Genomic DNA, 57,671 nt, shown 5'->3' on the forward strand with positions numbered 1-57,671 from the left:
GCTCGGCTGGGAGACCCCAGCCGAGCGCCTGCATAAACTCATCGCGGCCTGAGCAAACCGACCACGTGTTGCAACGACCCCTAGAAACCGCCGCCCCCGCTAGGGTGCCGAGGTGGATCTGGATCTGGCACAGGTAAGAGCCTTCACCGCAACCGCCGAAGAACTCCACTTCGGCCGCGCCGCCGCCCGCCTGGGCATCACCCAGCAGGGCCTGTCGAAGCGAGTGGCCCGCCTGGAGGCCGCCCTCGGCGTGCGCCTGCTGGAGCGGGACGCCCGTGGCGCGGCCCTGACCGCCGCCGGTTCACGGTTCCTGGAGCCGGCCCGGCGGCTGCTGTCGCAGGGCGAGCGCGCGGTGGCGACGGTGCGCGGCGCCGGGGCCGGACGGCCACTGCGGATAGACGTGTGGGGCCACCTCTACGCGCCGATGCGCACGCTCGCCCAGGCGGTGGACGCGGCGCCGGGGCTGGAGGTGGAGCCGGTGCCGGGCCGGGACCTGCCCTCGGTGGCGGCGGCGTTGCTGCGCGGCGAGTCGGATGCCGGGTTCGGCCGGGTGCACGCCCTGCCGGACGGCGCCGACGCCGGGTTGACGCACCGCCTGGTCCGACTCGAGCCGGTGGACGCGCTGTTGAGCGTCGACCATCCGCTGGCGGGCCGCGACACCCTGGCCCCGACGGACCTGCGCGGCAGCGTGCTGCGCTACCCGGCCGCCGTGGACCGCCTGGACTTCCTGACCCGCTTCGCCACCCGGTTCGGCATCGACGGCCGGGTCGGTTCGACCAACCTCGGCCTGGAGCACTTCCTGGACCAGGTCGGCGCCGATCCGACCTGCTTCTCGCTGGTGCCGGCCGACGGCCCGCTGCCCGACCGCCCGGGCGTGCGGACCGTTCCGCTGGCCGACCCGACCCCGCTGTACGCCTGGTCGCTGCTCTGGCGCTCCGACCGCGAGGCCGACCGCGACCCCGACCGGGACGGCCAACTGGACTTCCTACTACGGGCGTTCACCGCGGAGGCGGCCCGCAGCCGGTGGCTGGAGTACGACCCGGCCCGGGACTGGCTCCCGGACGCCGACGAGGCCGCGCTCCAGCCATGAGTGCTCCGGTCCGGTGCCAGGGTGCCGGGGCGCCGGGGCACCGGGGTGCCGGGGCGCCGGTTCACCACCAGGTGGTCTGGGTCCGCAGCACCGACCCGTCCGCAGCGTAGGAGACGACGGTGTTGTCGGCGGAGCCCGGTCTGCGGACGACGGCGTACCAGCGGACCGTGGAGTCCCCGACCGCGACCGGCACCGCCTCGACCGAGCCGCCGGTCTTCCAGCCGACCACGACCCTGGCGACCTCGGGCCGGACCGGGACGACCACCATGTCCGGGCTGCCGGCCGTCCCGACCACGCGGTTGAGCATCACGCCGCCGATGACGGCGTCGGTGCCGGTCGGTTCCACCCCGCCCGGGGCGGGGACCGGATCCACGTAGTCGCCCGGCTGCCGCTTGCCGTCCACGACCAGGTAGACGTCGGCCCGGTCCGTGGCCGGGTCCCAGGCCGGGCCGACGTCCTGCCGGGGGGGCGGCGGGAGGCGCGGGTCGGCGGCGAGCCGCTCCTCCCCGATCAGCCGGCTCTGCCGGAGGCTGTCCTCCGCGGTGGGGGCGGCCGGCCACAGGGCGACCCAGGCCTCCAGGGCGTGGCCCTTCGCCGTACCCTCGCCGACCTTGACCCGGACCGGCGTGAACGGGTCCCGGACGGCCCGGGACGGAACGGCCGAGGCCACCGGAGAGACCGAAGCCGTCGGGGTGACCGTCGGGGTGACCACCGACGACCCCGCACCCGACACCCCCGAAGCCCCCGGACCGACCGCCCCCGGAGCCCCCGGAGCACCCGCCCCCGCAGCCCCCGGGGAAACCGCCGCCGGCGGTACCGCCGCCACCGAGGCGCCGCCGGCACCCCGCCCGTACCCGCCGAACACCGTGCCCGGACCGCCGAGCAGCGTCCCCGCCCCGCCGACCGCCACGACCAGCCCGGCGACCGCCGCCCCGGTCAGCAGCCGGCGCCGCCGCAGCCGCCGCCGCCCGCCGGCCAGCAGCCGGTCGTACGGCACCGGACCGGCCTCGACGCTCTCGGCCAGTTCGCCCAGCTCCCACGAGACCGCGGCCTCGGCCGCCTCCACGTCCTCGTTCCCGGGCATGGACTCCGTGCTCATCTGCTGCTACCTCCGATGCTGGTCAGTCCGTTGAGTGAGGAGGACTCCCGCAGTTTGGCCAGCCCCCGGGCGGCCTGGCTCTTCACCGTGCCGACCGAGCAGTTCATCGCGGCCGCGGTCTGGGACTCGCTGAGGTCCTCCCAGTACCGCAGCACGACGGCCTCCCGCTGGCGCGGCGGCAGGGCGGCGAGGGCGGTGAGCAGCACGGCCCGGTCGTCCGGGTCGGGGCCGGCCGGGGCGGGCCGGTCGGGGAAGGCCTCGACCAGGTACTCGGCCGGTCTGCGCCGGAACCGCCGGGCGTGCTCGTTGATCAGGATGCGGCGCACGTAGGCGTTCGGGTCGTCGGCCGCCCGGACCTTGTTCCAGTGCACGTAGGCCCGTTCCAGCGCCTGCTGGACCAGGTCCTCGGCGCCGTGCCGGTCCCCCGCCAGCAGGTAGGCCGTCCGCAGCAGCCGTGACCACGCACTGCCGGTGAACGCCCGGAACTCCTCGTCCCGTGCGGTCTCGTGGGCTCCCATGAGCACCTCCTCCCCCTCCAGAGTCCGGAACGGCCCTGGATCGTTGCCCGGCTCACCCCACCCGTTCCGCGCGGCCCGCGCGACCGGGGCGCCCGGCGTTCGCGATTCCGCACCGGCGGCTGTGACACTGGAGGGGCTCGAAAACCGAGGTGCGCTCCGCCGTGCCTCCTTGCGAACCTAGAGGGATGCCCGCAGTGAGTTCTCCCGCAGTCCAGTCCGCCTCCGTCCCCGCCGAGGGTCCCGGAATCGGTGAGCTGGCCGCCCGCCTGCCCGAGCTGACCCTGCGCGACGAGGTGCGGATCGGGCGCCGGCTGGAGGGGGCCCGCCGGGTCCGCAAGCCGGAGGCCCGTCAGCAGATCGCCGCCGAGATCGCCGCCGAGATCGACCGCGCCGAGCTGCTGGTCGAGCAGCGCCGGGCCGCCGTGCCGAAGATCACCTATCCCGCCGAGCTCCCGGTCAGCCAGAAGAAGGACGACATCCTGGCGGCGATCCGGGACCACCAGGTGGTGATCGTCGCCGGTGAGACCGGTTCCGGCAAGACCACCCAGATCCCGAAGATCTGCCTGGAGCTGGGCCGCGGCGTCCGCGGCCTGGTCGGCCACACCCAGCCGCGCCGGATCGCCGCCCGCACGGTGGCGGAGCGCGTCGCGGAGGAGCTGGACACCCCGCTCGGCGAGGCGGTCGGCTGGAAGGTCCGGTTCACCGACCAGGTCGGCCGGGACACCCTGGTCAAGCTGATGACGGACGGCATCCTGCTGGCGGAGATCCAGACCGACCGGGACCTGCGCCAGTACGACACCCTGATCATCGACGAGGCGCACGAACGCAGCCTCAACATCGACTTCCTGCTCGGCTACCTCAAGCAGCTGCTCCCCCGCCGCCCCGACCTCAAGGTCGTGATCACCTCCGCGACCATCGACCCGGAGCGCTTCGCCCGGCACTTCGGCGACGCCCCGGTGATCGAGGTCTCCGGCCGCACCTACCCGGTCGAGGTCCGCTACCGTCCGATCGTCGACGACGCCGACGACGAGGCCGACGAGGCGGACCGCGACCGCGACCAGATCCAGGCGATCTGCGAGGCCGCCCAGGAGCTGCAGGACGAGGGCCCGGGCGACATCCTGGTCTTCCTCTCCGGCGAGCGCGAGATCCGCGACACCGCCGACGCCCTCACCAAGCTGAAACTGCGCAACACCGAGGTCCTCCCGCTGTACGCCCGGCTCAGTTCGGCCGAGCAGCACCGGGTGTTCCAGCGCTCCAACAGCCGCCGGATCGTGCTGGCCACCAACGTGGCCGAGACCTCGCTGACCGTCCCCGGCATCAAGTACGTGATCGACCCGGGCACCGCCCGGATCTCCCGCTACAGCCACCGCACCAAGGTGCAGCGGCTGCCGATCGAGGCGATCAGCCAGGCCAGCGCCAACCAGCGCAAGGGCCGCTGCGGCCGCACCTCGGACGGCATCTGCATCCGGCTCTACTCGGAGGAGGACTTCCTCTCCCGCCCGGAGTTCACCGACGCCGAGATCCTGCGCACCAACCTGGCCTCGGTGATCCTGCAGATGACCGCCGCCGGCCTGGGCGACATCTCCGCCTTCCCGTTCCTGGACCCGCCGGACTCGCGCAACATCAAGGACGGCGTCCACCTGCTGCACGAACTGGGCGCGCTGGACCCGGAGGAGAAGGACCCGCGCAAGCGGCTGACCGCGCTCGGCCGCAAGCTGGCCCAGCTCCCGGTGGACCCGCGGATGGCCCGGATGGTGCTGGAGGCGGACCGGAACGGCTGTGTCCGGGACGTCATGGTGATCGCCGCCGCGCTGTCCATCCAGGACCCCCGCGAGCGCCCGGCCGAGAAGCGCCAGGCCGCCGACGAGCGGCACCGCCGGTTCAACTCGGAGACCTCCGACTTCCTGTCCTACCTGGCGATGTGGCGCTACGTCCGGGAGCAGCAGAAGGAGCTGTCCTCCTCGGCCTTCCGCCGGATGTGCAAGTCCGAGTTCCTCAACTACCTGCGGATACGGGAGTGGCAGGACGTCTACACCCAGCTGCGCACCGTCGCCAAGCAGTTGGGCGTGACGATCGAGGAGCCCCATCCCGACGCCGAGCCGGACGCGGACCGGATCCACCAGTCGCTGCTGGCCGGACTGCTCTCCCACATCGGCCTGTTCGACGTGGAGAAGCGCGAGTACGCCGGCGCCCGCGGCGCCCGTTTCGCGGTCTTCCCGGGCTCCGGCCTGTTCAAGAAGCCGCCGCGCTGGCTGATGTCGGCCGAGCTGGTGGAGACCTCCCGGCTGTGGGCCCGGATCAACGCGAAGATCGAGCCCGAGTGGGTCGAGCCGCTGGCCGAGCACCTGACCAAGCGCAGCTACAGCGAGCCGCACTGGGAGAAGAAGTCCGGCGCCGTGCTGGCCTACGAGAAGGTGACCCTCTACGGGGTGCCGATCGTCGCCCAGCGCAAGATCAACTACGGCCGGATCGACCCGGAGCTCTGTCGCGAGCTGTTCATCCGCAACGCGCTGGTCGAGGGCGACTGGGAGACCCACCACAAGTTCTTCGCCGAGAACCGCAAGCTGCTCGGCGAGGTCGAGGAGCTGGAGAACCGGGCCCGCCGCCGGGACATCCTGGTGGACGACCAGACCCTGTTCGACTTCTACGACGCCCGGCTGCCCGAGGAGGTCGTCTCCACCCGGCACTTCGACTCCTGGTGGAAGAAGGCCCGGCACGAGCAGCCGGACCTGCTGAACTTCGAGAAGTCGATGCTGATCAACGACGCCGCGGACGGCGTCACCGAGGCCGACTACCCGGACCACTGGCAGCAGGGCAAGCTGCGCTTCAAGCTGACCTACCAGTTCGAGCCGGGCAGCGACGCGGACGGCGTCACCGTCCACATCCCGCTGCCGGTGCTCAACCAGGTCACCGCGGAGGGCTTCGACTGGCAGATCCCCGGTCTGCGGGAGGAGCTGGTCACCGCGTACATCAAGTCGCTGCCGAAGGCGATCCGGCGCAACTTCGTGCCGGCCCCGGACTTCGCCCGGGCGGCGCTGCGCGCGGTGAAGGACCGCCAGGAGCCGCTGCTGCCGTCCCTGGAGCACGCCCTCAAGCGTCTGACGGCCGTCACGGTGCCCCCGGAGGCCTGGGACGACGAGCGGGTCCCGGACCACCTCAAGGTGACCTTCCGGGTGGTGGACGGGAAGCGCCGGCTCGCCGAGTCCAAGGACCTGGAGGAGCTGCGGATCGGGCTCAAGCCCAAGTTGAAGGAGACGCTCTCCTCGGCGGCCTCCGGCCGGGGCATCGAGCAGAGCGGGCTGACCGCCTGGCCGGCCGGGCTGCCGGTGCTCCAGCGCACCTTCGAGCAGCGCTCCCGCGGCCACTCGCTGCGCGCCTACCCGGCGCTGGTGGACGAGGGCGACACGGTCGGCGTGAAGCTGTTCGACACCCCGCAGGCGCAGGCGCAGGCGATGTGGGACGGCACCCGCCGGCTGCTGATGCTGACCACCACCTCCCCGGCCAAGTCGATCCAGGGCCGGCTGGGCAACCAGGCGAAGCTGGCGCTCTCGCACAGCCCGCACGGCTCGATCGCGGCCCTGTTCGAGGACGTCGTCGCCGCCGCGACGGACCGGCTGATGACGCTGGCCGGCGGCCCGGCCTGGGACGAGGCGGCCTTCGGCAAGCTGCACGACAAGGTGCGGGCGGACCTGTACGACCTGTCCGCGGACACCACGCTCAAGACGGCGACCGCGCTGATCGCCTTCCACAAGGCCTCGACCCGGTTGAAGTCGGTGAGCAGCCCGGTGCTGCTGAACGCGGTGAACGACGTCCGGCTGCACCTGGCCTCACTGGTGCACCCGGGCTTCGTGACGGCCACCGGCTGGCAGCGGCTGCCCGACCTCAAGCGCTACCTGCTGGCGGTGGACCGCCGGCTGGAGGCGCTGCCCAACCACCCGCAGCGGGACGCCCAGCAGCTGCTGAAGGTCCAGCAGGTGCAGCAGGCGTACGGGGAGCTGCTGGCCGCCGTACCGGCCGGGCAGCAGCCCTCCGAGGAGGTGCGGGCGATCCGCTGGATGATCGAGGAGCTGCGGGTCAGCTTCTTCGCCCAGGGGCTGGGCACGCCGAGCCCGGTCTCGGAGAAGCGGATCACCAAGGCGATGGAGGCGGCCCGGGCCACGCTGTGACCCGGGCGGCACCGCTGAGCTGCGGGTGCGCGCCGGGGCCCTCAGGAGCCAGTTCGACCTGGGGGCCCACCATGGGCTACAGTCTGTCTTGTTCGCAGCGCGGCAAGCGAGTGAACGAGATCAGAACACTCTGGTCCCGTGGAGCAGTTGGTTAGCTCGCCACCCTGTCAAGGTGGAGGTCGCGGGTTCAAGTCCCGTCGGGATCGCCGCAGTGCGAGAGGCCCGGAACCGTCAAGGTTCCGGGCCTCTCGCGTTTGGCCGCACGGCCCCTACTCCGAACTAGGTCTAGACCACAAGAGATCGGGCGCGTGACGGTCGTCACTCGCACCCCCCGGAAACCGTCCCCGAAACGACCCGTTCCGGACTCTACTAATTTAATATGTAAAATTGCACTGTTATTCACTGTAAATCCCCCCCGCATCATGCGCACCGAATCGTTATCCGGAGTTCAGCATTCCGACCACCGGGGGGCCGTCGCCGGGTACGACAAAGGGGCCGCTTACCGGACCCGGCGGAGTCCGGTAAGCGGCCCCTTCGAAAGAGCCTTTGGCCTATCAGGCCTCAGTGCGCTGAGCGGGAATCCCCGCCAGCAGAGCGCGCACCTCCGCCTCACGGTAGCGGCGGTGACCACCGAGCGTGCGGATCGACGTGAGCTTGCCGGCCTTGGCCCAGCGGGTGACCGTCTTCGGGTCCACGCGGAACATGGTGGCAACCTCTGCCGGCGTCAGCAGCGGCTCAGCATCAGGGGTACGAGCGGTCATGAGCGGCCTCCTCGGGAGAACCGAACCAGGGCGGTTCTATCCTTCAAATTCTGCACCTTGGCCCGCGATGCCCGAAATGGCATAGACGGGCCGAGTCGGTTATAGGACGAACGGCTTGTCCTGGTGTCTACAACTACACCATCCGTCCAGCCCTATCGACCAAACCGCCAAAATTGACCCCTCACGGGTTCAAGGCCGACGGATGGCGATGGACCACCCCATAACGGACAGTCACACGGCTGTGACGTCCGGTTACGAGGGGACCAGACCCTCCGTTTCCCCGCAAAGCACGCATCGACTCCAGAACCACCCAAAAGTGGGCACGCTCACGTGAAGTTGGGCTGGTTGTCCCATTTTTGCACATAGGGGTAAGTTCGCGTCAACGGTGAGTAGTGTCACGTTCGACAGCTATTGACCCGAACCGGGACCTTGGTCCGCGCCGTTGTGGACCAAAGACCTCTCACAGTCATACACGGGCGGTCGGACCTCAGTTCGCGTGCCGCAGCGCCAGCACCCGCTGCCACCGCCCCGTCAGCTCCCCGTACGCCCGCAGCGCCTCGGCGGTGTCCCCCGCCCGCAGCGCGCGCAGCCCGTCCTCCAGCTCCCCCGCCGAACGGTCCGCCAACAACCGCTCCGGCCCCAGCAGATGCACCAGCCCCCCGTAGTCCAGTTCCACCAGCGAGCGCGGGTGGAACTCCTCCAGCCACCGCCCGACCAGCTCCGCCCCGCGCACCAGCTCCCCGGCCGGCACCGCCTCGCGCAGCGCCCGGTAGGCCCGCGCCACCCGGCGCCGCGCCTGGGCCATCGGCACCAGGTAGAACAGCGCCGCCGGCCTCCCCCGCTCCCCCTCCTCCGTGCCCGCTCCCCCCGGAACGAAGCACCGGTCCTCGTCCCCGAACGGCAGGAACCAGCGCACCGGGACCTCCCACCGGCTGGTGAGGATCCACGGCCGGGCGTCCGGGTGCCCGGCCAGCCAGCGCTCCCGGTCCGCCTCGGCGGCCGCCCGGGTCACCGGCGGCACCGCGGTGTCCACCAGCGCCACCGGGGCCCCCGCCCGCAGCTCCTCCAGGGCCTGCCAACTGCGCAGCCTGGTCGCCCACGGGCACACGTACAGTACGCCGTCCACCGTCCTCAGGTACGCCCGGCCGCTCTCCTGCTCCGGCAGCGCCCGGGGCGTGCGGGCGGCCAGCTCCACCAGGGCGGCCCGCTGCTCCTCCAGCACCGCCGCCGCGACCGACTGCTCCGCCGCCGCGGCGTCCGGCCCGTGCTCCGCGGCGTAGGCCTGCCAGTGCGCCCGCTCGGGCTCCGGATAGGCCGCCAGCGGCTCGTAGACCCGCAGGTGGGCCGCGTAGGGCGGCAGTACGGAGGTGCGTACGACGGTCACGTCCTGCATGGTCGCACGCGCCGCCCGGCCCGGGGAGGGCGCGACCCCGAACCGTTCGCGCCCGCACCGCGGCTCTCCTTTCATCTCACTCCTCGGACAATGGGCACAAGCTCGGACAAGAGGGCTGATCGGGCCCGCGCGCGCGACTACGCTTTCGCCCCAGACGCCCGCACCACAGCAGCGGGCCCTCGATACTGGAGTCACCACAGTGACCGACGTACAGACCCCGGCCACGCACCCCGCACCCGGTGTGCTCAGCAGGATCTTCCGGACCGAGCAGGACGGCGCCCCCGGCGACGGCCACGAGCAGGTCGTCCTCTGCCACGACCGCAGCTCCGGCCTCAAGGCGATCATCGCCATCCACTCCACCGCGCTCGGCCCCGCCCTCGGCGGCACCCGCTTCTTCCCGTACGCCTCCGAGGAGGCGGCCCTGGAGGACGCGCTGAACCTGTCCCGCGGCATGTCCTACAAGAACGCGCTGGCCGGGCTCGACCTCGGCGGCGGCAAGGCCGTCATCATCGGCGACCCGAACAAGGACAAGAACGAGGCGATGCTCCGGGCCTACGGCCGCTTCGTCGAGTCCCTGCGCGGCCGCTACATCACCGCCTGCGACGTGGGCACCTACGTCCAGGACATGGACGTCATCGCGCGCGAGACCGAGTTCGTGACCGGCCGCTCGCCCGAGCACGGCGGCGCCGGCGACTCCTCCATCCTGACCGCCTTCGGCGTCTTCCAGGGCATGCGCGCCAGCGCCCAGGCCCGCTGGGGCCAGCCGACCCTGCGCGGCAAGCGGGTCGGTGTCGCGGGCGTCGGCAAGGTCGGCCACTACCTGGTCGGCCACCTGGTCGCGGACGGCGCCACCGTCGTCGTCACCGACCCCTTCGAGGCCGCCGTCAACCGGGTGCGCGCCGCCCACCCGGAGGTGGAGGTGGTCGCCGACACCACCGCCCTGCTCCAGGCCAAGCTGGACGTCTACGCCCCGTGCGCCCTCGGCGGTGCGCTGACCGACGCCTCGGTCGCCGCGCTCGGCGAGTTCGGCACCTCGATCGTCTGCGGCGCGGCCAACAACCAGCTGTCCCACCCGGGCGTCGAGAAGGACCTGGCCGACCGCGGCATCCTCTACGCCCCCGACTACCTGGTGAACTCCGGCGGCGTGATCCAGGTCGCCGACGAGATCGACGGCTTCAACTTCGAGCGGGCCAAGAACAAGGCCACCAAGATCTTCGACACCACCCTGGAGATCTTCACCCGGGCCGCCTCCGACGGCATCCCGCCGGCCGTCGCCGCGGACCGCCTGGCCGAGAAGCGGATGCGCGAGATCAGCGCGCTGCGCACGGTCCTGCTGCCCGGCTCGCGCCGCAGCTGATCCGGCGGCCTGATCCGGCAGCCTGATCCGGCTCCGCCCGGACCCCTCCGGGCGGCGGACGCGCGGGGGGCCGACACCTTCGGCCCCCCGCGCATCACGATGTGGAACCGGATTCTCACTTCTCCGCCCGAACGGGTGATCCGAGGTCCCCCTAGGGGGGATAATCGGTCCTGGAACGACGGACCTCGAACACCTCCGGACAGCGCGCAAAACGCCGCAAAACCTCCCCTGACCTGGGAAGACCCGGTCTCGGGTGCAGCCGGTACGCGCCACGTCACAACCACGACGTACCGTCCAGCGGCGGAAACAGGTACCGTTAATGCTCCAAGGGACGGTCCTCCCATTCGGGCAGGCCGGTCCTGATCATGAACACGTGTCAGACTCGGGGCCGTGAGCCCCATCGTTGAGGGGGTCGACCCATGGGGCGCGGCCGGGCCAAGGCCAAGCAGACGAAGGTCGCCCGCGAGCTGAAGTACAACAGCGGCGGGTTCGACGCTAATCGTCTGTCCAACGAGCTGGGCGTATCGCCGTCCACCGCTTCGATCGAGCCGGAGCCGATCGAGGAGGAGGAGGACGACGACCCGTACGCGGAGTACGCCGCCCGCTACGCCGACCTCGACGACGACGGCGACACCGAGCCGGGCACCGGGCCGTCGCAGGCCTCCCGCCGCTCGTAACCGCAGCTTCGCCTGACCGGTCCTGACGCCCCTGGGCGCCGGACCGGTCTTCGGCGTTTCCGTTTATTCGCCCGCTCGCCTCCGGGGCGCTCGGACCCGGTGCCGACGGTCGGCGCTCCGGCGCTCGTGCCTCGCTTGTCGCTTCTCCCTTTCGGCACCGGCGCGCCCCTTCGGCTCGGGGCGGGTTTGGTTCGGCGGGGCGGGTTTGGCTCGGGGCAGGCAGGGGCCGCCGGGACGTGGAGAGGGCCCCTCCGGTGCACCGGAGGGGCCCTCTTCGCGTCCGACCGGGGTCAGCCCGTCGTGAAGCCCTCGTAGGCGTTGTACAGGGCCGCACCGGCCCCGTGCTCGTCGGTGCGCTCGACCACGTCACCGAGCAGCCAGGCCTCGACGCCGCGGTCCTCCAGGATCGACAGCACCACGTCCACCGAGTGCGGCGGGACGACGGCGACCATGCCGACGCCCATGTTGAGCGTCTTCTCGATCTCCAGGGTGGCCACCTTGCCGACCTCGGCGACGGTCCGGAAGACCGGCAGCGGGGTCCAGGTGCCGCGGTCCAGGCGGGCGTGCAGGCCGTCCGGGATCACCCGGGCCAGGTTGGCCGCCAGGCCGCCGCCGGTGACGTGCGAGAAGGCGTGCACCTCGGTGGCGCGGGTGAGCGCCAGGCAGTCCAGCGAGTAGATCCGGGTCGGCTCCAGCAGCTCCTCGCCGAGGGTGCGGCCGAACTCCTCGACCTTGCGGTCCAGCTTCCAGCCGGCCTCGTTCAGCAGCACGTGGCGGACCAGCGAGTAGCCGTTGGAGTGCAGGCCGGAGGCGGCCATCGCGATCACCACGTCGCCGGCCCGGACCCGCTCCGGGCCCAGCAGCGCGTCGGCCTCGACCACGCCGGTGCCGGCGCCCGCGACGTCGTACTCGTCCGGGCCGAGCAGGCCCGGGTGCTCGGCGGTCTCGCCGCCCACCAGGGCGCAGCCGGCCAGCGCGCAGCCCTCGGCGATGCCCTTGACGATCGAGGCGACCCGCTCCGGGACGACCTTGCCGACGCAGATGTAGTCGGTCATGAACAGCGGCTCGGCGCCGCACACCACGATGTCGTCCACCACCATGCCGACCAGGTCGTGGCCGATGGTGTCGTGCTTGTCCATGGCGGCCGCGATGGCCACCTTGGTCCCCACGCCGTCGGTGGCCGAGGCCAGCAGCGGCCGCTCGTAGTCCTTGAAGGCGGACACGTCGAAGAGCCCGGCGAAGCCGCCGAGACCGCCGACCACCTCGGGGCGGTTGGCCTTCTTCACCCACTGCTTCATGAGCTCGACGGCGCGGTCGCCCGCCTCGATGTCGACACCGGCGGCGGCGTAGGTGGCGCCGTTCTGGTTGGAGCTGGTCACTGCGGCCCTCTCGGGTCAGGTGGGGGTGGTTCGGAGACAGCGGTGGGGCCCCGGTTCGCGGGACCCCACCGTGGGTCGTTACGGGCGGCGCAGCGCGTCGGCCGCGCCCGCCCCGCCGAGCAGCGACTGGACGCCGTCCAGGTCGCTGCCGCTGGTCGGCTTGCCGCGGACGGCCGGCTGCTGCTGGCCGCCCTTGATCTCGGCCTCCAGCAGGAGCTTGCCGAGCAGCGCCGGGTCGGGCAGCTCCATCGGGTACTCGCCGTCGAAGCAGGCCCGGCAGAGCTTGTCCTTGGGCTGCTTGGTGGCCTCGATCATGCCGTCGATCGAGATGTACGCGAGCGAGTCGGCGCCGAGCGTGCGGCCGATCTCCTCGATGGTCATGCCGTTGGCGATCAGCTCCGCGCGGGTGGCGAAGTCGATGCCGAAGAAGCAGGGCCACTTCACCGGCGGCGAGGAGATCCGGATGTGCACCTCGGCGGCGCCCGCCTCACGCAGCATCTTCACCAGCGCGCGCTGGGTGTTGCCGCGGACGATCGAGTCGTCCACGACCACCAGGCGCTTGCCGGCGATGACCTCGCGCAGCGGGTTCAGCTTGAGCCGGATGCCGAGCTGGCGGATCGTCTGGCTGGGCTGGATGAAGGTGCGGCCCACGTAGGCGTTCTTCACCAGGCCGGAGCCGTACGGGATGCCGCTGGCCTCGGCGTAGCCGATCGCGGCGGGGGTGCCGGACTCCGGCGTCGCTATCACCAGGTCGGCCTCGACCGGGGCCTCCTTCGCCAGCCGACGGCCCATCTCCACCCGGGAGAGGTGCACGTTGCGGCCGGCGATGGAGGTGTCGGGGCGGGCCAGGTAGACGTACTCGAAGACGCAGCCCTTGGGCTTGGCCTCGGCGAAGCGCGAGGTGCGCATGCCGTTCTCGTCGATGGCGATGAGCTCGCCGGGCTCGACCTCGCGGATGAAGGAGGCGCCGCAGATGTCGAGCGCCGCCGTCTCGGAGGCGACCACCCAGCCGCGCTCCAGCCGGCCGAGCACCAGCGGGCGGATGCCCTGCGGGTCGCGGGCGGCGTAGAGGGTGTGCTCGTCCATGAAGACGAGCGAGAAGGCGCCCTTGACCTTCGGCAGCACGACCTTGGCCGTCTCCTCGATGGAGAGGTCCGGGTGGCCGGCCAGCAGGGCGGTCACCAGGTCGGTGTCGTTGGTCGCGGCGGTCCGGCCGGAGCGCGAGATGTGCTCCTCGCCGGGCAGTTCGGCGACCATGGCCGCCAGTTCGGCGGTGTTCACCAGGTTTCCGTTGTGCCCGAGGGCCAGCGAACCGTGGACGGTCGCGCGGAAGGTCGGCTGGGCGTTCTCCCAGACCGAGGACCCGGTGGTCGAGTAGCGGGCGTGTCCGACGGCGATATGCCCGTGCAACGACCCCAGCGAGGCCTCGTCGAAGACCTGGGAGACGAGTCCCATGTCCTTGAAGACGAGAATCTGGGAGCCGTTGCTCACTGCGATGCCCGCGGATTCCTGACCGCGGTGCTGCAGGGCGTAAAGGCCGAAGAACGTGAGCTTGGCGACCTCCTCGCCGGGAGCCCAGACACCGAAGACGCCACAAGCGTCCTGGGGGCCTTTCTCGCCGGGAAGAAGATCGTGGTTGAGTCTTCCGTCACCACGTGGCACGCCTTCGAGTCTAGGGCAGTTGACCAGGGCTTCCGGTACCCGGGACGCCCGCTCCGGGCGGCGATCGCGGAGTAACGCGCGTAGACAAAACCCCTTACGGAGCCGGGAATTCGGGTGGGGGAATTCCGGCGAGCGGCGGTTGGCCTTGCGGTTCGCGCCTGTTGGGGCTTTCCGTGTGCGCAGCGTCGGCCGCCGGGCGGCTCCGAACGTGAGCCTGCTCACCCGGGGTTCACCCGGAGGTCACGCGGCGGGCAGCAACAGGCCCCAGGCGCCCGGGTGCACCGTCCAGGTCCGGGCCCGGACCGGGCCGACCGGATGGCCGTCCGCCTCGTAGCCGAAGCCGCGCCCGACCACCGAGACGCTGGCCGCCCGCACCCGCACCAGCGCGCCGGGCGCGCGGACCACCACCTCCAGCACGCCGACGCCGTCCGCGCCGGTGAGGGTGAGCTCCACCAGCCGGACCGGGCGGTGCACGTCGGCCAGCAGTCGGCCGTCCGCCTCGACCCGGACCCGGGGGCTGTGGTCGACCGCGTCGGAGGTGAGTGCGTTCGCCTGCTCGGCCGCAGCCAGTTTCGCCCATAGCGAACGCCAACCACCCGGACGGCCCCCGGAGCGGCGCGCACCGCCCCCGGTGATCCGCACCCCGCCGAGCGCCACCCCGCCGCCGTCGTCCACCAGCAGGTCGAAGGTGCGCGGCGACCCCGACAGCACCGCCCGCGCGGCCCGCACCGGCTCCTCCGGCACGCCCAGCGCGCGGGCCGCCGCCAGCTCCTCCGTCCGGCCCACCGGAACCATGCCCACCGGATCCGCGCCCAGCTCACGCTGGCGGTGCAGGGCCTGGAGCACCCGTTGCAGGGCGAGGTCGGAACCGATCACCACCGGTCGCCGCCGACCCCGGTGCGAAAGCATCCGGTCGAGCTCGGTCGGGTTGTCCGGATAGGCCACCTTGACGTCCGCACCCCCGCAGAGCACGTCCTTCGCGATCCGCACCGACTCCCCGTCGGTCTGCCGGGCCACCGGGTCGAGCAGCAGCAGAAGGGGCTCGGGACCGCCGGTTCCAGGCGTGGACAGGGACGACACGACCGGTCCTTCCTCAGGTAATCTCTCGGTGCAAGAGCCCCTTGCGCCATTGCGCCAGGGGCTTCGTCTATCTCGGGGCAGACTGCGGCCTACGCAGGATGCCCCAACCGGAAGGGGTGTACGCCTGTGCCGGCACTCGTGCTCGTTGGCGCTCAGTGGGGGGACGAGGGCAAGGGGAAGGCCACCGACCTCCTCGGCGGCTCCGTCGACTACGTCGTCCGCTACCAGGGCGGCAACAACGCCGGTCACACGGTGGTCATCGGCGACCAGAAGTACGCCCTGCACCTGCTCCCCTCCGGCATCCTCAGCCCGAACGTGACTCCGGTCATCGGCAACGGGGTCGTCATCGACCCGGGCGTGCTGCTCTCCGAGCTGGCCGGCCTGAACGAGCGCGGCATCGACACCTCCAAGCTGCTGATCTCGGGCAACGCCCACCTGATCACCCCGTACCACCGGACCATCGACAAGGTCGCCGAGCGCTTCCTCGGCAAGCGCCGGATCGGCACCACCGGCCGCGGCATCGGCCCGACCTACGCGGACAAGATCAACCGGGTCGGCATCCGCGTCCAGGACCTGTTCGACGAGTCGATCCTGCGCCAGAAGATCGAGGCGGCGCTGCACGACAAGAACCAGATCCTGGTCAAGCTCTACAACCGCCGCGCCATCCCGGCCGACCTGGTGGTCGAGGAGTACCTGGGCTACGCGGAGAAGATCCGGCCCTTCCTCGCCGACACCACCCTCGTCCTGGACGAGGCCCTCAAGGCCGACAAGGTCGTCCTGCTGGAGGGCGGCCAGGGCACCCTGCTCGACGTCGACCACGGCACGTACCCCTTCGTGACCTCGTCGAACCCGACCGCGGGCGGCGCCTGCACCGGCGCCGGCATCGGCCCCACCAAGATCGACCGGGTCATCGGCATCCTCAAGGCCTACACCACCCGCGTCGGCTCCGGCCCGTTCCCGACCGAGCTGCTCGACGAGGACGGCGAGGCGCTGCGCCGGATCGGCGGCGAGCGCGGTGTCACCACCGGCCGCGACCGCCGCTGCGGCTGGTTCGACGCCGTCATCGCGCGCTACGCGACCCGAGTCAACGGCCTCACCGACTTCTTCCTCACCAAGCTCGACGTGCTGACCGGCTGGGAGCAGATCCCGGTCTGCGTCGCGTACGAGATCGACGGCCGGCGGGTCGAGGAACTCCCCTACAACCAGTCGGACTTCCACCACGCCAAGCCGATCTACGAGACGCTGCCGGGCTGGACCGAGGACATCAGCAAGGCGAAGACCTTCGCCGAGCTGCCGAAGAACGCCCAGGCCTACGTGAAGGCGCTGGAGGAGATGTCCGGCGCGCCGATCTCCGCCATCGGCGTCGGCCCCGGCCGGGACGAGACGATCCAGATCAACTCGTTCATCTGAGCCTGCTGCTCCGGAGGGCCCCGCGGGACGGTTTCCGTCCCACGGGGCCCTTCCCTTTGCCCTCGGCCCATTGCACTAGTACATATGGCCATTGCCTCTAGTGCAGAGGCGCGCTACGTTCGGGAGCATGACCGCGAAGCCGCCCACCGCCACCACGCTCACCGGCCGCCACATCCGCCTGGAGCCGCTGGGGCGCCACCACCTCGCCGACCTCTGGGCCGCCGTCGGCTCCGACCCCGAGGTCTGGCGCTGGACCATGGACCTCCCGCCGGCCTCCGAGGAGGAGCTCGGCCGCATCCTCGACACCCGCATCGCCGGGGCCGAGCGGGGCGACTCGGTGTGGTTCGCCGCCGTCGACCTCGCGACCGGCACCGCCGTCGGCATCACCGGCTACCACGACATCAACCCCGTGGACGAGTCCGTCGAGATCGGCGGCACCCTGTACGCCCGCTCCGTCTGGCGCACCGCGGTCAACACCGAGGCCAAACTGCTGCTGCTCACCCACGCCTTCGAGGACCTCGGCACCGGCCGCGTCTACTGGAAGACCGACGCCCTCAACGAGCGCTCCCGCAACGCCATCCTGCGCCTCGGCGCCCAGTTCGAGGGCGTCCTGCGCCGCCACCGCCTGCGCCCCACCGGCACCTGGCGCGACAGCGCCTACTTCTCGATGCTCGCCGACGAGTGGCCCCCCGCCAAGGCCCGCCTGACCGACCACCTCGCCCGCGGCTGACGGCGGGCCCCGGCCCGGGTGTTATTCGTGCTCGGCGGGGGCGGAATGGCGGGGGATCAACTCCCTTTTCGTCGCGCGGAGTTCCCGGGGTTGCATGTTGACCAGCCAGACCAGCCAGCCGACGAAAAGGACGGCGAGGAGGAGGGCGGACAATCCGGCGACCAGAAGGGCATTCACCGGGGTGCGGAAATGCGCTGGGGAAGGTGGGGGCGGTGGGGGCGCAGGTGCGGGGGGCCGGGAGGGGGAGGAAGGGGCACGGCTGTCTCCGGTCGGTGATGCCGAACGCCCTGACCGTGCATCTGGGTGTATTTACGGCTGATTGGCAGGGCCGATAGGCGACTTGGCGACTGTTTAGGCGACAACAAGTCAGCGAGTGACACGGATGACCATAGGGTCAGGGTGCCAGAGTTGCTACCGAGGGACTGGACGTTCACTCCATCGTGGGGTATCCCCCAATTCGCTGGCTAGGGCCCGGTGTCCACGTCACACTTCACCGGAAGCATCGACCGAAGCCGCGATCCGGAGATGAGAGTCATGCCACCCCGCTTGTCGCCGACCGTCCGCCAGCAGCGCCTGGGGATCGAGCTGCGCAAGATGCGCGAACGCGTGGGCGTGACGCCCAAGAGCCTGGCCGCCACGATCGGCACCGACCTGCCGAAGATCTCCCAGATGGAGAACGGGAAGTCGGGGATCAGCGCCGACCGGCTCCGGACCTGGGCGCGCACCTGCGGCTGCCCCGACGGCCCGTACCTGGACGCGCTGCTCGCCATGACGCAGGACCGCCGGAAGTACTGGTGGGACGGCTACCGGGGGCGGATGCCCAGCGGCATCGTCGACATCGCGGAGATGGAGCACCACGCCGAGTCGCTCTCCATCCTCAACAGCACCTTCATCCCCGGACTGCTGCAGACCCCGGACTACGCGGCCGCGGTGTTCGAGCGGCTCCCCGCACAGCACCGCCAGGAGGCGGAGGTCCGGAAGGCATTCCGGATCCGGCGCCAGCAGATCTTCGTCGACCGCCCGAAGCCGTACAGCGCGATCCTGCACGAGTCCGCGCTGCGGATGCAGTTCGGCGGCCCGGCAGTGCTGCGCGACCAGCTGCAGAGCCTGCTGGCGAATTCCGAGCGCCCGGGGCTGGAGATCAGGGTGATCCCGTTCAGCGTGCCCACCTACACCGGCTCCGGGGAGAGCCTGTATCTCGCCCGCGGGCCCGTCCCGGAGCTCGACACCGTCCAGATCGACCTCACGCACGGGCCGAAGTTCGTGCACTCCGAAGTGGAATTGGCCTCCTACCGACAGATCAAGGAGAAGACCGCGGCGATCGCGCTCGGGGTGGCCGACTCCCGGGACTTCATCCGGGTCATACTGAAAGATTTCGCATGAACGTGTGGCGCAAGGCGTCGGCCAGCGGCGAGAGCACCGACTGCGTGGAGGTCAGGGCGTCGGGCGGCATGGTGGAGATCCGCGAGTCGGACCTTCCCGAGGTGGTCGTGCGGACGACGCCGCGCAAGTGGGCGGCGTTCGTCCGCGGGGTCAAGGCCGGGGAGTTCGACCGGTACGCCGACTTCACCCGTCCGTGAGGCCGCGCTGCCCCCGCCGCGGGCCCGGCGGCGGGACGGGCGGCGGTAGGCTTGGCAGCCCACAATGGACCCCTGCGCCTGGCACCGCACTCCGGGTGGGGTGCGCGTGCCGGAGAATTCGGAGCATCCGAGGATGGCTCGGCACCTGATCACCAGCGCCCTTCCGTACATCAACGGGATCAAGCACCTGGGCAACATGGTCGGGTCGATGCTCCCGGCGGACGTCCACGCCCGCTACCTGCGCCAACGGGGCCACGAGGTGCTGTACATCTGCGCCACCGACGAGCACGGCACGCCCGCCGAACTGGCCGCCCAGGAGGCCGGGTTGCCGGTCGCCGAGTTCTGCGCCCGGGCGCACGACGCCCAGAGGGCGGTGTACGACGGCTTCGGACTGTCCTTCGACCACTTCGGCCGCAGCTCCTCGCCGCAGAACCGGGAGATCACCCAGGAGATCGCCCGCGAGCTGCACCGCAACGGCTTCATCGAGGAGCGCTCGATCCGCCAGGTGTACTCCAACGCCGACGGCCGCTTCCTGCCGGACCGCTACATCGTCGGCACCTGCCCGCACTGCGGCTACGACAAGGCGCGCGGCGACCAGTGCGAGAACTGCACCCGGGTGCTGGACCCGACCGACCTGCTGGAGCCGCGCTCGGCGATCAGCGGCAGCGCCGACCTCGAGGTCCGGGAGACCAGGCACCTGTTCCTGCTCCAGTCGAAGCTGACCGAGGAGGTCGAGGCCTGGATCGCCACGCACGGCGACGACTGGCCGGTGCTGGCCTCCTCGATCGCCCGCAAGTGGCTGACCGAGGGCCTCCAGGACCGCTCGATCACCCGCGACCTGGAGTGGGGCGTCCCGGTGCCGGCCGACGTGTGGCCCGAACTGGCCGCCGAGGGCAAGGTGTTCTACGTCTGGTTCGACGCCCCGATCGAGTACATCGGCGCCACCAAGGAGTGGGCGGACGCCGCCCCGGCCGGGCAGCCGCGGGACTGGAAGTCCTGGTGGTACGAGGCCGACGACACCGTCCGCTACACCGAGTTCATGGCCAAGGACAACGTCCCGTTCCACACCGTGATGTTCCCGGCGACGATCCTCGGCTCGCGCCGCCCGTGGAAGAAGGTCGACTACGTCAAGGCCTTCAACTGGCTGACGTACTACGGCGGGAAGTTCTCCACCAGCCAGAAGCGCGGCATCTTCACCGACGTCGCGCTGGAGCTGCTGCCCGCCGACTACTGGCGCTACTTCCTGATGGCGCACGCCCCCGAGTCGGACGACTCCAGCTTCACCTGGGACCTCTTCGCCTCGGTGGTCAACAAGGACCTCGCCGACACCCTCGGCAACTTCGTGAACCGGGTGCTCTCGTTCAGCCGCAAGCGCTTCGGCGACGAAGTCCCGGCCGGGGCCGCGCCGGGCGGGGCCGAGGAGCGGCTCGGCGAGCAGACCGCCGGCCTGCTGGCCGAGTACGAGGCCCAGCTGGAGGCGCTCAACTTCCGCAAGGCGGCGCAGGCGCTGCGCGCGCTGTGGAGCGCCGGGAACGCCTACCTGGACGAGAAGGCGCCCTGGCTCCAGGTGAAGACGGACCCGGAGGCGGCGGCGCTGACCCTGCGGACGGCGATGAACCTGATCCACCTGTACGCGGTGGTGTCCGAGCCGTTCATCCCGACCGCGGCGGCCGCGATGCGCGGTGCCTTCGCGCTGGACGGGGACACCCGGACCTGGATCGACGGGGACGAGGCCCGGGCGCTGGACCTCGTCCCGGCCGGGACGCCGTTCACCGTGCCGCCGGTGCTGTTCGCGAAGATCACCGAGGAGGACCTGGCGGCCTGGACGGCGCGCTTCGGCGGCTCCGAGGGCTGAGCCCCGGCGCGGGCGGAACACCGCGAGGGCCCCGACCGCCGGGCGGCGGTCGGGGCCCTCGTCGGTGGTGCCGGGCCCTTCGTGGGGGGCGGGCCCGGGGTCTGCGGGTCCGGGGTCAGCGGGTCCGGGGTCAGCGGGCCCGGGGTCGGCGGGCCCAGTGGGGCGGGCCCGGGGTGGGGGCTACCAGCGGGTGGTCTCCGCGAAGAAGCCGGGGATCTCGGTCGCCCGGCCCGCCGCCACCGCCTCGTCGTGCACCAGCGCGCCGACCGCCAGGTCGAGCACGCCGAGGCCGAAGGGCGAGAAGACCACCGGGCGGTCGGTGCCGACGGCGACCTCGCCCTCGATCACCTGGGCCAGCGTGCCGGTGACGAACTCCCGGTTGCCGTAGAGCTGTTCGGCCAGGTGCGGAGAGGTGTTCGCCTTCATGCAGTGCTCCACGTCGTCGAGCACGTTGTACGCGCCGCCGATGATCTCCGGCGCGAGGTCGCGCAGCGAGATGTTGAGCACCAGCTGCCCGGGGGCGAAGGTCTCCGGGTCGAGGATGTACGGCTCGCCCGCGGTGGTGGCCAGCACCACCACGTCGGCGCCCTTGAGCGCCTCGTCCAGGCTCTCCACCACCCTGGCCGGGTAGCCGAGTTCGGCGTCGGCGTGGTCGACCAGCGCCCGGGCGTACTCGGCCTTGCGGTCGTGCACCACCAGCTCGTCGATCTCCCACTGCTGGGCGCCGAAGAACTCCAGGATGTTGCGGGCGATGATGCCGGCGCCCACCACCGCCAGCCGGCCCGCCGTACGGCCGCCGCTGAGCACCTCGGCGGCGAGCACGGCGGAGGCCGCGGTACGGGCCGCGCTGATCTGCGAGGCCTCCAGGACGGCGAACGGGTAGCCGGTCTCGTAGTCGTTCAGCAGCAGGGCGGCCGAGGCGCGCGGGAAGCCCCGCTCGATGTTGGCCGGGAAGCTGCTGATCCACTTGATCCCGGCCACTCCGACGCCGCCGCCGAGGTAGGCCGGCAGGGCGATGATCCGGGCGTCCGGCTTGGCCGGGAACCGCAGGAAGTAGCTGTCGGGGTTCACGGACTCGCCGGCGCCGTGGGTCAGGTAGGTCTCCCGGACCTCCTGGACGATCCGCGGGCGGGCTCCCGCGATGAGCTCGCGGGCGGTGGTGCCGTCGATGACTCTGAACTCGAACACGGTGGTGGCTCCAGTCGGGTCCGCCCGGTGCGGGCGGGGGATCGGGCGGGACGGAGGGTCGGGCGGAGGGGCGGGGCGGGCGCGGCCTGGTCAGCCGACGTGGGCGGTGCCGGCCGGCTCGCGCTGGCCGGCGGCGGGGTTCGCCCCGGCGGCGTGCGCGGCGCGGGTGGTGCGGCCGCCGCCCAGCCAGCGCGGCAGGTACCAGTTGCCGTCGCCGAGCAGGGCCATCACCGCCGGCAGCAGCACCGCGCGGACCAGGGTGGCGTCCAGCAGGACCGCGACCGCCAGGCCGATGCCGAGCTGCTTGAAGTCCTGCATGCCCAGGGTGCCGAAGACCGCGAACACCGCGACCATGATCAGACCGGCGCTGGTGACCACCCCGGCGGTGTTGCGGATGCCGAGGCCGACCGCCTCCCGGCTGGACTTGCCCGAGAGGTACGCCTCGCGGATCCGGGAGACCACGAACACGTGGTAGTCCATCGAGAGGCCGAAGAGCACCACGAAGACGAACAGCGGCATCCAGGACTCGATCGCCCCCGGCGCCTTGGTGCCCACCAGCGAGGCGCCCCAGCCGTGCTGGAACACCGCGGTCATCACCCCGTAGGCGGCCGCCACCGAGAGCAGGTTGAGCAGGATCGAGGTGATCGAGATGGTCAGCGAGCGGAAGGAGAACAGCATCAGCAGGAAGGTGACGCCCATGACGAAGGCGAACACCGGGACGATGCTGCGGTCCAGCTGGTCGTTGTAGTCGACCGAGAAGGCGAGGTCACCGGCGACCAGCGCGGTGGTGCCCGGAACGGTCTTCAGGGTCTGCGGGACGATCTGCCCGCGCAGCGCCGACAGGGCCGCCTTGGAGGTGGCGTCGGTGCCGCTGCCCGCCAGCGGAACGCTGATCTGGGCGATGTTCTTGTCCTTCCAGTACCGCACGTCGATCTGGTTGCCGGTCTTCCCGGAGGCCAGGGCGGCCTGCTTGAAGTCCTCGATGCTCTTGGCGACCTGCGGCGAGTCGATGTTGTCGGCCTTGACCACCACGGTGGCGGGCGAGGGCGACCCCGGGAACTCGCGGTCGATCCGCTGCGAGACCGAGACCAGCGGGTTGTCCGAGGGCAGCAGCTTGTCCATGCCGAGCTTCTCGGTCTTCATGCCGAGCGCCGGCAGGGCCAGCACCAGCAGCACGGCGGCGGACAGCAGCGCGAAGATCCCCGGGCGGGCCAGCACGCCGCGCAGCAGCGCGTTGGCGGGCTTCGGGCTCGCCGCGGCGGCCTGCCGGCGCTTGCTGATCCACGGGATCCGGCCCGACGCGACCTTGTCGCCGAGCATCGACATCAGGGCCGGCAGCACGGTCATCGAACCGACCACCGCGACCGCGACGACCTCGATGGTGGCCATCGCGAAGCCCTCGAAGACGGTCAGCCCGGAGAGGAACATGCCGGCCATCGCGATCATCACGGTGAGGCCGGAGACCATGACCGAGTGGCCCGAGGTGTGGGCCGCGATCCGCAGCGCGGTCGCCTTGTCCCGGCCGGCCGCCCGCTCCTCGCGCTCACGGCGCAGGTAGAACAGGCAGTAGTCGACGCCGACGGCGAGGCCCATCAGGAACATCACCGAGTTGGTCATGCCGTCCACCGGCACCGCCTGGCTGCTCAGCGCGAGCAGCCCGAGCGCGCCGATGCAGGCGGTGACCGCCAGGGCGACCGGCAGCACGGCCGCCACGAAGGCGCCGAAGACCACCAGCAGGATGCCCAACGCGACCGGCAGGGCGGTCAGTTCGGCGCGGGTGAAGTCGTCGCCGAGGCTGTCGTTGATGCCCTTGAGGGCGGTCGCGCCGCCGAACTCGCCGAGGGTCACCTGGGGGTGGGCCTTGGCGGTGTCCTGGACGGCGGTGATCACCGGGTCGATCCGGTCGGCCGCGGTGTCCGGGTCGCCGGTGACGGCGAACATGATCAGCGCCGAGTGCTTGTCGGCCGAGAAGGCCTGGGTGGTGTACGGGTCCCGCAGGTTCTCCGCGAGACCGGTCTTGTTGACCGCGTCGGCGGCGGCCTGGACGGCGCCGCGGAACTCCGCGGAGTCCGCGGTCAGTGCGTCGCTGTGGACCAGGATCAGCTCGTTGACCGGGTCGTTGATCCCGGCGTCCTTGAGGACCTGGGCGGCCCTGCCGGACTCCCCGGTCCCGTAGTCGGCCTGGGTCAGGCTCTTCTGCCCGACCATGCCACCGAGCACGGTGACCAGGATGACCAGGATGATCCAGCCGAAGACGGCGGTCTTGCGGTGCTGGGCACTCCACTCGCCCAGCCGGGCCGCGAAATTGCTCTGACGTGCCATTACCTCTCCTGCGATCGGCGGCAATGATCAAGCCGCGGTGGCGACAGACGGGTTGGATGTGTCCTCACCGGCTTGAGGGTGACCGGGGGAATACCCATGACCGTAGGCCCTCGCGAACGGCTTTGGAGCCCCTGGGAGTTGCAGCATCCTGCGGTGGCAAGCTGCTGCCAGCGGAGCCGGGCCGGAGCCCCTTACCGGCCCCGTTTCCCCGGTGCTACGGTCGGTCCCCGTTGAGGGACAACCATTCGAGCGGACCACATTCGAGTGACGCCGGGCCGATGATTCGGGAAAGTCGGCCGGCCGCCCCGTGCGACCGACCGGTCGTCGAGTGCGCGAGCACCCGACCGGGCCCGAGGGCCGACTCCGAACGATTCCAACGAATTTCACGATTCCGCGCCGGAATGTGCTCCGGCGTCTGCTTTCCGAACGATCCACAGACCTCCGTGGAAGGGGGAATGAATGATGGACACCGCAATCAGGGCGACCGGACTCGGCAAGAGATACGGCGAGCACCACGCGCTCAGGGGCGTGGACCTCGAGGTCGCGGCCGGCACCGTGCTCGGCCTGCTGGGCCCCAACGGCGCCGGCAAGACCACCACCGTCCGACTGCTGGCGACCCTGCTGGAACCGGACCAGGGGCGGGCCGAGGTGGCCGGCTTCGACGTCGTACGCCAGCAGCGCCAGGTGCGCCGGCGGATCGGCCTGGCCGGTCAGTACGCCGCCGTCGACGGGCTGCTCACCGGTCGCGAGAACCTCGAACTCCTGGGCCGGCTCCTGCACCTGGGGCGCAAGGGTGCCCGGGAGCGGGCGGCCGAGCTGCTCGCCCGGTTCGAGCTGGAGGACGCCGCCGAGAAGCCGGCCCAGACCTACTCCGGCGGCATGCGCCGCCGGCTGGACCTGGCCGCCGCGCTGATCGGCCGGCCCGAGGTGCTGTTCCTGGACGAGCCGACCACCGGGCTGGACCCGGCCAGCCGGCTGGTGCTCTGGGAGATGGTCCGCGAGCAGGTCGCCCAGGGGGTGACCGTGCTGCTCACCACCCAGTACCTGGAGGAGGCCGACTTCCTGGCCGACCGGATCCTGGTCATCGACACCGGCACGGTGATCGCCGAGGGCACCCCGGACGAGCTCAAGCGCAAGGTCGGCGAGGAGTGGCTGGAGGTGGGCGTCGGCACCGACGCGGCCGTCGCCCAGGCGCTGGCCGTGCTCGCCCCGGTGGCCGCCGCCCAGCCCGAGGTGGACCGCACCGGGCGCCGGATCACCGTCCAACTGGCCGACGGCATCGGCACCATCGCCGCCGCCGCGGTCGCCCTGGAGACGGCCCGGGTGCCGGTGACGGACTTCGCGCTGCGCCGCCCCTCGCTGGACGACGTGTTCTTCCACCTGACCGGGCGCGGCACCCAGGTCGGCCGGGCCCCCGAGGCGGGCGCTCCGGCGCTCGCACCGGGCACACCGGGCGCATCGGACGCACCGGAGCCGCGGGCCGGGCAGGACGAGCGGCCCGGGCAGGGCGAAGCGGGCAAGCAGGGCGGGCAGGGCGGGCAGGGCGGGCAGGGCGAACGGGAACCGGTGGCGGCCGCCGCCGGACGGACGGGAGACGAGCAGTGAGCGACATCGGCGCCTCGGCCGGCCTCGGCACGGCCCTCGGAGACACCGCCGCGCTGATCGGCCGCCACCTGCGGCACCTGCGGCGCACCCCGGAGAAGATCATCGCGATCACCCTGACCCCGGTGACCATGGTGGTCGTGCTCGGCTACCTGTTCGCCAGCGTGGTGACCGTGACCGGCTCCGGCGAGTACCACGACTACGTGATGGCCGGGGTGTTCGCCCAGGTCGGCCTGACCTGCGTCGGCGTGGCCGCGCTGGGCGTGGCCACCGACCTGCGCACCGGGCTGATCGACCGCTTCCGCTCGCTGCCGATGGGCCGCTCCGCCGTACTGGTCAGCCACACCGCGGCCGACCTGCTGACCGCCGCGGCCGCCACCTTCGCGGTCTCCCTGGCCGGCCTGGGCGTCGGCTGGCGGATCCACACGGACGCCGGCTCGGCGGCGCTGGGCTTCGTCCTGGTGCTGGCCTTCGCCTACGCGATGCTCTGGCTGGGCGCGCTGGTCGGCATGCTGATGCGCAACGCCGAGGCGATCAACGGCATCTCGGCGCTGTTCCTGGTCGTGCTGTCGTTCCTGTCCAACTCGTTCATGCCGCTGTCCGGGCTGCCCGCCTGGCTGCGCGCGGTGGCCGAGTGGAACCCGGTCAGCCTGGTGGCCTCGGCCTGCCGCGAGCTGTGGGGCAACGCCCCGACGGTGGTCGGCACCAGCCTGCCGGACCGGCACCCGGTGCTGCTCGCGGTGATCGTGGTGGCGGCCCTGCTCGCGGTGCTTGTCCCGGTCAACCTGCGGGTCTACCGCACCGCGGTGACGCGTTGACGCACCACCCGGCCGGCCGGGACGGACGGGACGGCAGTCGTCCCGTCCGGTCCGGCCGGCCGCGTCCGCGCGCCGCCGGAGGGCTGCTCTCAGTCGCCCTCGCGCGGCGGCGCACCGCCCTGCAGCAGACCGCGCTCACCGGCGATCACCCCGGCCTGGAAGCGGCTCCGGCCGCCGAGCCAGGCCATCAGTTCCGCGGTGATCCGGCGCGAGGTGCGCACCGAGACCCCGAGCTTGCGGGCCACCACCTCGTCGGTGTGGCCCTGGGCGAGCAGGCTGAGCACCGCCATCGCCTGCGGGTTGAGGCCCTCGGCCCCCTTGGTCGGGGCCTTCCCGTACGGGGCGGCGTTCTCCCAGACGTACTCGAACAGCGCGCAGAGCGCGGAGACCAGTCCCGGACCGGACAGCACCAGGGCCCCCACGCTGGTGTCGTCCGGATCGGTGGGGACGACCGCGACCTTGCGATCGAAGATCACCAGGCGCATCGGGAGCGACGGGGCTATCCGCACCCGGGCGCCCCGCTCGGTGAGCCACTCCAGGTGGGCGATGGTGCCGCCGTCGTTGGCGGCGCTCTCCAGGTAGATGCTGCGCATCTGCACGCCCCGGTCGAAGACCTCCTGGTCGGCGACCTGGCCGGCTCTTCGGGCGGCCGGCGACTGTCCGCCGCCGGTCGCGAATCCCATGATCTCGCTGACGCACGAGTGCGAGAGCTCCTCCAGCCGGAGCCGGATCTGGTCGACGCCCTCCAACTGTTCGACGCCCAGGCCCCGTTCGCCCTTGCGGCTCTCAGCGTACTGCGCGACCAGCTTGGCCGCCTCCAGCCTGCTGTGCGCTATCTGGCGCTGCCGCTCGGCGAGTTCGACCTCCTGGCGGCCGATCAGCATGGCGAGGCTGACCTCGGGGTTCACCAGCAGGAGGTGCCCGGGCTGCAGCTCGGAGTGCCTGATCAGGGTGAGCCGGGCCAGTCCGTCCAGGGCCTCCCGGACGCGCTGTTCGGGCCACTGGAGCTCCTGTGCCACTCCGGCGATTCCGAGTTCAGGCCTGGCCAGCACCGTCCGGTACACGGCCTCGGCGTCGGGATCCAGTCCTAACACTGACAGCACCGCCTGCCCCCCCGATGTTGCGAACCTGATGACGCCACGTCATTGCCGGATCTCGGGGGCATGTTACGACACCCAGCCCACAACCACCGCGTTTTGGGGCCCAGGCCCTTACCTGCGGACTTCGAGCGGGTCCACCCACGAGAGGATTTGACATGTATATCACTGTCGGACGTCTGGTTCGGGGTATCGTCGAACCGGAACAGGTCACGCCCGACAAACTCGTCGAACTACTCCGGAACGCCGCCGAGCCGGCCGACGGACTGGAGCACGTTTACGTCGAGATCGACCCGCTCGGTGCCGATCTGGTCTTCTTTCTCGGCCCCGCGAAATCCGGAGAGCCGGATTCCGCAGCGCAACGGATCACCCGCCGTTGCCTGCGTGACGCGCCTGAACTGCGCGGATGGCGGCTGGCGGCCGAATTCAGCGACGACCGGCTGCCGTTGTTGGAGGAGTGAGCTCCGGGGCGGGCGCTGTGCAGGGTGCTGCCAGGGCAGGACCCTGACATGGAGAACTGTGGCACGGAACGTGTGTGCGAGACAGACTTGGTCACGCCGAAGGGGGCCGGAACCCCCTTCCGCAGGATTCGAGAGCCGGTCCCGCGCGGTCATTCACCGCGGGAATTGAACCAGGCACAGCACTCATCCGTTTCGTCTGTTTCTCGGCCGCCGCCGATTTCACGGCCCGCGGCCCTATTGCCACCGGGGGTTCACCATGAGCAGCATCACCATTGTCGCCGCCCGTACCGCCGCCGTCCTCGGCCTGCTGGTCGCCGGCGCCGCCCTCACCGCGCCGGTCGCCGGCGCCGCCACCGCCGTGGCCGCCCCGGCCGAGGCGCGCACCACTTCCGTCCACGGCGACGACATCATCTGGGACGGCCCGGTCACCAAGGCCGTCCCGGTCCGCGTGACGACCGCCTCCGTGCACGGCGACGACATCATCTGGGACGGTCCGGTCGCCAAGGGCACCGGCTCCGTGCACGGCGACGACATCATCTGGGACTGACCTCCCAGCGGCCCGGCACGGGGACCGGACCCAGCAGGGCACTCATCCGCCCGAAGTCGTTCCGCCGCCGCCGATTCCACGGCCCGCGGCTCCACTTGCCACCGGGGGTTCACCATGAGCAGCACCACCGTCACCACCGCCCGCACCACCGCCCGCACCACCGTCGGCCCGGCCGGCCCGGGCGCCGGTTCCGCGCACGGCGACGACATCATCTGGGACTGACGTCCCGTCACTCTCCTGACACCGAAGGGGAACGGGCGATGCCCATCATCAGAACGCCGCAGGAGTTCAACGAGGACGAACTCTTCGTCGACCTCCGGGCGATGTTCGACTACCCGCTGTACCTCAAGTGCGAGGGCTTCAACTTCGCCGGCTCCGTCAAGCTCAAGGCGGCTCTCAGCATGGTCGACGCGGCCGAGCGGGACGGCCGGCTGAACCGGGACTCCGTCCTGGTGGAGTCCTCCTCGGGGAACCTGGGGATGGCGCTGAGCATGATCGCCTCCGTCCGGGGCTATCAGTTCATCTGCGTCGTCGACCCACGTACGAACTTGTCCACCCGGCAGCTGATCGAAACACTCGGCGGCAAAGTCCACATGATCACCGAGCCGTCGCCGGAGACCGGCTTCCTCGGTGCCCGGCTGGACTTCGTCCGCGAGCTGTGCGCCTCCTCGCCGCGCTACGTCTGGCTCAACCAGCACGCCAACCCGGACAACTGGCGCGCCCACTACCGCACCACCGCGCCGTCGATCCACCGCCAGTTCCCGGACCTCGACCTGCTGTTCGTCGGCGCCGGGACCACCGGCACGCTGATGGGCTGCGCCCGCTACTTCAAGGAGCACCGGCCGGACACCCGGATCGTCGCGGTGGACAGCGTCGGCTCGGTCACCTTCGGCGGCGAGCCCGGCCCGCGGATGCTCCCCGGCCTGGGCGCCGGCGTCCGGCCGGCCCTGCTGGACGAGAGCTTCGTCGACGACGTGGTGCACGTGCCCGAACTGGACACCGTCCGCACCTGTCACCGACTGGCCCGCGGCGGCTTCCTGTTCGGCGGCTCCACCGGGACGGTGGTCAGCGGGGCCACGGCCTGGCTGGCGGAGCACCGGCTCGGCCAGGACGTGGTCGCCGTCGCCGTCTCGCCGGACCTGGGCGACCGCTACCTCGACACCATTTACCAGAGCGCCTGGGTGCGCGACATCTACGGCGCCGACGCGCTCGATGCCGTAGACCGCCGTACGCCGCCCAACGCCATTGCCACGGGGGTAAGATGACGATGCGTCATACAGCGCTGTTTTCTGAATTTCCTGAACCGGGGCGGCCCGGAGAACTGCCGCTGTCCGACGCCCAGCGCGAGATGTGGTTCGCCCAGCAGCTGGACCCGGGCAACCCGGTGTTCACCATGGCGGACGTCCTGGAGCTGACCGGCCCGCTGGACCACGAGCGGCTGCGGGCCGCCTGGCAGCGCGTGCAGAACCGCACCGAGTGCCTGCGGGTGCGCTTCGCCGAGCGCGACGGCCTGCCGGTGCAGATCGTCGAACCGCCCCGCGAGCGTCCCCTCCCGGTGCTCAACCTGACCGGCGAGCCCGACCCGCGCGCGGCAGCCGAAGCGTTCCTGGAGTCCGAGGGACGCCGTCCGTCCACCCTCGGCCCCGACGCCTTCGCCGCCACCCTCGTCCTGATCGGCCCCGAACTGGCCTGGCTGTACGTCCGGGCCAACCACATCCTGGTCGACGGGTTCAGCCGCGCCCTGGTCTACCGCCGGCTCGCCGCCGAGTACGACCTGCCCGACGCCGAGCCCGCCGTCGACCCGACCCTCGCCGAACTGCTCGCCGAGGAGCGCGACTACCTCGCCTCCCCCGCCCACCAGCGCGACCGCGCCTACTGGGCCGAGCGGCTGGCCGACGGCATCGAACCCACCGTGCTCTCCGGCCACCTCGGCCCGCCCGCCCGCCACACCCTGCGCAGCACCGGCCTGATCCCCGCCGCCACCGTCACCAGGCTGCAGGACGCCGCCTGGGCCGAGCGGGTCACCTGGCAGACCCTGCTGATCGGCGCCACCGCCGGCTGCCTCGCCCAACTCTGCGGCACCGACCGGGTCGTGCTCACCCTCCCGGTCGCCGCCCGCACCACCCCGCTCGCCCAGTCCGTCCCCGGCATGCGCGCCAACTTCCTGCCGCTGCCGCTCGACGCCCACCCCGCGCTCGGCCGCGACGGCCTGCTCACCCAGGTCGCCGCGGCTCTGCGCGGCACGCTGCGCCACCAGCGCCACCGGCACGACGCGATCCGCCGCGAGCTCGGGCTCACCGGCGACGCCGGCCGCACCTTCGGCCCCGCCGTCAACGTGCTGCAGACCGGCGGCGAGTTCGCCCTCGGCGACTGCCGCGCCCTGGTCCGCAACCTGTCCACCGGCCCCGTCCCGGACCTCCAGATCCTCTTCCTGGACAGCGGCGAGGACGGCTGCGAGCTGCGCGTCGACGGCGACGCCGACCGCTACCCGCAGGAGCGCCTCGACCTCTTCCGGGACGCCCTGCTCGGCTACCTGGAGGAGTTCTCGACCGTCTCCACCGAGCTGCCGGTCGGCCGGATCACCGCGCTGCCCGCCGCCGAGCGCGAGCGCGTCCTGGTCGAGTGGAACAGCTACGGGCAGCAGCCCGAGGCCTTCACCGACGTGGTGCCCCGGATCCGCGCGCTCGCCCAGGCCCGTCCCGGCGCCGTCGCCGTCCAGGACGACGCCGGCCGGCTCGACTACGCCGAGCTGGTCGCCCGGGCCAGCGCGCTCTCCCGCCGGCTGCTCGCCGCCGGCGCCGGACCGGACCGGCTGGTGGCGATCGCCGCCGCCCCCGGCACCGGCTTCGTCACCGCCGTCCTCGGCGTGCTCGGCGCCGGGGCCGCCTGGCTCCCGCTGGACGTCCAGGCCCCGGCCGCCCGCGGCGCGGCGCTGGTCGAGGCCGCGGGCGCCGCCGTCCTGCTGCACGGCGAGGACCAGCGGCCGTACGCCGACACCCTGCTCGGCGCCCTGCCGCAACGCCCCGCCGTGCTCGCCCTCGACGACGCCCGCGACCAGGAGCTGCTGGCGCCCGCCGGCGGCCCCGCCGAACTCGCCTACGTCATCTACACCTCGGGCTCCACCGGCCGCCCCAAGGGCGCCATGGTGCACCGCGACGGCATGGTCAACCACCTGCTCGCCAAGCACGCCGACCTGGAACTGTCCGAGGCCGACACCGTGGTGCACAACGCCCCGGTCACCTTCGACATCTCGGTCTGGCAGATGCTCAGCCCGCTGGTCGCGGGCGGCCGGCTGCGGGTGGTCTCCCGCGAGCTCGCCGCCGACCCGGGCGCCCTGTTCGCGCTCGCCGACGCCGAGGGCGTCACCGTGCTGGAGGTCGTCCCCTCGCTGCTGCGCGCCGCCCTGGACTCCTGGGAGGCCGGCGCCCCGCTGCCCGCGCTGCCCGCGCTGCGCCGGCTGGTGGTCACCGGCGAGGCGCTGCCCGCCGACCTGGCCCGCCGCTGGTTCGCGCTGCGCCCCGGCATCCCGCTGGTCAACGCCTTCGGGCCGACCGAGTGCTCGGACGACGTCACCCACGCCCTGATCGGCTCCCCCGCGGAGCTGGACTCGGTGCGCGCCCCGATCGGCCGCCCGGTCCGCGACACCCGGCTCTACGTCCTCGGCGACTCGCTCCAGCCCGTCCCGGCCGGCCAGCCCGGCGAACTGTACGTGGGCGGGCGCGGCGTCGGCCGCGGCTACCTGAACGACCCGCGGCGCACCGCCGGGGCCTTCGTCGCCGACCCGTACGCGGCCGCGCCCGGCTCCCGGATGTACCGCACCGGCGACCGGGTGGTGCACCGCGGCGACGGCCAACTGGAGTTCCTAGAGCGGGTCGACCACCAGGTCAAGATCCGCGGCCACCGGATCGAGCCCGGCGAGGTCGAGGCCGCGCTGCGCGCCGTCCCCGGCGTCGCCGACGCGGTGGTCACCGTCGCCCGCGACCCCTCCGGCGGCGCCCGGCTGGTCGCCCACCTGACCGGCGGTGCCGACCCGGCCGCCGTCCGCACCGAACTCGCCCGGGTGCTGCCCGACTACATGGTCCCGGCCGTGCTGGTGCCGCTGGCGGCGCTGCCGCTGACCCCCAACGGCAAGGTGGACCGCAAGGCCCTGCCCGTCCCGGACTTCGGCGCGCTGCGCGGCGAGCGGCGGGCCCCGGCCACCGAGCGCGAGGCGCTGCTGTGCGCGCTGTTCGCCGAGGTGCTCGAGCTGGACGGGGTCGGCGCCGACGACGACTTCTTCGCGCTCGGCGGGCACTCGCTGCTGGCCGGCCGGGTGGTCACCGGGCTGCGTGCCCGGCTCGGCGTCGAACTGCCGATCCGCACCCTGTTCGAGGCGCCCACCCCGGCCGCGCTGGCCCTCGCCCTGGACGGCGCCGCGCCGGCCCGGGAGGAGCTCACCGCCGGCCCGCGGCCGGAGCGCATCCCGCTCTCCCCCGGGCAGCAACGGCTCTGGTTCCTCAGCCAGTTGGACGCGGCCGGGGCCACCTACCACCTGTCCCACGCGGTCCGGCTGACCGGCCCGCTGGAGCGGGCGGCGCTCGCCGAGGCACTGGCCGACGTGGTCGCCCGGCACGAGAGCCTGCGCACCGTCTTCCCCGCCGAGGACGGGCGCCCGCACCAGCTGGTGCTGCCGGTCGGCGAGGCCTGCCCCGAGCTGCCCGTGGTGCCGTTCACCGGCCGCCCGGCCGAGGAGCTGGACGCCGAACTGGCCGCCCGGGCCGGTGCCCCCTTCGACCTGGCCGTCGAACCGCCGCTGCGCGCGGTGCTGTTCGAGACCGGTGTCGAGGAGCACGTGCTGCTGCTGGTGCAGCACCACATCGCGGCCGACGGCTGGTCGGTGCGCCCGCTGGTCGACGGCCTGCAGACCGCCTACCGCGCCCGGCTGGCCGGGCGGGCCCCGGCCTGGGCCGAACTGCCCGTCCAGTACGCCGACTACACTCTCTGGCAGCGCCGCCTGCTCGGCGAGCCGGACGACCCGGCGAGTCTGATGAGTCGTCAGCTCGACTACTGGGCCACCCAGTTGGCCGGGCTCCCGGAGGAACTGGCACTGCCGGTGGACTTCCCGCGGCCGGCCGTACCCAGTTACCGGGGCGCAACCGTGCCGCTGCGGCTGGACGCCGGGGCGCACCGCGCCCTGGCCGAGCTGGCCCGGTCCACCGGCGCCAGCCCGTTCATGGTGGTGCAGGCGGCGCTGGCCGTACTGCTCGGCAAGCTCGGCGCCGGCACCGACATCCCGCTCGGCACCCCGGTCGCCGGACGCACCGACGGCGCCCTGGACGACCTGGTCGGCTTCTTCGTCAACACCCTGGTGCTGCGCACCGACCTGTCCGGCGACCCGACCTTCCGCGAACTGGTCGGCCGGGCCCGGGAGACCGTGCTGACCGCCCTGGCCCACCAGGACGTGCCCTTCGAGAAGCTGGTCGACCGGCTCGGCGCCGGGCGCTCGCTGGCCCGCCAGCCGCTCTTCCAGGTGATGCTCGCCTTCCAGAACAACGCCGGGGCCCGCCCCGAGCTGCCCGGGATCACCGCCGAGGTCAGCCCGGTCGGCAACGGCACGGCCAAGTTCGACCTGGCCTTCGAACTGGTCGAGCGGTACGGCGCCAGCGGCGAGCCGGACGGCCTCACCGGCACCCTGGAGTACAGCACCGACCTGTTCACCGAGCGGACGGCCCAGGGCCTGGCGGACCGCCTGACCCACCTGCTCGGCCTGCTGGCCGGCGAGCCCGACCGGCCGCTCAGCGGCCTGGACGCCCTGCTGCCCGAGGAGCGCGAGCGGCTGCTCGGCTCCTGGAGCGGGGCCGCCACCCCGACCACCGTCGGCGCGGTCCAGCTGCCGGCGCTGTTCCAGGAGCGGGCGCACCGCGCACCCGAGCGGCCCGCGCTGCGCTGGTTCGAGGACGGCGCCGTGCGCGCCGAGGTCGGCTACGGCGAGCTCAACGAGCGCGCCAACCGGCTCGCCCACCACCTGATCGCCCTGGGCGCGGGCCCCGGACGGATCGTCGCCCTGGCGCTGCCGCGCACGGTCGACGCGGTCGTCGCGGTGCTCGCGGTCCTCAAGACGGGCGCGGCCTACCTGCCGGTCGACCCGGCGTACCCGCGCGAGCGGATCGCCTACCTGCTGACCGACTCCGCCCCGCTGGCCGTGCTCGGCCACGGCTCGGTGGCCGGGCGGCTGCCGGAGCAGCAGGACGCACCAGTGCTGCTGCTGGACGACCCGGCGACCGCCGCCGCGATCGCCGCCGCCCCCGCGCACGACCCGACGGACGCCGAACGGACCGCCCCGCTGGGGCCGGACCACCCGGCGTACGTGATCTACACCTCCGGCTCCACCGGCCGCCCCAAGGGCGTGCTGGTGCCGCACCGGGCGGTGGCCGCGCTGGCCGCCGAGCACGACCGCTTCGGCGTCGGCGAGGGCACCCGGCTGCTCCAGTTCGCCTCGTTCAGCTTCGACGCCGCCGCCTGGGAGCTGCTCACCGCGCTGCTGAGCGGCGCCGTCCTGGTGCTGGCCGCGGAGGCCGACCGGGCGCCCGGCGAGCCGCTCGCCGAGCTGGTCGCGACGGCCGGCATCGAGGTGGTCTGCCTGCCGCCGACGGTGCTCGCCGCCTGGCCCGCCCGGCTGCCGATGCCCGAGGGGCTGACCCTGATCACGGCCGGCGAGGCCTGCCCGCCCGAGCTGGTCGAGCGCTGGTCCGCGGGCCGGCGGATGCTCAACGCGTACGGCCCGACCGAGACCACGGTCTGCGCCACCGTCAGCGAACCACTGGCCGGAGCGGTCAAGCCGCCGATCGGCCGACCGCTGGCCGGCGCCCGGGTGTACGTGCTGGACGAGGCCCTGCGGCCTGTCCCGCCGGGCGTGATCGGCGAGCTGTACGTGGCCGGCGCCGGGGTGGCCCTGGGCTACCTGCACCGGCCGGAGCTCACCGCCCAGCGCTTCACCGCCGACCCGTACGCCGACTCGTACGGCGGCTCGAACGGCGGCTCGAACGACCGGATGTACCGCACCGGGGACCTGGTGCGCTGGACGGCCGACGGCCAGCTGGACTACGTCGGCCGGGTCGACGAGCAGGTCAAGCTGCGCGGCTTCCGGATCGAGCTCGGCGAGATCGAGACCGCGCTGCTCGCGCAGCCGGGCGTCGAGCAGGCCGCCGCGATCGTCCGCGAGGACCGCCCCGGGGACAAGCGGCTGGTCGCCTACGTGACCCCGGCCGGCCTGCCGGTCGGCGAGCTGCGCGCCGCACTCGCCGCGGAGCTGCCCGACTACCTGGTGCCCTCCGCGTTCGTCCCGCTGGAGACCCTGCCGCTGACCGGCAACGGCAAGCTGGACCGCCGGGCGCTGCCCGCGCCCGACTACGCCGCCGCCTCCACCGGCCGGGCCCCGGCCGACGCCCGGGAGGCCGCGTTCTGCGCGGTCTTCGCCGAGGTGCTCGGACTGCCCGGGGTCGGCGCCGACGACGGGTTCTTCGACCTGGGCGGCGACAGCATCGTCTCCATCCAGCTGGTCAGCCGGGCCCGCGCGGCCGGGCTGGTGGTCACCGCGCAGGACGTCTTCACCCACCGGACCCCGGCGGCGCTGGCCGTGGTGGCCCGCGACGCCGAGGGGCCGGAGGCGGTCGCCACGGTCGGTACCGAGGACGGCGTCGGCCCGCTGGGCCAGCTGCCGATCGGGCACTGGCTGCGCGAGCTCGGCGGGCCGGTGGACGGCTTCCACCAGGCCGTGCTGGTCCGCACCCCGGCCGACGCCACCCGGGAGTCGCTCACCGCGGCCCTCCAGGCCCTGCTGGACCACCACGACGGGCTGCGGCTGCGGCTGCTGCCGGACTGGTCGCTGCTGATCGGCGAGCCCGGCACGGTCGACGCGGGCGCGCTGCTCTCCGTCCTGGACGGCCCGGCGGCCGACTGGCCCGCCGAGGCGGTCGCCAACCGCGAGCGGCTGGCGCCGTACCAGGGCGGGATGGTCCGGGCGCTCTGGCACCCGGCCGGCCGCGAGCTGCTGCTCACCCTGCACCACCTGGTGGTCGACGGGGTGTCCTGGCGGGTGCTGCTGCCCGACCTGGCCCGCGCCCACGCGGCCGTACTGGCCGGCGAGCCGGTCCGGCTGCAGCCGGTCGGCACCTCGCTGCGGCACTGGTCCGGGCTGCTGGAGCGGACCGCGAGCACGCCCGAGGTGCGCGCCCAACTCGACTGGTGGCGCGCCGAGTCGGCCGGCGGGCAGGCCCCGCTCGGCCACCGGGCCGCCGACCCGGCGGTGGACACCGCGGCCACCGCCCGGACGCTGCACCGCGTCCTGGACACCGACACCACGGCGGCGCTGCTCACCGAGGTCACCGGGGCGTTCCACGCCGAGGTGAACGACGTGCTGCTGACCGCCCTGGCGCTGGCCGTCGCCGACTGGCGGCGGCGCACCGGACGGCCCGAGGGCGCTGTCCCGGTGGAGCTGGAGGGCCACGGGCGCGAGGAGTTCGCCCCCGGCGTGGACCTGTCCCGCACGGTCGGCTGGTTCACCACCGCCTACCCGCTGCGGCTCGACCCGGGCCCGGTGGACCTGGCGGAGGCGCTGGCCGGCGGTCCGGCCGCCGGGCACAGCCTCAAGCTGGTCAAGGAGCACCTGCGGATGGTGCCCGGACACGGGCTCGGCTGGGGCCTGCTGCGGTACCTGGACAAGCCCGGCCCGGACGGGCACGGCGCCGATGAGCTGTCCGGCGCCGCCCGGCCGCAGCTCGGCTTCAACTACCTGGGCCGGCTGCCCGCGCCCACCGGCGAGGACTGGTCGCTGACCGAGCAGTCCGCCGCGCTGGCCGCCGGATCCGACCCGGGGATGCCGCTGCCGCACGTCCTGGACGTCAACGCGGTGACCGAGGACGGCCCGGACGGACCGCGGCTGAGCGCCCGCTGGACCTGGGCCGGCCAGGCGCTGGCACAGGCCGACGCCGAGGCCGTGGCCGACGGCTGGTTCACCGCCCTGCGGGCCCTGGTGAAGCACACCCGGGAGCCCGGCGCCGGCGGCTGGACACCGTCCGACCTCGACCTGGTGGCACTCAGCCAGGACGAGATCGACGAATTCGAGGACGAGATGAACGACTGGGGGGACGAGCTGTGACCACGGCCTCGGCCGAGCCCCGCACCGGGCGACGCCCCGGACGGAGCTCCAATCTGAGCGACATCCTGCCGGTGGCACCGCTGCAGGAAGGACTGATGTTCCACGCGCAGTACCACCGCGAGGAACTTGACGTCTACACCGTGCAGTTGGTGCTGGACCTGGCCGGCGACCTGGACCCGGCCCGGCTCCGCGGGGCGGTCACCGCCCTGCTGGAGCGGCACCCCAACCTGCGGGCCGCGTTCCGCTACCGCAAGAACGGCGACCCGGTGCAGATCGTGCCGCGCGAGGTCGCGCTGGACTGGCGCGAGGTCGACCTGCGGGACACGCCCGCCGCGGCCGACGAGCTGGCCGAAGCCGACCGGCTGCGCCCCTTCGACCTGGCCCGCCCGCCGCTGCTGCGGTTCAGCCTGCTGCGGCTGGGCGACCGGGAGCACCGGCTGGTGCTGACCTCCCACCAGATCCTGTTCGACGGCTGGTCCATGCCGGTCGTGGTGCGCGAACTGTTCGCCTGCTACGCCGACGGCGGCGCCTCGCTGCCCCGCCCCGCCCCGTACAAGTCCTACCTGGCCCACCTGGCCCGGCAGGACCGGGCAGCGGCCGAGGCGGCCTGGACGGCCGCGCTGGACGGCTTCACCGAGCCCACCCGGCTGTCCGGCACGGCCGCCGCCCAACCCGGCCGGCGCGACATGCCCGCCGAGCCCGGCCGGCGCGGCATGCCCGGCGAGCACGCCGTCGAGCTGGACGCCCGGGAGTTCGCCGCGCTCACCGGCTGGGCCCGCACCCGCGGGCTGACCGTCAACACCGTGGTGCAGGGCGCCTGGGCGACCGTGCTGGGCACCCTCACCGGGCTGCGCGACATCGTCTTCGGCGGCACCGTCTCCGGCCGCCCGCCGGAGCTGCCCGGCGTCGAGGGCATGGTCGGCCTGTTCATCAACACCCTGCCGGTCCGGGTCGACCTGGACCCGGCGCAGAGCTTCACCGAGCTGCTGTCCGCACTCCAGGACCGCCAGTCCCTGCTGCTCCCGCACCAGCACCTCGGCCTCGACACCATCCAGCGCAACGCCGGGGTCGGCGACCTCTTCGACACCGTGCTGGTCTTCGAGAACTACCCGCTCGACCCGCAGGCGCTGGCCGGCGAGGTCGCCGGACTGCGGCTGACCGGCCTCAAGGCCGGCGACGCCAACCACTACCCGCTCAGCCTGATGGCGCTGCCCGGCGAGCGGCTGCGCCTCCAGATCGGCTACGACACCGCCCGGTTCACCCCGGCCGAGGCCGCCGTCGTCGCCGAGCGGCTGCTGCACGTGCTGCGCACCGCCCAGGCCGAGCCGGACCGCCCGCTCGGGCAGCTGGACCTGCTGCTGCCCGGCGAACGCGCCCGGCTGGCCGTCCCCGCCCCGGAGCCGGCCGAAACCGACCCGTGGACGGACGTGGTGGCGCGGGTCCAGGAGTTCGCCCTGACCACCCCGGACGCCGTCGCCGTCTCCGACGGCACCGAACGGCTCGGCTACCGCGAACTGGCCGCCCGGGCCGGCGCCGTGTCCCGGGCCCTGACCCGGGCCGGCGCCGGGACCGGTCCGGTCGGGGTGCTGGCCCCGCCCGGCTGCGGCTTCGTCACCGCCGTCCTCGGCGTGCTCGGCGCCGGCGCGGCCTGGCTGCCGCTGGACGTCACCGCGCCGGTCGCACGCGCCGCCGTACTGGCCGCCGAGGCCCGGATCAGCGCCCTGCTGGTCGGACCCGGCGAGCGCGCCCTGGCCGCCGAACTGCTGGCCGGGGCCGGCCTGGACGTCCCAGTGCTGGAACTCGGAACGGACACCGCCAAGCGGCCGCCCGCCCCGCGCGGCACCGGCGACGACCTGGCGTACGTCATCTTCACCTCGGGCTCCACCGGCCGCCCCAAGGGCGCCATGGTGCACCGGGCGGGCATGGTCAACCACCTGCTCGCCAAGGTCGCCGACCTGGAACTGGACGGGCGCACCGTGCTGGTCCACAACGCCCCGGTCACCTTCGACATCTCGGTCTGGCAGATGCTCGCCGCGCTGGTCGTCGGCGGGCGGCTGCGGGTCACCGGCCGCGAGCTCGCCGCCGACCCGCAGGCCCTGTTCGGCCTGGTCGCCCCCGAGGGCGTCACCGTGCTGGAGGTCGTCCCCTCGCTGCTGCGCACCGCCCTGGACAGCTGGGACGACGGCGCCGAGCCGCCCGTCCTGGACGGGCTGCGCAAGCTGGTCGTCACCGGCGAGGCGCTGCCGGCCGACCTGGCGCACCGCTGGTTCGCCCGCTACCCGGCGATCCCGCTGGTCAACGCGTACGGGCCGACCGAGTGCTCGGACGACGTCACCCATGCCGTGATCGGCTCCCCGGCCGAGCTGGACTCGGTGCGCGCCCCGATCGGCCGGGCCGTGCGCGGCACCGGACTGTACGTCCTGGACGACGCGCTGCGCCCCGTCCCGGACGGCGTCCCCGGCGAGCTGTACGTGGGCGGGCGCGGCGTCGGCCGCGGCTACCTCGACCAGCCCGGCCGCACCGCCGCGGTGTTCGTCGCCGACCCGTTCAGCCCGCTGCCGGGCGCCCGGATGTACCGCACCGGCGACCGGGTGATCCGGCGGCCGGACGGGCAGCTGGAGTTCCTGGAGCGGGTCGACCACCAGGTCAAGATCCGCGGCCACCGGATCGAGCCCGGCGAGGTCGAGGCCGCGCTGCGCTCGATCGAGCAGGTCGGCGACGCCGTGGTGGTGGTCCGCCGCGGCGGGGCCGGCGACGCCCGGCTGGTCGGCTACCTGACCGGCCCGGTCGACCCGGCCCGCTGCCGGGCCGCGGCCGCCGCGCTGCTGCCCGAGTACATGGTGCCCTCCGCCCTGGTGGTGCTGGACGCCCTGCCGCTGACCCCCAACGGCAAGGTGGACCGCAAGGCGCTGCCCGAGGTCGACCTCACCGCCCCGACCGGCCGCGGCCCGCGCACCCCGCAGGAGGAGGTGCTCTGCGCCGCCTTCGCCGAGGTGCTCGACCGGCCCGCCGTCGGCATCGACGAGGACTTCTTCCAGCTCGGCGGCCACTCGCTGCTCGCCACCCGGCTGGTCAGCCGGGTGCGCACGCTGCTCGGCGCCGAACTGGCGCTGCGCACCGTGTTCGAGGCGCCCACCGTGGCCGCCCTGGCCGGCCGGCTCACCCAGGACGCCGTCCGCCCCGCGCTGGCCACCGGGGCCCGCCCGGAGCTGCTGCCGCTGTCGTACGCCCAGCAGCGGCTCTGGTTCCTGGACCGGCTGGAGGGCCCCTCCGCCACCTACAACCTGCCGTGGACGCTGCGGCTGCGCGGCCCGCTGGACCGCGCCGCGCTGGCCGCCGCGCTGACCGACGTGGTCGGGCGGCACGAGAGCCTGCGCACCGTCTTCCCGGACCGCGACGGCCTGCCGTACCAGCTGGTCCTCCCGGTCGAGCGGGCCGCCGTCGAGCTGCCCGTCCGCGAACTGCCCGAGGCTGAACTCGCCGGGGCCGCGGCGGAGTTCGCCGCCGTCGGCTTCGACCTTGCGAACCTGCCGCCGATCCGCGCCACCCTGCTCGCGGCCGGCCCCGAGGACCACCTGCTGGTCGTGGTGATCCACCACATCGCGGGGGACGGCTGGTCCAACGGGCCGCTCGCCCGCGACCTCTCCACCGCCTACGCCGCCCGGCTGGCCGGCCGCGCGCCCGCCTGGACGCCGCTGCCGGTGCAGTACGCCGACTACGCGCTCTGGCAGCGCGAACTGCTCGGCGCCGAGGACGACCAGGAGTCCCTGCTCAACCGCCAGACCGCCTACTGGAAGGAGCAGTTGGCCGGGCTGCCGGAGGAGCTCCAGCTCCCGGTGGAGGCCCCCCGCCGGGCCACCGCCGGCTACCGCGGCGCCGCCGTCCGCTTCACCGTCCCCGCCGAACTGCACCAGCGGGCGGTCGCCCTGGCCCGGCAGAGCGGGGCCAGCCTGTTCATGGTGCTCCAGGCCGCGCTGGCCACCCTGTACGGCAAGCTCGGCGCCGGTCAGGACATCCCGCTCGGCACCCCGATCGCGGGCCGCACCGACGACGCCCTGGACGACCTGGTCGGCATGTTCGTCAACACCCTGGTGCTGCGCACCGACCTCTCCGGCGACCCGACCTTCCGCGAACTGCTGGACCGGGTGAAGGCCGTCGACCTGGCCGCCTACGCCCACCAGGACCTGCCGTTCGAGAAGCTGGTCGACGCCCTCGGCCCGGAGCGCGCCCACGGCCGCAACCCGCTGTTCCAGACCCTGCTGGCCCTGCACAACAACGCCGCCGCCCGGCTGGAGCTGCCCGGCGTCACCGCCGAGGCGGGCGCGGCCGAGCTCGGCGTGGCCCGGCTCGACCTGTGCTTCGAACTCGCGGAGCTCACCGGCCCGGACGGCCCCGGCGGCCTGACGGGCCGGCTGGAGTACAGCACCGACCTGTTCGGCGCGGCCGGCGCCCAGCGGCTGACCGACCGGCTGGTGCACCTGCTGGGCGAGCTGGTCGACCGGCCGGACCGTCCGATCGGCGCCGCCCCGGTGCTGCTGCCCGGCGAACGGGAGGAGCTGCTCGCCCTCGGCGACGGCGCCGCCGCCCTCGGCGAGGGGCAGTCGCTGGCCGCCCTGCTGGAGGCCGTCGCGGACGCCCACCCGGACGCGATCGCGCTCGAATTCCCGGGCCTGCAGCTCGACTTCGCCGAGCTGCACCGGCGGGCCAACCGGCTCGCCCGCGCGCTGGTCGCCCAGGGCGCGGAGCCGGACCGGCTGGTGGCGATCGCGCTGCCGCGCTCGGCCGACCTGGTGGTCGCCGCGCTGGCGGTGGTCAAGAGCGGCGCCGCCTACCTGCCGATCGACCCCACCTACCCGCCCGACCGGATCGCCGGGATGGTCAAGGACGCCCAGCCGGTGCTGACCGTCAGCACCGCCGCGGTGGCCGCCGCCGTCCCCGGCCTGGAGGCCGGCCGGCTCCTGCTGCTGGACGACCCGGATACCCGCGCCCGGGTCGACGAGCAGCCCCCGGAGCACCTGCGCCCGGCCGAACTGGCCGGCCCGGTGCGGCCCGAGCACGCCGCCTACGTCATCTACACCTCGGGCTCCACCGGGCGCCCCAAGGGCGTCGTGGTGCCGCGCGGCGCCCTGGTCAACCACCTGCTGGACTTCACCGAACGGATCGGCCTGGCCCCCGGGCGGACCCTGCTGGCGGTCACCACCTTCGGGTTCGACATCGCCAACCTGGAACTGTTCTGCCCGCTGCTCGGCGGCGCCCGGCTGGTGGTCGCCCCGCACGACACCGTCCGCGACCCGGACCTGCTCGCCGACCTCGCCCTGGCCACCGGGGCGGACGTCATGCAGGCCACCCCGACGCTGTGGCACGCCCTGGTCACCGCCCGGCCCGAAGCGCTCTCCGGGATCCACGTGCTCACCGGCGGCGAGGCCCTCGACCCGGCCCTGGCCGCCGCGCTGACCGGCGCCGCGGCGAAGGTCAGCAACCTGTACGGCCCGACCGAGACCACCATCTGGTCGCTCGTCGCCGACCTGCCGCCCGACCACACCGGCACCCCGCCGATCGGCCGCGCCCTGGCCGGCAACCGGATCCGACTGCTGGACGCCGCACTGCGCCCGGTGCCACCGGGGGTGGTCGGCGAGCTGTACCTGGCCGGCACCGGCCTCGCCCGCGGCTACCTGGACCGCCCCGGCCTGACCGCCGAACGCTTCACCGCCGACCCGTACGGGCCGCCCGGCTCCCGGATGTACCGCACCGGGGACCTCGCCCGCTGGCGGCCGGACGGCACGGTCGACTACCTCGGCCGGGTCGACCACCAGGTGAAGATCCGCGGCTTCCGGATCGAACTCGGCGAGATCGAGGCCGTCCTGACTGACCATCCGCTGGTCGAACGGGCTTCGGTGACCGACCGGGAGGACTCGCCCGGCGTCCGCCGACTGGTCGCCTACGTCGTCCCGGCCGGCCCGGAACGGCCCGAACCGGCCGCGCTGCGGGCCCACTTGGCCGCCGTACTGCCGGAGTACATGCTCCCGGCCGCCTACGTCCAGCTGGACGCCCTGCCGCTCACCCCGAACGGCAAGGTGGACCGCAAGGCGCTGCCCGCACCCGCGGCCGACGACCGGGCGGTGGCCCGCTCGGACGGCCGCGCGCCCGACGGGCCGGTCGAACGCGCCCTCGCCCGGGTCTTCGCCGAGGTGCTCGGCCTGGACCGGGTCGGGGCCGAGGACGGCTTCTTCGAGCTGGGCGGCGACAGCCTGAAATCGATCCAACTGGTCAGCCGCGCCCGCGCGGCCGGGCTCTCGCTCACCCCCGCCGACGTCTTCGCCCACCGCACCGTGGCCGGCCTGGCCCTGGTGGCCGGCAGGGCCGACGGCACGGTCGACGGCACCGGTGCGCCCGAGGACCCGTTCGCGCCGGTCCTGGCGGTCCGGCCGACCGGCGGCAGCCGCCCGCTGTTCTGCGTGCACGGCGCGGTCGGCCTCGGCTGGCCGTTCCTGACGCTCGCCGCGGAAATTGACGCGGACATTCCCGTGTACGCTTTCCAGACCGGCGCGCTACGCTCCCCGGAAAAGACCCCGGAGTCCGTCCGGGAAATCGCCGGAAAATATCTCGGCGAAATGCTGGAAATCCAGCCGGCCGGGCCCTATCGTATTCTCGGCTGGTCGTTCGGAGGGCTCGTCGCCCACGAGATCGCGGTCCAGCTGCAGGCCCGCGGCGAGCAGGTCGAACTGCTCGCCGACCTGGACGGCTACCCCGGGACCGGCGCGCCGGCCGAGGACGTACCGGACGACCGGGCCGTCCTCGCCGAACTGCTCGAACGGGCCGGCCTCCGCGGCGACGGCCCGCTCGACCTCGGCACCGCACGCCGACGCCTGGCCGAGGCCGGCAACGCGCTCGCGGAGCTGGACGAGACCGAGCTGGTCCGACTGCTCGGCGTGATCCGCACCCACAGCGCACTGGGCGAGGCCCACCGCCCCGGCCGCTTCCAGGGGGACCTCCTCCTGTTCGCGGCCACCCGGGGCCGCGCCCCGGGCGACCCGGACGAGGAGTCCTGGCAGGCGCACGTGACCGGCCGGATCCTCCGGCACCCGGTCGACAGCGACCACGACTCGATGCTCGAACCGGCGCCGGCCCGATCCATCGGAAAGACCCTCTCCGCCGCCCTCCGCAACGAATCCTGAAAAACCGCACCGAAATACCGGTGGCCACCCCGGAAATTCCGCCCCGGGGGCACTGCGCCCGAGCACCGGACGATTTCCGGGATTTCCGAAAGGACCGAGAAATCATGAGCAATCCGTTCGACGACGAGCAGGGCACCTTCCTCGTCCTCGCCAACCACGAGAACCAGCACAGCCTCTGGCCCGCCTTCGCGGAGGTCCCGGCCGGCTGGCGGACCGTCAAGGACACCTGCACCCGGCAGGAGGCGCTGGACCACATCGAGCGCACCTGGACCGACCTGCGCCCGCAGAGCCTGATCGACGCCACCGCCTGACCGGGCCGGGCACCACGACCCGAACAGCAGCAACCCGAACAGCAGCAACCCGAACAGCACCGACCAGAGCACCACCGATCCGAGCACCACCGATCCGACACCACCTGAGGAGCACCCATGAGCGCCGTCGCCATCGACGAGTCCAAGGTCCGCGAGATCGTCGCCGACTGCCTCGACCTCGAGCTGGACGAACTGACCCTCACCGACCACTTCATCGACCACTACGGCGCCGACTCGCTGAACGCCATCGAGGTCCTCGCCCGCCTGGAGAAGGAGTTCCACGTCACCATCCCGCAGGAGGAGCTGCCCAACATGGTCAACCTGGGCGCCGTGCTGGAGGTCCTGTCCCGGGCGACCGCCCGATGACCGCGCCGCAGCGCGTGGTGGTGACCGGCATCGGCGTCCTGTCGAGCATCGGCAACGGGGTCGAGGACTTCACCTCGGCCCTGCGCGAGGGCCGCTGCGGCGCCGGTCCGATCACCAGCTTCGACACCACCGGGTTCCTGCGCACCTCCGGCCACGAGGTCGAGGGTTTCGAGCCGGAGCAGTGGATCCACCGCCTCCCGGTCGAGGAGCTCGGCCGCGCCACCCAGTTCGCCGTCGCGGCGGCCCGGATGGCCGTCCGGGACGCCGGGCTCGACGAGCAGGAGCTCGCCGGGCTCCGCGCCCAGATCACCATCGGCACCACCGACGGCGAGGCGCCCGAGCTGGACAAGCTGATGGCGGAGTCGGTCGCCAACGGGCCGGAGCACCCGGCCGACCAGCTGGTGGCCGGCCGCCTGCCGGCCCACCAGCTGGCCCTGGCGATCGCCCGGGAGCTGCGGCTCCCCCGGGTCGTCCCGGCCGTCCTCGGCACCGCCTGCGCGGCCGGGAACTACGCGATCGGCGACGGCTTCGACGCCGTACGCACCGGCGAGGCGGACATCGCCGTCGTCGGCGGCGCGGACGCGATCTGCCGCCGCACCTTCGCCGGGTTCAGCCGGCTCGGCCTGGTCTCCTCCGACGTCTGCCGTCCGTTCGACGCGCACCGCGAAGGGCTCCTCACGGCCGAGGGCGCGGGGGTCCTCGTCCTGGAGACGCTCGACTCCGCCCGGCGCCGCGGCGCCCGGATCTACGCCGAACTGCTCGGCTACGGGCTCAACTGCGACGCCCACCACCCCACCGCCCCCGACCAGTCGAGCGTCGCCCGCTGCATGGAGCTGGCGCTCGACGACGCCGGGGTCAAGGCGGCCGAGGTGGACCTGGTCTCCGCCCACGGCACCGGCACCCCCACCAACGACATCACCGAGACCCGCGCGATCCGCGAGGTCTTCGGCGACACCCCGCCGCGCACCGTCGCCCTCAAGGCGATGCTCGGCCACTCGATGGGCGCGGCGAGCGCGCTCGGCGCGGCCGCCTCGGCGCTCGCGCTGGCCCACGGCTTCGTCCCGCCCACCGTCAACCACCGCACCACCGACCCCCAGTGCCAGATCGACTGCGTGCCCAACCACTCCGTCCCCGCGGACCTCCGGGTGGTGGTCAACAACGGACTGGCCTTCGGCGGCAACAACGCCTCCGTCGTCCTGGGGCGCCACGAGGAGGAGCCCAGCCGATGAGCGAGCGCACCAGCTCGACCACGATCCATCGGGACCGGCCGCTGATCACCGCATGGTCCGCGGTCTCCCCCTTCGGCCTCGGCCGCGACGCGTTCGCGGCCGGGGTCGGCCGGGGGCAACCGGCCTACCAGGTACCCGACTTCGAGCCCCGCAAGGTGCTCGGCAAGGCCGGTACCCGTACCTTCGACCGGGCCACCGGCCTGGCCGTCACCGCTGTCCGGGAACTGCTCGGCGAGGCCGAGGCCGCGCAGAGCCCGATCGCCACCGGCGGCGGCACCGCCCTCGTCCTCGGCACCACCCTCGGCAGCGCCCAGAGCGCCGCCGGGTTCAGCCGGGCCTCCTTCGAGGGCGACAAGCCCTACGACGTGCCCGCCCAGCTGATGCCGAACGTGCTGATGAACGGCCCGGCCGCGGCCACCGCCATCCGCTTCGACCTCAAGGGCCCCAACACCACCCTGGCCGGCGGCGCCGCGGGCGGCCTGCTCGCCCTCGGCTACGCCCGCCGCCTGCTGGCGGCCGGCCGCGCCGAACGCGCCCTGGTCGGCGCGGTGGAGGAGCAGTCCGAGACCCGCGAGTGGCTGGCCGGGGAGCGCGACCGGCCCGGCGGCGAGGGCAGCGCCGTCCTGCTGGTGGAGACCGCGCGGACCCTGCCGCCCGGCCGCCGGGTGCTGGCCGAACTGCTCGCCCTGGACGTCCGCCTGGACGTCGACGACGACCCGCAGGCGGCCCTGGCCGCCACCGTCCGGGACGCCCTCGCCCAGGCCGGCGCGACCCCCGAGCAGGTCTGGGCCGCGGCCGTCACCGGGCAGCCGGCCCGCGACCGACTCGCCGAGCTGGTCGGCTCCGAGGCCGTCGAGCGGGTCCCCGACCTGCTCGGCGACACCGGCTCCGCCGCGACCGTCTTCTCCCTCACCACCGTCCTGTCCCTGGCCGAGCACGACCCCGCGGCCGCCGGCCGCCTCGCCGTGATCGCCTCGCTCGACCACCAGGGCCTGGCCGCCTGCGCCGTCCTGCGCCTCACCGGCGGTGACCGATGAGCACTCCCGGCACCGTCCTGATCAGCGGCGGCTCCCGCGGCATCGGCAAGGCCGCCGCCCTGCGGCTCGCCGCCGAGGGGCACCCGGTCAGCTTCTGCTACCAGTCCGACCGGCAGGCCGCCGACCTCCTGGGCAAGGAGCTCGACGCCCTCGGCGCCGCTGTCCTGGCCGCGAAGGTCGACGTCACCGACGCCGCCGCCGTCCGGGCCTGGGTCACCCGTACCGAGGAGGAGCTCGGCCCGATCACCGTCGCCGTCGCGAGTGCCGGAATCACCCGCGACAAGCCGCTCCTCCTGATGTCCGACGACGACTGGCGGTCCGTCACCGACACCAACCTGACCGGCACCGCGAACCTCTGCCGCGCGGTGGCCTTCCCGATGGTCAAGCGCCGCGGCGGCTCGATCATCACCCTCAGCTCCGTCTCCGGCGTCTACGGCAACCCCGGCCAGAGCAACTACGCGGCCTCCAAGGCCGGCATCATCGCGCTCACCCGCGCCCTGGCCAAGGAGGTCGGCCGGTACGGGGTCCGGGTCAACGCCGTCGCCCCCGGCATGATCGAGACCGACATGACCTCGGTGCTCACCGACGCCCAACGCACCGACGCCCTCAAGCACATCCCGCTCGGCCGCTTCGGCACGGCGGACGAGGTGGCCGACTCGGTCGCCTTCCTGGCGGGCCCGCAGTCCGCCTACCTCACCGGCTCGGTCCTGCAGATCGACGGCGGAATCGTCCTGTGACCAGACGCACCGGACGCACCAGACGCACCGCCCACCTCGACTAGGAGAAACGACCATGACCATCCCCGCCGTGCGCAGCTTCGACAACCACACCCCGCTCGTCGACACCGAGCTGCTCCCCGGCCGTGGCACCGGCGTCAACGCCGCCCACCGGATGTACGAGCACCTCATCGGCATCTGGGCCACCGGCGTCATCGAGGCCGCCCACGACCTCGGCGCCTTCACCGCCCTGATCGCCGCCCCGGCCACTGCCGGCGAGCTCTCCAGCCGGCTCGGCACCGACCTGCGCGCCACCCGCGTCCTGCTGGACGGCCTGGCCGCCTACGACGTGGTCGAGCGCAGCCGCGCGGCGGACGGCCAGGCCGTCTACACCCTGCCCCCGGAGATGCACGACGTCTTCGCCCCCGAGGGCCTGTACAGCCTGGTCGGCAAGATCCGGCACGACCGCAACGTCGCCTGGGGCGCCTGGCGCAACCTCGCCACCAACGTCCGCACCGGCGCCCGCAACTCCGAGGGCTCCCAGCAGCTCAACCAGATCTCCGAGGAGGACTACACCTCCCTCGTCCGCGGCATCAACTTCTGGGCCCCGCCGATCACCGCCACCCTCGCCGACGCCCTCCGCGAGCAGGGCTGGACCGACGGCGCCGGCCGCACCCTGCTCGACGTCGGCTGCGGCACCGGCATCTACAGCCAGCTGCTGCTCCAGGAGTTCAGCGGCCTCAACGCCCGGGCCCTGGACGCCGAGCGGATCGTCCCGATCGCCAACGCCCAGGCCCACCGCCTCGGCGTCGCCGACCGCTTCAACCCGGAGATCGCCGACTTCTGGTCCGACGACTGGGGCACAGGCGTCGACGTCGCCCTCTTCGTCAACATCTTCCACCTCCAGACCCCCGAGTCGGCCCGCGAACTCCTCCTCCGCTCGGCCAAGGCCCTCACCGAGGACGGGGTCATCGCCATCGCCGACCACATCGTCGACGAGGACAGCACCGACGGGAACACCCAGAACCGCTTCTTCCGCCTCTTCGCCGCCTCCATGCTCGCCACCGGCGGCGGTGACGCCTTCACCGTCCACGACTACGACCAGTGGCTCGCCGACGCCGGCCTGCGCCGGGTCGCCCTGCTCGACACCCCCATGCACCGCCTCCTCCTGGTCAAGCACGCCTGACCCACCCATCCCCCCTCGACGGCCCCGACGCCCCGCGTCGGGGCCGTCGGGGTTCCCTCACCCGGAGACTCCCGTGACCGACCGCACCGCCGCCCTCCGCCCCACCCTCTGCCGCCCCGCCGCCCGCCGCCCCGCCCCCTGCCGCCCCGTCCTCTTCCGCACCGACCAGGACCTCACCCCCGAGGAGATCGCCGCCACCCTCACCGTTCTCCTCCTCCAGCACCGGGCCGCCCTGACCGCGGCAGCCGCCACCGCCCCGCCCACCCGGCGCACCGTCCGCTGGCACGACGTCTCCCTCCGCCCTCCCGTCCCCACCACCTCCTGGCAGATCGTCGCCTGACGCCCGACGCCCAGCGGCCCCCGGCGCGCCGCCGGGGGCCGTGACCGTCCGCTCCCACCTCACCCGATCAGATCCAAGGAGCCCGCCAAGTGCCCCGTCCCGATGAGGCCGTAGCCACCGGCCAGCAGCAGGAACAGCACCGCCGCCACCGCCACCACCGTGTAGTGCAGCCGACCGAACACCCCCCACCAGCCCCGCGTCCAGGCGAGGACCGCGCAGACCACCGTCAGCAGGGTCAGCCCCAGGGCTCCGAGGTACATCGCCGGCACCACCGTCAGCAGCGCCGAATCCCCCAGGAACAGCGTCTGGTTGAGGGCGTTGGAGTCCGAGGTCAGCAGCGCGAAGCACCCGGTCGCCACGACCAGCACCAGCCCCGTCACCCACCCCAGCAGTCGGGCCGCCGGCGCCCCGGCCCGCCCCTTGCCCCGCACCGACCGCACCACCGCGGCGACCAGCCACCCGATCACCGTGAGCGCCAGCACCACCAGGCTCCCGAGCGCCACCCGCTGGTGCAGTTCCGGCGCCTGGTACCAGGCCAGCGGCTGGTAGGCGACGGTCGGGTCGCCGTCCGTCAGCATCGAGACGACGTCCCCGTCCCCGTTCAGCTCGAAGGCGATCCGGGCGCTGCCGCCCACCTGCTGGAACAGCCCCGGCTCCACCTGCTGCCACCGGGTCTCGCCCACCTGCGGATCCCGGCTCACCGGCCCGCTCACGACGAGCTCCGCGCCCTGCGCGGCCACGTGCACGGACCCCATCAGCGCCGAGGCCCTGGTCAGGTTGGACTGGCTGACCCTGGTCGACCGGTAGTCCCCGGCGAACTTCCCGAGGTCCCCGCCGACCACCGCGGGTGCGGCGGCGGCCGGCGCCGGGTAGAGCTGGTCCACGAAGGCGTTGAGCACCTGCTGCGTCATCCATCCCCCGGTGGAGTCCTCCCCGTCCCCGTTGACGGTCACGTACAGCCCGACGCCCCGCTCCGGCAGCAGCGCCAGGTTGCTGTGGAATCCGGGCACGTCGCCGTCCTTGACCAGCAGCTGCTGTCCGTTGCGGTTGCGCTGTTCGAGCAGGTACGCCATCCCGGGAATCCGCTGGTCGGGCCCGAAGTGCCGGGCGAGCAGCTGCGCGGTGCCGTCCCGGTCCAGGATCGAACGCCCCTCCAGGGAGCCGCCGTTCAGCAGGGCGAGCATCAGCCGCCCCATGTCGGTGACGGTGGTGACGGCGGCCGCGCCGGTGGGGGTGAGCGGCCCGTACAGGCCCTTGGTCTCGGTCTGGCCGTCGCCCTCGGGGCGGTAGCCGTGGGCGAGTTCGGCGTCGACGGCGGCCGGGTGGGGCTGGGTGAAGGTGGTGCGCTCCATCCCGAGCGGCTGCAGCACGTGCTGGGCGACGTACTGGTCGAAGGGCTGTCCGGAGACCACCTCGACCAGGTAACCGGCGAGCGCCACACCGTAGTTGTCGTACGCGGCGACCACCCCGGGGGCCCGGACCCGGTCCGGCTGGTGGGCGGCCAGCGCGTCGCCCAGGCTCCCGACGTGCTGCGGCCCGGCCTCGGCCAGCCCCATGAAGGTGTCGTCGAAGCCGCCGGTGTGGGTGAGCAGGTTCTCGACGGTGACCGGGTGCCCCGGGTAGCTGTCCTCGATCCTGAACTTGGACAGGTAGGTGTTGACGTCCGCGTGCAGGTCCAACTTCCCGGCCCGGACCTGCTGGAGGACGGCGACAGCGGTGAACACCTTGGCGTCGGAGCCCATGAAGAACGCGGTCCGGTCGGGGTCGACGGCCTTGTGCCCGGGCACGTCGGAGACGCCGTAGCCACCGGCGAAGACCTGCCGGCCGCCGGCCACCACGCTGACCGCCGCGCCGGGGATCCGGTGCTCGGCGAGCAGCTTCGGCACGAGCTCGTCGAACAGCCGCTTCACCGATCCGGGGTCGGGTGGCGCCGTCGAGCCGCCCGCCGCCGCCGAACTGCCGCTGCCCGCCGTAGCGGTGGCCGCGTGGGCCCGGTCCGGCGTGAGCCCGTACAGGAACAGACCGATCGCCGCGAGCACCAGGACCAGTCGCACCCAACCCCGCCGGACCAGCGGCCGGTTCCCCTCGACGCGTCGCACGCTCATGATGAACTCCCGTTCGATACAAGTGATTTGTGGAAGCTCCGGCGCCCTCGCGGCGGGTCGCTTCCCGACACCCGCAACACTAGGCCGGGCACCGTTTCCGGGACATGGCCTCTGGGCGTCGATCGGGGGGTGTACCCAGGTACCACCAACAGGGGTCCAGGGCCCAGTGATCGGAGCGACGGCGGGCGGCAGTCTGGATGTCGTCAGCAAGCAACGGGTAGGGATACCGGCCGCGAGGCCGTCACGGAAAGGGCCGAGCGGTCATGACCAGCAGCATCACCACGGGAGTTGTGAACAACGTGCAGAACACCGACACCACGGGCGGCCGCCGCCGGCGCAACCCGCTCGGCATGCTGGGCCACGCCGTCCGGTCCCTGCTGCGGGGCCCCGCGCTGGCCGCGTTCGCCGTGCCGCAGCTGCTGCTGCTGGTCGCCGCCTCGGTCGCCGCCTCGCTGATGGGCCTCGCGGTCGGTGCGCTGCTGGTGCCGCCCACGATCCTCGCGGTCCGCGGCCTGGCCGGGCTGCGGCGCCGGCTCGCCGCCCGCTGGGCCGGCGTCGAGATCCGTGACCCCTACCAGCCGCTGCCGGAGACGGCGCCCGGTCTCCAGGGGGCCTGGAAGCGCTGCCAGGCGCTGCTGTCGGACCAGGCCACCTGGCGCGATCTGCTCTGGCTGCTGGTCGATCCGGTGATCGGCCTCACGGTGGCGCTGTTCCCGCTCCTGGTGGTCGGCTACGGCGTCCTCGGCCTGGTGCTGCCGCAGGTCTGGCAGTCGATCTCCGACCACGGCGGCAACACCTGGTACCTGTGGATCCACGTCACCGACTCGGCTGCCGCCGGCACCGCCGCCCTGTTCGGCGTCCCGGTGATGCTGGCCGGCCTGGCGCTCGCCCCGGCCGCCCTGCGCGGCCACACCAGGCTCGCCAAGGCGCTGCTGGGCCCGACCGCCCGGGCCGAGGCGCTGGCCGCCGAGCGCAAGGTCGCCCACCTCACCGAGACCCGGCGCGACGCGCTGACCACCCAGGCCGCCGAACTGCGCCGGATCGAGCGGGACCTGCACGACGGTGCCCAGGCCCGGCTGGTGGCCATGGGCATGAACCTGGGCGTCGCCGAGCGGCTGGTCGAGCGTGACCCGGAGGCCGCCAAGCAGCTGCTCGCCGAGACCCGCCAGGCCTCCGCCTCCGCCCTGAACGAGCTGCGCGACCTGGTCCGCGGCATCCACCCGCCGGTGCTGGCCGACCGCGGCCTGGCCGACGCCGTCCGGGCCCTCGGGATGGACAGCCCGCTGAACGTGACGGTCTCCGCCGAACTGCCCGGCCGCCCCGAGGCCCCGGTCGAGTCCGCCGTCTACTTCGCCGTCTCCGAGGCGCTCACCAACGCCGCCAAGCACTCCGGCGCGAGCCACGTCGACGTCCAACTCTGGTACGAGAACGGCACCCTGAAGGCCCAGGTCACGGACGACGGCACCGGTGGCGCCGACCCCTCGCGCGGCACCGGCCTGCGCGGCCTGGAGCGCCGGCTTGCTACCTTCGACGGAGTCCTGGCCGTCCGCAGTCCGCTCGGCGGCCCCACGACCCTGACGATGGAGCTGCCGTGCGAGTTGTACTCGCGGAGGACCTCTTCCTCCTGAGGGACGGTCTGGTCCGGATGCTGCAGGCCTACGACTTCGAGGTCGTGGCCGCGGTGGACACCGGACCGGACCTGTTGCAGGCCCTCCTTACCGAACGGCCGGACGTGGCAGTCGTCGACGTACGACTCCCCCCGACGTTCACCGACGAGGGCCTGCAGGCGGCTCTGGAAGCGCGCCGGCAGATCCCCGGTCTGCCGGTGCTCGTGCTTTCCCAGTACGTGGAGCAGCTCTACGCCAAGGAGTTGCTCGCCGACGGCAGCGGCGCGATCGGCTACCTGCTCAAGGACCGGGTCTTCGACCCCGACGAGTTCGTGGCGACGGTCCACCGGGTGGCGGCGGGCGGCACCGCGCTGGACCCGCAGGTGATCGCGATGCTGGTCAACAACACCGGCCGCAGCGGTCCGCTGGAGCGCCTGACGCCGCGTGAGCGCGAAGTCCTGGAGCTGATGGCGGAGGGACGCTCGAACGGGGCCATCGCCGAGCGGATGGTGATCACCGAGCGGGCCGTGAAGAAGCACACCGCGAACATCTTCCTCAAGCTGGACCTGCCCCCCTCCGAGGAGGACCACCGCCGGGTCCTGGCCGTACTGGCCTTCCTCCAGGTCGCTCCCTGACCCCAGCCGGGATCCCGGCCCCGCGCGGCGGCCCGCTCAGCCCCTGCGCCCGGTGTGCACCGTCATCGCCGACAGGTAGAAGGCGTCCGCCCGCCGCAGGATCCCGGTCGGCGCGTCCTCGTCGATCAGCGCCTCCAGGGTCGCCCGGTCCCGCGGGTCGATCGCCTCGGCCAGCTGGTCGTGGCGCCGGACCAGCTGGGTGTGCAGGTACTCGCGGACCGGGCGGGCCAGCGGCGCCGGGTGGTCGACCAGGAAGGTCCGGGTGCCGCTGGGCTCGAGTCCGGCCCGCCGGAGCATGGCCGGCCAGTCCTCGATCTCCTCGGTGGTGTCGGGCAGTTCGGCCCGCATGGCGGCGAAGCCGTCCTCGTGGGCGGCGTCCAGCCGGGCCTGGAAGCCGGGCCGGCCGAGGCCGAAGTCGCGGGGCAGGAAGCGCGGCGGCAGGCCGCTCTCCGCGACGGCGAGCAGGCCGCCGGGGCGCAGCCGTCCGGCCAGCGCGGTGAGCGCGGCCTGCTGGTCGCCGAGGTGGTGGATGGCGTTGCCGGACCAGATCAGGTCGGCCTCGCCGAGCTTGTCGAACTCGGCGGGCAGGTCGGCCTGTTGGGTGCCCAGCCGGCCGCCGGAGCGGGTCCGGGCGCGCTCCAGCAGGGCGGCGGACCGGTCGACGGCGACCACCTCGGCGGCCGGGAAGACGGCCGCGAGCTGCTGGGCGATCACCCCGGGTCCGGCGCCGACGTCGAGGATCCGGCGGACGGTGCCGTCCCCGGCGAGGCCGGCGAGCCACTGCCCGGCCGCGGTGACGGCGTCGGCCCGCAGGTCGGCCTCCCGCTCCAGGTGGGCCGCGAGCGCGTCCCAGTCGAGGTCGGCGGCCGGGACCTGCCCGTGGCCGTGCCCGTGCTGCTGGTGCTGGTGTGCGGACATGGTGTTCCCTCTCCGGTGCATGGGTCGGTGGGTCGAAGGTAGCTTCCACCGCCAGGCTGCGACCGACCATCCCGTATCGGCAAGCTTTGTTGCCGCCTCAGCAAACACTCCTCCCTCCCCGGCCCCGCTCACGCCCCGGTCCGCCGCCAGTAGGAGCGGGTGGCCACCGCCAGCGCCATGCCGTACCCGGCGAACGCGCACATCCCCACCCACCCGATCTGCATCGCCTGCTCCGGCGTTCCCAGCGCGCCCACCCGTATCTCGACCACCCCGGCCGCGCACAGCGACAGGTAGCCGATCCCGAGCAGCCCGTACGGCGCCAGCGTGACCGCGCCGATCAGCGCCGGGGTGAGCGGCAGCCAGCGCGGTACGGGCCGGCCGCGCAGCGGCAGGGTCCAGCGGGGGAACACCTGTCCCCACGGCCGGACCAGCCCCCACAGCAGGAACACCCCGACCGCCGCCAGCAGCACGGTGCCGTCCAGCCCCCAGCGCTCCAGGGTGAGCCAGAGCCCGGAGGAGCCGTTGCGCACGTAGTCGGCGTACATCCGGTCGCCGCTGATCCCCGCGAAGCTGCCGCCGGAGGCCCAGACCAGCTTCATCACCAGGTACGGCACGAAGGCCAAGGTTCCAGCCCAGGCCGCGAGTTGGACGGTGGCCGGGGCCGCCGAGGGCGCCGGCCGCAAGGCCGCCCGCGCCGGGACTGGCCCCCGGGCCCGCGCGGTGCGCGCCAGCAGCAGCGCCCCGGCCGCCGCCAGCACCTTGTGCACCGCGTCCGGGACACTGTCCACGGCCTGCCCGAACAGCAGCGTCACCACGTCCATCAGCAGGCTCCAGGACGCCGCCGCGGCCAGCCCGCACAGCAGCCACAACCCCCCGGCCAGCCACCGCCCCGGCCGCCCCAGGACCGTCGCCACCCCGGCCCCGACCGCCACCACCCCGACCCCGGCGACCGCCCACCCGACCCAGCCGGTCCCCCACAGCGCCGTCCCGCTCAGCCCACAGCCCGCCCCGAACCCCGCGTACCCGAGGCCCCAGCCGACCACCGCCCGACCGTCCCGCACCCACTCCCTGTTCACCATGGCCCCAGGCTCACCCGCCCGCCCCGGCCCCGGCCTCCCCCGGCATGACCATCCCCCTCCCCCCGCCGGGGGATCCCCTCGCCTTCGCCGCAACACAATGGCTCCATGAAGACCATCACGCAGTGCGAACTCGCGGCGCGGTCCAAGGCCGTGCTCGACGACGTCGAAGCCGGAGAGATCTACCACATCACCCGAAACGGCACCGCGATCGCCGAGGTCCGGCCGATCAGCCGTCGCCGCCGGTTCGTCCCCGTCGAAGAGCTCCAACGGAAGTGGCAGAACGCACCCGTGATCGACGCAGCAGAGATCCGTGCCGAAGCCGATGCCTTCTACGGCGACGAGGACCGGGTCGGCGACGACGACCCGTGGGAGCAGGCGTGACCGGGCGACACCAACGCGGGCTGCTCGACACCTGCCTCAGATCGACCCACGGCTCCTGCCGGCTCACCACGCTCCCGTTCGACCGGGAGGCAGCTCGGAGATTCGGCACGCTGACCGCGCTCACCATCCAGGTCAAGCGCGATCCCCGGCCTCACCGCATGGATTTGATGATCGCGGCAACGGCGGCCGCCCACGGCTTGCCGCTCTACACCCGGAACTGACGTCCGGCGGCCCGATCGCCCGAGCCGCCCGATCGCCCGAGCCGCCGATCCGCACCCGCCGGCCCTACCCCCGCGGCGCGGCGAAGCAGTGCACCTCGACCGTGCGCCCGGAGGCCCAGCGCTGTTCGCCGCTGCCGAGCAGGGTCCAGCCGAGGCGGCGGTAGAGGGCCAGGGCGGCGGTGTCGGTGGCGAGCACGTCGAGCACGGGGTGCAGCCCGAGGGTCCGGGCGTGCACCACGGCGTGGGCGAGCAGCCGGGTGCCGGCCCCGCGGCCGCGGGCGGCCGGGGCGACGTACAGGCGGCCGATCAGGGCGGTGAGTTCCGGTCTGCCGCCGGTGCGCAGGCTCCACAGCCCGGGGGCGAGGTCGCCGGGGCCGCTGCGGACCAGGCCGACGTGGCCGACGATCCGGTTGTCCGCCTCGGCGATCCAGGCGGCC

41 protein-coding genes and 1 tRNA gene (1 of these 42 running past the window's edge) are annotated in these 57,671 nt (G+C 73.2%); 28 read left to right on the forward strand and 14 right to left on the reverse strand.

Features of this window, described 5'->3' with window-relative positions:
- Positions 1-112 precede the first annotated feature (112 nt).
- Positions 113-1,090 carry a LysR family transcriptional regulator gene (locus tag AB0F71_RS33010; RefSeq protein WP_360242429.1) on the forward strand — a complete coding sequence of 326 codons (978 nt, stop codon included), beginning with the start codon at positions 113-115 and terminating at the stop codon, positions 1,088-1,090.
- Positions 1,091-1,151: 61 nt separating this feature from the next.
- Here AB0F71_RS33010 and AB0F71_RS33015 read toward each other — a convergent pair whose 3' ends face one another.
- Together AB0F71_RS33015 and AB0F71_RS33020 are read right to left on the reverse strand one after the other, a co-directional pair.
- Positions 1,152-2,189 (reverse strand): hypothetical protein, encoded by a 1,038-nt coding sequence (locus AB0F71_RS33015; protein ID WP_360242432.1) that lies wholly within the window; start codon positions 2,187-2,189, stop codon positions 1,152-1,154.
- Positions 2,186-2,707 carry a SigE family RNA polymerase sigma factor gene (locus AB0F71_RS33020; RefSeq protein ID WP_360242435.1) on the reverse strand — a complete coding sequence of 174 codons (522 nt, stop codon included), beginning with the start codon at positions 2,705-2,707 and terminating at the stop codon, positions 2,186-2,188. Before AB0F71_RS33020 ends, AB0F71_RS33015 begins: the two co-directional genes overlap by 4 nt.
- A 194-nt stretch (positions 2,708-2,901) precedes the next feature.
- Between AB0F71_RS33020 and hrpA the strand changes: the two genes are divergently transcribed.
- Both hrpA and AB0F71_RS33030 read left to right on the forward strand, forming a co-directional pair.
- Positions 2,902-6,873, forward strand: coding sequence for an ATP-dependent RNA helicase HrpA (gene hrpA, locus AB0F71_RS33025; protein ID WP_360242438.1), 3,972 nt, complete (start codon positions 2,902-2,904; stop codon positions 6,871-6,873).
- A gap of 132 nt (positions 6,874-7,005) precedes the next feature.
- Positions 7,006-7,079: transfer RNA gene (locus AB0F71_RS33030), tRNA-Asp, on the forward strand.
- 348 nt (positions 7,080-7,427) lie between these two features.
- Here AB0F71_RS33030 and bldC read toward each other — a convergent pair.
- Both bldC and AB0F71_RS33040 read right to left on the reverse strand, forming a co-directional pair.
- On the reverse strand, positions 7,428-7,634 hold the full coding sequence (gene bldC, locus AB0F71_RS33035; RefSeq protein ID WP_014137253.1) for a developmental transcriptional regulator BldC: 207 nt from the start codon (positions 7,632-7,634) through the stop codon (positions 7,428-7,430).
- A gap of 487 nt (positions 7,635-8,121) precedes the next feature.
- On the reverse strand, positions 8,122-9,018 hold the full coding sequence (locus AB0F71_RS33040) for a hypothetical protein (RefSeq protein ID WP_360242441.1): 897 nt from the start codon (positions 9,016-9,018) through the stop codon (positions 8,122-8,124).
- A 208-nt stretch (positions 9,019-9,226) separates the two neighbouring features.
- On the opposite strand from AB0F71_RS33040, the gene AB0F71_RS33045 reads away from it, so the two are divergent.
- Both AB0F71_RS33045 and AB0F71_RS33050 read left to right on the forward strand, forming a co-directional pair.
- Complete coding sequence (locus AB0F71_RS33045; protein ID WP_360242444.1) at positions 9,227-10,384, forward strand: Glu/Leu/Phe/Val dehydrogenase dimerization domain-containing protein; 1,158 nt, start codon at positions 9,227-9,229, stop codon at positions 10,382-10,384.
- A gap of 419 nt (positions 10,385-10,803) precedes the next feature.
- On the forward strand, positions 10,804-11,061 hold the full coding sequence (locus AB0F71_RS33050; RefSeq protein WP_049654080.1) for a DUF3073 domain-containing protein: 258 nt from the start codon (positions 10,804-10,806) through the stop codon (positions 11,059-11,061).
- Between the two features lie 290 nt (positions 11,062-11,351).
- Here AB0F71_RS33050 and purM read toward each other — a convergent pair whose 3' ends face one another.
- The 3 genes from purM to AB0F71_RS33065 all read right to left on the reverse strand — a co-directional run bounded on the left by purM (position 11,352) and on the right by AB0F71_RS33065 (position 15,182).
- Positions 11,352-12,440 carry a phosphoribosylformylglycinamidine cyclo-ligase gene (gene purM, locus AB0F71_RS33055; protein ID WP_360242447.1) on the reverse strand — a complete coding sequence of 363 codons (1,089 nt, stop codon included), beginning with the start codon at positions 12,438-12,440 and terminating at the stop codon, positions 11,352-11,354.
- A 78-nt stretch (positions 12,441-12,518) separates the two neighbouring features.
- Positions 12,519-14,102 carry an amidophosphoribosyltransferase gene (purF, locus tag AB0F71_RS33060; RefSeq protein WP_360242450.1) on the reverse strand — a complete coding sequence of 528 codons (1,584 nt, stop codon included), beginning with the start codon at positions 14,100-14,102 and terminating at the stop codon, positions 12,519-12,521.
- A gap of 240 nt (positions 14,103-14,342) precedes the next feature.
- The gene (locus AB0F71_RS33065; protein WP_360242453.1) at positions 14,343-15,182 is read right to left on the reverse strand and encodes a diacylglycerol kinase; all 840 of its coding nucleotides are present in this window, start codon (positions 15,180-15,182) and stop codon (positions 14,343-14,345) included.
- A 126-nt stretch (positions 15,183-15,308) separates the two neighbouring features.
- Between AB0F71_RS33065 and AB0F71_RS33070 the strand changes: the two genes are divergently transcribed.
- The 5 genes from AB0F71_RS33070 to metG all read left to right on the forward strand — a co-directional run bounded on the left by AB0F71_RS33070 (position 15,309) and on the right by metG (position 20,757).
- The gene (locus AB0F71_RS33070; RefSeq protein ID WP_360242456.1) at positions 15,309-16,592 is read left to right on the forward strand and encodes an adenylosuccinate synthase; all 1,284 of its coding nucleotides are present in this window, start codon (positions 15,309-15,311) and stop codon (positions 16,590-16,592) included.
- A 127-nt stretch (positions 16,593-16,719) separates the two neighbouring features.
- Entirely contained in the window at positions 16,720-17,322 is a 603-nt protein-coding gene (locus AB0F71_RS33075; protein ID WP_360242459.1) for a GNAT family protein, read from the forward strand.
- A gap of 534 nt (positions 17,323-17,856) precedes the next feature.
- Positions 17,857-18,705 (forward strand): helix-turn-helix transcriptional regulator, encoded by an 849-nt coding sequence (locus tag AB0F71_RS33080; RefSeq protein WP_360242462.1) that lies wholly within the window; start codon positions 17,857-17,859, stop codon positions 18,703-18,705.
- The gene (locus tag AB0F71_RS33085) at positions 18,702-18,902 is read left to right on the forward strand and encodes a DUF397 domain-containing protein (RefSeq protein ID WP_360242465.1); all 201 of its coding nucleotides are present in this window, start codon (positions 18,702-18,704) and stop codon (positions 18,900-18,902) included. The genes AB0F71_RS33080 and AB0F71_RS33085 overlap by 4 nt, the downstream gene beginning before the upstream one ends.
- Before the next feature lie 133 nt (positions 18,903-19,035).
- Entirely contained in the window at positions 19,036-20,757 is a 1,722-nt protein-coding gene (metG, locus tag AB0F71_RS33090; RefSeq protein ID WP_360242468.1) for a methionine--tRNA ligase, read from the forward strand.
- 180 nt (positions 20,758-20,937) lie between these two features.
- Here metG and sbnB read toward each other — a convergent pair whose 3' ends face one another.
- Together sbnB and AB0F71_RS33100 are read right to left on the reverse strand one after the other, a co-directional pair.
- A complete protein-coding gene (sbnB, locus tag AB0F71_RS33095) occupies positions 20,938-21,945 on the reverse strand; it encodes a 2,3-diaminopropionate biosynthesis protein SbnB (RefSeq protein WP_360242470.1) in 1,008 nt (335 codons plus the stop codon).
- Positions 21,946-22,035: 90 nt separating this feature from the next.
- Positions 22,036-24,267: an MMPL family transporter gene (locus tag AB0F71_RS33100; protein WP_360242473.1), complete on the reverse strand. Its 2,232-nt coding sequence runs from the start codon at positions 24,265-24,267 to the stop codon at positions 22,036-22,038.
- Positions 24,268-24,726: 459 nt separating this feature from the next.
- Here AB0F71_RS33100 and AB0F71_RS33105 point away from each other — a divergent pair, with 459 nt between their 5' ends.
- On the forward strand, positions 24,727-25,872 hold the full coding sequence (locus AB0F71_RS33105; protein ID WP_360242476.1) for an ATP-binding cassette domain-containing protein: 1,146 nt from the start codon (positions 24,727-24,729) through the stop codon (positions 25,870-25,872).
- A complete protein-coding gene (locus AB0F71_RS33110) occupies positions 25,869-26,687 on the forward strand; it encodes an ABC transporter permease (RefSeq protein ID WP_360242479.1) in 819 nt (272 codons plus the stop codon). The genes AB0F71_RS33105 and AB0F71_RS33110 overlap by 4 nt, the downstream gene beginning before the upstream one ends.
- Before the next feature lie 89 nt (positions 26,688-26,776).
- On the opposite strand, the gene AB0F71_RS33115 is transcribed toward AB0F71_RS33110, so the two are convergent.
- Complete coding sequence (locus AB0F71_RS33115) at positions 26,777-27,781, reverse strand: helix-turn-helix transcriptional regulator (RefSeq protein ID WP_360242482.1); 1,005 nt, start codon at positions 27,779-27,781, stop codon at positions 26,777-26,779.
- A gap of 161 nt (positions 27,782-27,942) precedes the next feature.
- Between AB0F71_RS33115 and AB0F71_RS33120 the strand changes: the two genes are divergently transcribed.
- From AB0F71_RS33120 to AB0F71_RS33175, 12 genes are all read left to right on the forward strand, one after another.
- Positions 27,943-28,245 carry a hypothetical protein gene (locus tag AB0F71_RS33120; protein WP_360242485.1) on the forward strand — a complete coding sequence of 101 codons (303 nt, stop codon included), beginning with the start codon at positions 27,943-27,945 and terminating at the stop codon, positions 28,243-28,245.
- A gap of 256 nt (positions 28,246-28,501) precedes the next feature.
- Entirely contained in the window at positions 28,502-28,792 is a 291-nt protein-coding gene (locus tag AB0F71_RS33125; protein ID WP_360242488.1) for a hypothetical protein, read from the forward strand.
- Positions 28,793-29,052: 260 nt separating this feature from the next.
- Positions 29,053-30,057, forward strand: a complete 1,005-nt coding sequence (gene sbnA, locus AB0F71_RS33130; RefSeq protein WP_360242491.1) for a 2,3-diaminopropionate biosynthesis protein SbnA — start codon at positions 29,053-29,055, stop codon at positions 30,055-30,057.
- A complete protein-coding gene (locus tag AB0F71_RS33135; RefSeq protein ID WP_360242494.1) occupies positions 30,054-37,928 on the forward strand; it encodes an amino acid adenylation domain-containing protein in 7,875 nt (2,624 codons plus the stop codon). Before sbnA ends, AB0F71_RS33135 begins: the two co-directional genes overlap by 4 nt.
- Positions 37,929-37,999: 71 nt before the next feature.
- Positions 38,000-45,103, forward strand: a complete 7,104-nt coding sequence (locus AB0F71_RS33140) for an amino acid adenylation domain-containing protein (protein ID WP_360242553.1) — start codon at positions 38,000-38,002, stop codon at positions 45,101-45,103.
- Positions 45,104-45,207: 104 nt separating this feature from the next.
- Positions 45,208-45,414, forward strand: coding sequence for an MbtH family protein (locus AB0F71_RS33145; RefSeq protein WP_360242497.1), 207 nt, complete (start codon positions 45,208-45,210; stop codon positions 45,412-45,414).
- A 117-nt stretch (positions 45,415-45,531) separates the two neighbouring features.
- Positions 45,532-45,780 (forward strand): acyl carrier protein, encoded by a 249-nt coding sequence (locus tag AB0F71_RS33150; protein ID WP_360242500.1) that lies wholly within the window; start codon positions 45,532-45,534, stop codon positions 45,778-45,780.
- A complete protein-coding gene (locus AB0F71_RS33155; RefSeq protein WP_360242503.1) occupies positions 45,777-47,009 on the forward strand; it encodes a beta-ketoacyl-[acyl-carrier-protein] synthase family protein in 1,233 nt (410 codons plus the stop codon). The genes AB0F71_RS33150 and AB0F71_RS33155 overlap by 4 nt, the downstream gene beginning before the upstream one ends.
- Entirely contained in the window at positions 47,006-48,046 is a 1,041-nt protein-coding gene (locus AB0F71_RS33160; RefSeq protein WP_360242506.1) for a beta-ketoacyl synthase N-terminal-like domain-containing protein, read from the forward strand. Before AB0F71_RS33155 ends, AB0F71_RS33160 begins: the two co-directional genes overlap by 4 nt.
- The gene (gene fabG / locus AB0F71_RS33165; protein WP_360242509.1) at positions 48,043-48,783 is read left to right on the forward strand and encodes a 3-oxoacyl-ACP reductase FabG; all 741 of its coding nucleotides are present in this window, start codon (positions 48,043-48,045) and stop codon (positions 48,781-48,783) included. The genes AB0F71_RS33160 and fabG overlap by 4 nt, the downstream gene beginning before the upstream one ends.
- A gap of 55 nt (positions 48,784-48,838) precedes the next feature.
- Positions 48,839-49,948, forward strand: coding sequence for a class I SAM-dependent methyltransferase (locus AB0F71_RS33170; RefSeq protein ID WP_360242512.1), 1,110 nt, complete (start codon positions 48,839-48,841; stop codon positions 49,946-49,948).
- A 73-nt stretch (positions 49,949-50,021) separates the two neighbouring features.
- Positions 50,022-50,288, forward strand: coding sequence for a hypothetical protein (locus AB0F71_RS33175; RefSeq protein ID WP_360242515.1), 267 nt, complete (start codon positions 50,022-50,024; stop codon positions 50,286-50,288).
- Between the two features lie 59 nt (positions 50,289-50,347).
- Here the strand turns inward: AB0F71_RS33175 and AB0F71_RS33180 are convergent, their stop codons facing one another.
- Positions 50,348-52,393 (reverse strand): serine hydrolase domain-containing protein, encoded by a 2,046-nt coding sequence (locus AB0F71_RS33180; RefSeq protein ID WP_360242518.1) that lies wholly within the window; start codon positions 52,391-52,393, stop codon positions 50,348-50,350.
- A gap of 263 nt (positions 52,394-52,656) precedes the next feature.
- Here AB0F71_RS33180 and AB0F71_RS33185 point away from each other — a divergent pair, with 263 nt between their 5' ends.
- Complete coding sequence (locus tag AB0F71_RS33185) at positions 52,657-54,021, forward strand: sensor histidine kinase (RefSeq protein ID WP_360242521.1); 1,365 nt, start codon at positions 52,657-52,659, stop codon at positions 54,019-54,021.
- Positions 53,985-54,635, forward strand: a complete 651-nt coding sequence (locus AB0F71_RS33190) for a response regulator transcription factor (protein ID WP_360242524.1) — start codon at positions 53,985-53,987, stop codon at positions 54,633-54,635. Before AB0F71_RS33185 ends, AB0F71_RS33190 begins: the two co-directional genes overlap by 37 nt.
- A gap of 36 nt (positions 54,636-54,671) precedes the next feature.
- Here the strand turns inward: AB0F71_RS33190 and AB0F71_RS33195 are convergent, their stop codons facing one another.
- Both AB0F71_RS33195 and AB0F71_RS33200 read right to left on the reverse strand, forming a co-directional pair.
- A complete protein-coding gene (locus AB0F71_RS33195) occupies positions 54,672-55,553 on the reverse strand; it encodes a class I SAM-dependent methyltransferase (RefSeq protein WP_360242527.1) in 882 nt (293 codons plus the stop codon).
- A 128-nt stretch (positions 55,554-55,681) separates the two neighbouring features.
- The gene (locus tag AB0F71_RS33200; protein ID WP_360242530.1) at positions 55,682-56,632 is read right to left on the reverse strand and encodes a hypothetical protein; all 951 of its coding nucleotides are present in this window, start codon (positions 56,630-56,632) and stop codon (positions 55,682-55,684) included.
- 105 nt (positions 56,633-56,737) lie between these two features.
- Here AB0F71_RS33200 and AB0F71_RS33205 point away from each other — a divergent pair, with 105 nt between their 5' ends.
- Together AB0F71_RS33205 and AB0F71_RS33210 are read left to right on the forward strand one after the other, a co-directional pair.
- Entirely contained in the window at positions 56,738-57,013 is a 276-nt protein-coding gene (locus tag AB0F71_RS33205) for a PhdYeFM domain-containing protein (protein ID WP_360242533.1), read from the forward strand.
- Entirely contained in the window at positions 57,010-57,234 is a 225-nt protein-coding gene (locus AB0F71_RS33210; RefSeq protein ID WP_360242535.1) for a hypothetical protein, read from the forward strand. The genes AB0F71_RS33205 and AB0F71_RS33210 overlap by 4 nt, the downstream gene beginning before the upstream one ends.
- Positions 57,235-57,298: 64 nt before the next feature.
- Here the strand turns inward: AB0F71_RS33210 and AB0F71_RS33215 are convergent, their stop codons facing one another.
- A protein-coding gene (locus tag AB0F71_RS33215) for a GNAT family N-acetyltransferase (RefSeq protein ID WP_360242538.1) crosses the window boundary here: on the reverse strand, positions 57,299-57,671 show its 3' portion. 197 nt of this gene lie beyond the right edge of the window; only the last 373 of its 570 coding nucleotides appear in the window; its start codon lies off the right edge, out of view; its stop codon occupies positions 57,299-57,301.

It is taken from the genome of Kitasatospora sp. NPDC028055 (assembly GCF_040637885.1).
GTDB lineage: Bacteria > Actinomycetota > Actinomycetes > Streptomycetales > Streptomycetaceae > Kitasatospora.

Excerpts from the sequence above, each read along its gene's own strand:
- AB0F71_RS33105 (WP_360242476.1), top strand. The coding sequence starts at position 24,727 with ATGATGGACACCGCAATCAGGGCGACCGGACTCGGCAAGAGATACGGC.
- AB0F71_RS33145 (WP_360242497.1), top strand. The coding sequence starts at position 45,208 with ATGAGCAATCCGTTCGACGACGAGCAGGGCACCTTCCTCGTCCTCGCC.
- AB0F71_RS33075 (WP_360242459.1), top strand. The coding sequence starts at position 16,720 with ATGACCGCGAAGCCGCCCACCGCCACCACGCTCACCGGCCGCCACATC.
- AB0F71_RS33195 (WP_360242527.1), bottom strand. The coding sequence starts at position 55,553 with ATGTCCGCACACCAGCACCAGCAGCACGGGCACGGCCACGGGCAGGTC.
- AB0F71_RS33205 (WP_360242533.1), top strand. The coding sequence starts at position 56,738 with ATGAAGACCATCACGCAGTGCGAACTCGCGGCGCGGTCCAAGGCCGTG.
- AB0F71_RS33050 (WP_049654080.1), top strand. The coding sequence starts at position 10,804 with ATGGGGCGCGGCCGGGCCAAGGCCAAGCAGACGAAGGTCGCCCGCGAG.
- AB0F71_RS33150 (WP_360242500.1), top strand. The coding sequence starts at position 45,532 with ATGAGCGCCGTCGCCATCGACGAGTCCAAGGTCCGCGAGATCGTCGCC.
- AB0F71_RS33180 (WP_360242518.1), bottom strand. The coding sequence starts at position 52,393 with ATGAGCGTGCGACGCGTCGAGGGGAACCGGCCGCTGGTCCGGCGGGGT.
- AB0F71_RS33155 (WP_360242503.1), top strand. The coding sequence starts at position 45,777 with ATGACCGCGCCGCAGCGCGTGGTGGTGACCGGCATCGGCGTCCTGTCG.
- AB0F71_RS33160 (WP_360242506.1), top strand. The coding sequence starts at position 47,006 with ATGAGCGAGCGCACCAGCTCGACCACGATCCATCGGGACCGGCCGCTG.
- AB0F71_RS33185 (WP_360242521.1), top strand. The coding sequence starts at position 52,657 with ATGACCAGCAGCATCACCACGGGAGTTGTGAACAACGTGCAGAACACC.
- AB0F71_RS33080 (WP_360242462.1), top strand. The coding sequence starts at position 17,857 with ATGCCACCCCGCTTGTCGCCGACCGTCCGCCAGCAGCGCCTGGGGATC.
- AB0F71_RS33170 (WP_360242512.1), top strand. The coding sequence starts at position 48,839 with ATGACCATCCCCGCCGTGCGCAGCTTCGACAACCACACCCCGCTCGTC.
- AB0F71_RS33120 (WP_360242485.1), top strand. The coding sequence starts at position 27,943 with ATGTATATCACTGTCGGACGTCTGGTTCGGGGTATCGTCGAACCGGAA.
- metG (WP_360242468.1), top strand. The coding sequence starts at position 19,036 with ATGGCTCGGCACCTGATCACCAGCGCCCTTCCGTACATCAACGGGATC.
- AB0F71_RS33020 (WP_360242435.1), bottom strand. The coding sequence starts at position 2,707 with ATGGGAGCCCACGAGACCGCACGGGACGAGGAGTTCCGGGCGTTCACC.
- AB0F71_RS33085 (WP_360242465.1), top strand. The coding sequence starts at position 18,702 with ATGAACGTGTGGCGCAAGGCGTCGGCCAGCGGCGAGAGCACCGACTGC.
- sbnA (WP_360242491.1), top strand. The coding sequence starts at position 29,053 with ATGCCCATCATCAGAACGCCGCAGGAGTTCAACGAGGACGAACTCTTC.
- AB0F71_RS33015 (WP_360242432.1), bottom strand. The coding sequence starts at position 2,189 with ATGAGCACGGAGTCCATGCCCGGGAACGAGGACGTGGAGGCGGCCGAG.
- fabG (WP_360242509.1), top strand. The coding sequence starts at position 48,043 with ATGAGCACTCCCGGCACCGTCCTGATCAGCGGCGGCTCCCGCGGCATC.
- AB0F71_RS33100 (WP_360242473.1), bottom strand. The coding sequence starts at position 24,267 with ATGGCACGTCAGAGCAATTTCGCGGCCCGGCTGGGCGAGTGGAGTGCC.
- AB0F71_RS33125 (WP_360242488.1), top strand. The coding sequence starts at position 28,502 with ATGAGCAGCATCACCATTGTCGCCGCCCGTACCGCCGCCGTCCTCGGC.
- AB0F71_RS33200 (WP_360242530.1), bottom strand. The coding sequence starts at position 56,632 with ATGGTGAACAGGGAGTGGGTGCGGGACGGTCGGGCGGTGGTCGGCTGG.
- bldC (WP_014137253.1), bottom strand. The coding sequence starts at position 7,634 with ATGACCGCTCGTACCCCTGATGCTGAGCCGCTGCTGACGCCGGCAGAG.
- AB0F71_RS33135 (WP_360242494.1), top strand. The coding sequence starts at position 30,054 with ATGACGATGCGTCATACAGCGCTGTTTTCTGAATTTCCTGAACCGGGG.